Raw genomic sequence first — 54,122 nt, 5'->3', positions numbered from 1 at the left:
GCTTCGGTCTCGGGCTTGACGGTGCTGCCGTCGGGCGCGGTGATCTGCAGGCCGTCGAGCCGCAGCGGCGCGTGGTTCGCGACAAACAGGTCGTTCGACACCGCGGCATCGACGGTCACGGTGTCAGCCTTGGAGAACACGGTGGACGAGGGCAGCAGCCAGGCATTGTGCGCCTGGGCAAGCGAGGCGGCAGCCGACAGGGCAATGGCGAGGGAGGCGGCGCGCAGTGTGAAGCGGGTCATGGCAGTTCCTTGATATGAGCTGGCGGTAAGGAGGTAAAAGGGGGGGCGGTCAGGGCTTGAGTTCGAGCTTGATGTCGCCGAGCTCTTCCTTGCCCGTGGCGGTCGGCTGCGCCGCTGCCGTGGGGGGCCACTGGAAGGGAATGCTCACGACCTCGCGTCCGCCGACTTCGCGTGCGGCTTCCACCACGAGCTTGTAGGCGCCCGGCGCGAGCTTGGGCATGGGTGCCGTGCCCTCGGTGAAGCTCAGCTGATGCTTGCCGGCCGGCTTGGTCGCGCCCGTTACGCCATCGATTGGCACCGCGAGTTCGCGGCCGCCGCGGCGCCACCACTGGCGCATGTCCTTCAACCATTTCGTGCCTTCGCCCTCGGGGTTGTTGGTCTTGGTGCGCACGTCGTACCAGACGGCCAGCGTACCGGCAACGGTGTTGTCGGCGCGCTCGATCCAGGTCGCCACGTAGGGGCGGTGGTACTCGGACACGTTCAGCCGCGGGATCTCGATGTTGACGGCCAGCCCCGACGCGAAGGCCGGGGCGGCGAACAGCGCCGACATGGCCAGCGGCGCGAGTGAATAGCGAACGTGCACGGGAAACCTCTTTTCCTGGATCGATGAATGAATCAGTGAATGAACAGCAGCGCGAGCAGCACCGGCACGACGAGCCCCATGCCCACCATCGGCCAGGTGAAAGGCCGGTTGCCTGCATGCATCTTGAGAATGAACAGGCCGGTGATCGAGAAGACCAGCGCGGCACCCGCGAAGATGTCGATGAACCAGCTCCACGCGGCGCCGGTGTTGCGGCCCTTGTGGAGGTCGTTGAAGTAGGAGAGCCAGCCGCGGTCGGTGCGCTCGTATTCGATCTCGCCGTCGGCCAGGCTCAGGCGCAGCCAGGCGTCGCCGCCGGGGCGGGGAAGCGAGAGATAGATTTCGTCATCCGACCACTCGGCCTCGCGGCCCGCGGTGCCGACGTCCCAGTGCTTCTGTACCCAGGCCTGCAGTTCGGCGGGCAAGGGTGCCTTGCCCTTGAGGGCCTTGGCGGCAGGCAACTGCTTTTCGAGTTGCGTGCGCAGGGCTTCATCGACCGAACCGCTCAGCTTCGTGACGGCCGGCCGGGCCTCGATCTGCCCCGCGTGATTGAGCGTGAAGCCCGTGACGCTGAACAGGATCATGCCGACCAGGCAGATCGCCGAGCTCACCCAATGCCATTCGTGCAGGGTCTTGAGCCAGTAGGCTCGTCGGCGGTTGTCGGGGCGGGTGGCAGTCATCATCGAAGGCGCGGATTTTATCCGTGCAAATGAGAATGACTGTTATTCGTGGCGGGTTAAGTTGCGTAAAGCAATAAAAAACGGGACCGAAGTCCCGTTGATTGGCTTGTGCGAAAGCTTCGCTTATTCGAGCTCGCCCATTTGCGATTGCAGGTAGTTCTGCACCCCGACCTTGTCGATCAGGTCGATCTGGGTTTCGAGGAAGTCGATGTGTTCTTCCGTGTCGTCCAGGATTTCTTGCAGCAGGTCGCGCGAGACATAGTCGCGCACCGATTCGCAATGCGCGATGCCGTCCTTGATGGTGGCCTGTGCGCCAGTCTCGGCGCCGAGGTCGCAGCGCAGCAATTCAGGCACGTCTTCGCCGATGTTCAGCTTGCCCAGGTCCTGCAGGTTCGGCAGGCCGTCGAGCATGAAGATGCGGTCCATCAGCTTGTCGGCGTGCTTCATCTCGCCGATCGACTCCTCGTATTCCTTCTTCGCCAGCTTGTCCAGGCCCCAGTGCTTGAGCATGCGGTAGTGCAGGAAGTACTGGTTGATTGCGGTCAGCTCGTTCTTGAGCTGCGCCTGCAGATGTTCGATGACCTTGGGGTCGCCCTTCATGATCGTTTTCCTTGTTCTGAAAGAGGGGATTGTCCGGGTCCTCACAGGGCCTGCGCAAGCATTCCCCTGCGCAGCCGGTCTGCATGCGTACGAGGGTGATAGGCGTTCGTATTCGAGCAGCAAGCGATGGCGAGGCGCCCTTGTTTTTCATAGGCCGCACCGATGCCTCTGATAGTTCATTGCTATGGGATTATCTGAATTGGTAGTTATACTCATGGCTCGCACTTATTTTTGTCCACCCGCAGCATCCAAGGAATCACCATGTCCCTGATCAACACCCAAGTCCAACCCTTCAAGACCCAGGCCTACCTGAACGGCAAGTTCATCGATGTGTCCGACGAGACGCTCAAGGGCAAGTGGTCCGTGCTGATCTTCATGCCCGCGGCCTTCACCTTCAACTGCCCGACCGAAGTCGAAGACGCGGCCGACAACTACCCCGAGTTCCAGAAGCTGGGTGCCGAGGTCTACATCGTGACCACCGACACGCACTTCTCGCACAAGGTCTGGCACGACACGTCGCCGGCCGTCGGCAAGGCGAAGTTCCCTCTGGTGGGCGACCCGACCCACACGCTGACCAACGCTTTCGGCGTGCACATCCCGGAAGAAGGCTTGGCACTGCGCGGCACCTTCGTGATCAATCCCGACGGCATCATCAAGACCGCCGAAGTGCATTCCAACGAAATCGCCCGCGACGTGAAGGAAACCCTGCGCAAGCTCAAGGCAGCGGTCTACACCGCCGCCCACCCGAACGAAGTCTGCCCGGCCAAGTGGAATGATGGCGACAAGACCATCGCTCCGTCGTTCGACCTCGTCGGCAAGATCTAAGCGCCCCGCGCGAAAGCCCGGGCGCTCACGAAGCCCCGGGCTTTTTTGTTCCCAGTTGATAGTTTTCAGTTATCGAAAGAGAGTCCGCCATGCTCGACGCCAGCACCAAAGCTCAATTGAAGAGTTACCTCGAACGCGCCACGCAGCCGATCGAGATCGTCGCTTCGCTCGACGACAGTAAGGCCTCGGGCGAAGTGTTGTCGCTGCTGAAGGACGTCCAGGAAGTCTCGCCGCTGGTCAAGCTGACCGAAAGCCGCGACGACAACCACCGCAAGCCCTCGTTCTCGATCAATCGCCCGAGCGAGAACCACGGCCCGCGTTTTGCCGGCCTGCCGATGGGCCATGAATTCACGTCGCTGATCCTTGCGCTGCTGCAGATCGGCGGCTACCCCCCGAAGGTCGAGCAGGCCGTGCTCGACCAGATCAAGGCGCTCGACGGCGATTTCGAATTCGAGATCTACGTCTCGCTCACCTGCCACAACTGCCCCGACGTGGTCCAGGCGCTGAACCTGATGGCAGTGCAGAACCCGCGCATCCGCACCACCATGATCGAAGGCGGCACCTTCCAGGAAGAAGTCAAGGAACGCCAGGTGATGGCCGTGCCGACTGTGTTCCTGAACGGCACCGAGTTCGGCCAGGGCCGCATGAGCCTGGAAGAAATCCTCGCCAAGATCGACACCAGCGGTGTCGAACGCGAAGCAGAGAAGATTGCCGCCAAGGATCCGTTCGACGTGCTGATCGTCGGCGGCGGCCCTGCCGGCGCCGCTGCGGCCGTGTACGCGGCACGCAAGGGCATCCGCACCGGCGTCGCCTCGGAGCGCTTCGGCGGCCAGGTGCTCGACACGCTGGGCATCGAGAACTTCATCTCGATCAAGGAAACCGAAGGACCGAAGTTCGCGCATGCGCTCGAGGAACATGTGCGCGACTACGACGTCGACATCATGAATCTGCAGCGTGCCAAGGCGCTGGTGCCCGGCAACGGCCTGATCGAAGTGCAGCTCGAAAGCGGCGCCTCGCTCAAGAGCAAGTCGGTCATCATCTCGACCGGCGCGCGTTGGCGCAACATCAACGTGCCTGGCGAGCACGAGTTCAAGAACAAGGGTGTGGCCTATTGCCCGCACTGCGACGGCCCGCTGTTCAAGGGCAAGCGCGTCGCGGTGATCGGCGGCGGCAACTCGGGCGTCGAAGCGGCGATCGACCTGGCCGGCATCGTGGGCCACGTCACGCTGATCGAGTTCGACACGGCCCTGCGCGCCGACGCCGTGCTGCAGCGCAAGCTCCAGAGCCTGAAGAACGTCGACATCTTCACCAACGCACAGACCACCGAGATCACCGGCGATCAGAAGGTCAACGGCTTGGTCTACAAGGACCGTGCGACAGGCGAGCTGAAGAAGGTCGAGCTTGAAGGCGTGTTCATCCAGATCGGCCTCGTGCCCAACACCGACTGGCTCAAGGGCACGGTCGAGCTGTCGAAGCACGGCGAGATCCTCGTCGACGCGCGCGGCCAGACCTCGGTGCCCGGCGTGTTCGCGGCAGGCGATGTGACGACCGTGCCGTTCAAGCAGATCATCATCGCGGCCGGCGACGGCGCGAAGGCGGCGCTCGGCGCGTTCGACCACCTGATCCGCACTTCGGCGCCCGCCTGACCGGCTGCCCGATGCAAGAAGGGGCCATCGCAAGTCGATGGCCCCTTTTCTTTGAAGCCTCAGTAGTTCAGCCGCTCCGGCCGCAGTTCCTGCAGGATCGTCGTCGCGATCTCCTCGATCGACTTGGTGGTGGTCGAGAGCCAGCGGATGCCGGCGCGTCGCATCATCGCCTCGGCCTCGCTCACCTCGTGGCGGCAGTTCTCCAGGCTGGCATAGCGCGAATCGGGGCGCCGCTCGTTGCGGATCTCGCTCAAGCGCTCGGGCTGGATCGTCAGGCCGAAGATCTTCTTGCGGTGCGGCATCAGGGCCGGCGGCAGCTGGCGGCGGTCGAAATCCTCCGGAATCAGCGGGTAGTTGGCGGCCTTGAGGCCATGCTGCATTGCCAGGTAGAGCGAGGTGGGCGTCTTGCCGCTGCGGCTCACGCCGACCAGGATCACGTCGGCGCCCTGCAGGTCGCGGTTGCTCTGGCCGTCGTCGTGCGCCAGGCTGAAGTCGATGGCCGCGATGCGGGCGTTGTATTCCTTGCTCTTGCTGACGTCGCTGAAGCGGCCGATGCGGTGGTTCGACTTCACGGCCAGTTCGATTTCCAGGGGCCGCACGAAGGTGCCGAACATGTCGAGCAGCATGCCCTTGCAGCCGGTTTCGATCACTTCCAGCACGTCCATGTTGGCGAGCGTGGTGAAGACGATGGGGCGGACCCCTTCAACTTCCGCCGTGTGGTTGATCTGGCGCACCGCCTGGTGGGCCTTGTCGACGGTGTCGGTGAAGGGCAGCCGCACATGGCGCGGCTTCATCTCGAACTGGGCGAGGACAGCGTTGCCGAATGTTTCGGCCGTGATGCCGGTGCCGTCCGATATGAAGAAAACGGTGCGTGTGTGCATGGTCTTGGGTTCTTGCGGCCTTGTCCTGCGGCGCGTGCGGGCCTGCCACGCCTACAATCCGGCCCATTATCGGGAATCCGCTTTCCCAACCCCCAATTCTTTCCATGCACACCGCGCCCGCACCCAAAGCAACGACAACGATCGTGCCGCGCCGTCTGCATGCGGCACCGGTTTCAACTTCTGGAGCTTTCCCATGTCTGCACTTTTCGACGCGACCGCCCTGGTCGTACCGTTTGAAAACCTGAGAATGACCGACGTCGAGGCGGTTGGCGGCAAGAACGCCAGCCTCGGCGAAATGATCTCGCAGCTGCCGCAGGGTGTGCGGGTGCCGACCGGTTTCGCGACCACGGCCCACGCATTCCGCCAGTTCCTGGCCCACGACGGCCTGGCCGACAAGATCAGCAAGCGCCTCGCCGCGCTCGACACCGAAGACGTGCGCGCGCTGGCCACCGCCGGCGCCGAGATTCGCGCCATGGTCGAGGCCCAGCCCTTCCCGGCCGACCTGCAGAAAGCCATCGGCGAGGCCTTCGCCACGCTGAGCGCCGGCAATCCGGCCGCCTCGTTCGCCGTGCGCTCGTCGGCCACCGCCGAAGACCTACCCGACGCCTCGTTCGCGGGCCAGCAGGAAACCTTCCTGAACGTGGTCGGCATCGACGACGTGCTTCACAAGATGAAGGAGGTGTTCGCCTCCCTCTACAACGACCGCGCCATCAGCTACCGCGTGCACAAGGGCTTCGAGCACGACGTGGTCGCGCTGTCGGCCGGCGTGCAACGCATGGTGCGCTCCGATCTCGGTGCCGCCGGCGTGATGTTCACCATCGACACCGAATCGGGCTTCGACCAGGTGGTGTTCATCACCTCGAGCTACGGCCTAGGCGAAACGGTGGTGCAGGGCGCCGTGAATCCCGACGAGTTCTACGTCCACAAGCCGACCCTCAAGGCCGGCAAGAGGGCCGTCATCCGTCGCAACCTCGGCTCCAAGCTGATCCAGATGGAGTTCGCCACGCCTGAAGAGAAAAAGGCGAGCGGCAAGCTGGTGAAGACCACCGACGTCAAGGCCGAGCAGCGCAACCGCTATTCGCTGAGCGACGCCGACGTCGAACAGCTCGCCAGATACGCGCTGGTGATCGAGGAGCACTACGGCCGCCCGATGGACATCGAGTGGGGCAAGGACGGCACCGACGGCCAGCTCTACATCCTGCAGGCGCGCCCCGAGACGGTGAAGAGCCAGCAGCAGGGCAAGGCCGAGCAACGCTACAAGCTGTTGGGCAAGGGTGCTGTGCTCGCCGAAGGCCGTGCCATCGGCCAGAAGATCGGCACCGGCCCCGTGCGCCTGGTGCACAACATCAGCGAGATGGACAAGGTGCAGGCCGGCGACGTGCTTGTCACCGACATGACCGACCCCAACTGGGAACCGGTGATGAAGCGCGCTGCCGCCATCGTCACCAACCGCGGCGGGCGCACCTGCCACGCGGCGATCATCGCGCGCGAACTGGGCATTCCGGCCGTGGTCGGCTGCGGCGACGCCACCGATCTGCTGAAGGACGGCACGCTGGTCACCGTGAGCTGCGCCGAGGGCGACACCGGCTTCATCTACGACGGCCTGCTTGAGACCGAAGTGACCGAAGTGCAGCGCGGCGTGATGCCCGAGATCGACATCCAGCTGATGATGAACGTGGGCAACCCCCAGCTCGCCTTCGACTTCGCGCAACTGCCGAACCACGGCGTGGGGCTGGCCCGCCTCGAGTTCATCATCAACAACAACATCGGTGTGCATCCGAAGGCGATCCTCGACTACCCGAACGTCGACAACGACCTGAAGAAGGCCGTCGAGTCGGTGGCCCGTGGCCACGCCTCGCCGCGTGCCTTCTATGTCGACAAGGTCGCCGAAGGCATCGCGACCATCGCGGCGGCCTTCTGGCCCAAGAAGGTCATCGTGCGCCTGTCGGACTTCAAGTCGAACGAGTATCGCAAGCTGATCGGCGGCAGCCGCTACGAGCCGGAAGAAGAGAACCCGATGCTGGGCTTCCGCGGCGCTGCGCGCTACCTGAGCGCTGATTTCGGCGAGGCCTTTGCCATGGAGTGCGAAGCGCTCAAGCGCGTACGCAACGACATGGGCCTGACCAACGTGCAAATCATGGTGCCTTTCGTGCGCACGCTGGGCCAGGCCGAGCGCGTGACCGGTCTGCTCGCCGAGCACGGCTTGAAGCGCGGCGAGAACGAGCTCAAGCTGATCATGATGTGCGAGGTGCCGAGCAATGCGATCCTGCCCGAGGAGTTCCTGAAGTACTTCGACGGCTTCTCGATCGGCTCGAACGACCTGACCCAGCTCACCCTGGGCCTGGACCGCGATTCGGGCCTGGAACTGCTGGCCGCCGATTTCGACGAGCGTGACCCGGCCATCAAGGCGCTGCTGAGCCGCGTCATCAAGGCCTGCAAGGACCAGGGCAAGTACGTGGGCATCTGCGGCCAGGGCCCCAGCGATCATCCGGACTTCGCGCTGTGGCTGGCGGAGCAGGGGATCGAGTCGATCTCGCTGAATCCCGACAGCGTGATCGACACCTGGCAGCAGCTCGCCAAGCGCTGACCTGCAAAGGTAGCGAGGCCGTTGTGCCCGCCGCGCGACAGACTGCGGGAATCCCCACGGGGGGATTTCCCGCGTCAGCTTGGTGTCAATGAAACAAGATGCGTTTCCGGTGTCAGACTTGCGGCTTGACGGGGCGCATCCCGGCAGCTCGCGGGGGACACCATCATGATTCTTGTAAAGACAGACGCTGGCCAGCAGATCCTCAAAGATCGCTCGGTGCCGCTCACGCCGCGCCAGCGATCGGCATTCATCCTGTTCGACGGCAAGCGCTCGATCGATGACGTGATCGCCGCCGGCATGGGCATCACGGCGGAGGACATCAACCAGATGGTGGAACTGGGCGTGCTGGCGCCGGTGGGCGGCAAGCCTGCGGCGGCGCTGGCCGGGGAGGCCGCCGCCCCTGAAGTTCCGAAGCCGGCTGCGGATGCCGCCGGGTCCGGGCGCAGCAAGCAGCAGCGGTACAAGGACGCCTATCCGATCGCCACGCAACTCACCGGCAGCCTGGGCCTGATGGGGTTCCGGCTCAACCTGCAGGTCGAGGGCACCACCAGCTACGAGGACCTCGTGGCGCTGGCGCCGAAGATCCGCGCAGCCGTCGGGCCCGAGAAGGCCGCGGCGCTCGACAAGGCCCTCAACGACTGAGCTCTTGCCGGGGTAGCCGATACAGGGCTATAATCGCCGGCTTTGCCTTGCCACACTGCGCCCGACGCTGCAGGTGGCTTTTCCTCTTCTTCGGAAGAATCCACAAGGAGTGCCATGCGTCACTACGAAATCATTTTGCTGATCCACCCGGATCAGAGCGAACAAGTTCCGGCCATGCTGGAGCGCTACAAGGGCCTGATCACGGCCGGCGGCGGCAAGGTCCACCGCGTTGAAGACTGGGGCCGCCGTCAGCTGGCCTACCAGATCAACAAGCTCAACAAGGCTCACTACCTGTGCGTCAACATCGAAGCTGAACAAGCCGTGATGGGCGAACTGGAACACGCGTTCAAGTTCAACGATGCCGTGCTGCGTCACCTCACCGTCCAGAAGAAGAAGGCCGAAACCGGTCCTTCGTCGATGATGAAGACGGTCGAGCGCGAAGAAGCCCGCAAGGCCCAGCAGGCCGAATACGCCGCCAACAACAACTGATGGCGTGACTGCTGCCGCTGCGGCAACCGGCGTCAACCAGCTTCTGCTGACCGCCTCCGTTGCCGAACTCGGAGCCTTGCGATACACGCCAGCCGGCTTGCCCGCCATCGACCTGAAGCTCGAACACGAGTCGACGCTCCAGGAGGCTGGCAAACCCAGGCAGGTGAAGATGGCCCTCAAGGCCGTTGCCTTCGGCGCCATCGCCGAACGGCTCGCAAGACAGTCGATGGGAAGTCTCTGGCGTTTTCAGGGCTTCCTGGCGACACCGGGCAACGGCAAGCATCCGGTCCTGCACATCCAGGATTTTCAGCAAGATTAATTTTCGACAAGAGGTCCCCAAATGGCCACGTTCAAGAAATTCAACAAAGACAAGCGCCCGAAGCGCAACACCCAGTCGCTGCTGTTCAAGCGCAAGCGCTTCTGCCGCTTCACCGTCGCTGGCGTCGAAGAAATCGACTACAAGGACATCGACACGCTGCGTGACTTCATCAGCGAAAACGGCAAGATCATCCCCGCACGCCTGACCGGCACGCGCGCGATCTACCAACGCCAGTTGAACACCGCCATCAAGCGCGCGCGCTTCCTGGCCATGGTGCCGTACAGCGACCAGCACCGCGTCTAAGGAGCCGAGACCATGCAAATCATTCTTCTGGACAAGGTTCTCAACGTCGGCGGCCTGGGCGATATCGTCAAGGTCAAGGACGGCTACGCACGCAACTTCCTGATCCCGACGGGCCGTGCCCGCCGCGCCACCGCCGCCAACAAGGCCGAATTCGAAGCCAAGCGCGTCGAACTCGAAAAGGCTGCGGCTGCCAAGCTGGCTGAATCGCAAGCCCAAGGCGAAAAGCTCGGTGGTACGACCGTCAAGCTGACGCAAAAGGCTGGCGTCGACGGCCGTCTGTTCGGCTCGGTCACCAACGGCGACATCGCCGAAGAACTGGGCAAGCAAGGCTACAAGGTTGCCAAGTCGCAAGTGCGCCTGCCCAATGGCCCGATCAAGGTCGTTGGCGACAGCACCGTGAGCGTTGCGCTGCACACCGACGTGGTGGTCGACATCACTGTGACGGTTTACGGCGAAACCGCCTGATCGTCTACAGCGCCTCCGTGCGCTGCAGAAAAAGCCGCCTTCGGGCGGCTTTTGTTTTTCTGCGCTCGGGTTATCCAGTCGATTGCACTGGAAGATCACTGTTTATTCACAACCTTGTCCACACGCGCATGCGCGTGCGCGGCTTAGCATGCAGGGTTGCAAGGGAAGTCCATGTCCGCCGTTTTCTCCTATGCCGACAATGACCCGTCGGCCGATCGCCAAGTCGCTCAGCTGCGCATTCCGCCTCATTCCATCGAGGCCGAATCGAGCGTGCTCGGTGGCCTGCTGCTCGACAACGGCGCCTGGGACCGCATGGGCGACCTGCTGGTCGACGGCGACTTCTACCGCCACGAGCACAAGCTGATCTATGCCGCCATCGGTGGGCTGATCAATGCCACCAAGCCAGCCGACGTGATCACGGTCTACGAGCAGCTGCAGAACCTCGGCAAGGCCGACGAGATCGGCGGGCTGGTGTACCTGAACTCGCTCGCGCAGTACGTGCCCAGCGCGAGCAACATCCGCCGCTACGCCGAGATCGTGCGCGAGCGTTCGATCTTGCGAAAGCTGGTGTCCGCCGCCGACGAGATCGCCACCCAGGCCTTCAATCCGCAGGGCAAGCAGGTCGACAAGATCCTCGACGAGGCCGAGCAGAAGATCTTCAACATCGGCGAAGAAGGCACGCGGATGAAGCAGGGCTTCCAGAGCATGGATTCCCTGGTGGTCGAGCTGCTCGATCGCGTGACCGAAATGGCCGAGAACCCGAACGACATCACGGGCATCCGCACTGGCTTCCACGACTTCGACAAGATGACCTCGGGCCTGCAGGCGGGCGACATGATCGTGCTGGCCGCGCGCCCGTCGATGGGCAAGACCTCGCTCGCGATCAACATCGCCGAGCACGTGGCGCTCGAAGAGGGGCTGCCGGTGGCGGTGTTCTCGATGGAAATGGGTGCCTCGCAGCTCGCGGTGCGTATCGTCGGCTCCATCGGGCGCATCGACCAGGGCCACCTGCGCACCGGCAAGCTCAGCGACGAGGAATGGCCGCGCCTCACCGAAGCCATCGAGAAGCTGCGCACCGTGTCGCTGCACATCGACGAAACGCCGGGCCTGTCGACCAGCGAGCTGCGTGCCAATGCGCGCCGGCTTGCGCGCCAGTACGGGCGCCTTGGACTGATCGTGGTCGACTACCTGCAGCTGATGTCGACCAGCAGCTCGGGCGACGAGAACCGTGCCACGGCCGTGGGCGAAATCTCGCGCGGCCTGAAGATGCTGGCCAAGGAACTCAAGTGCCCGGTGATCGCGCTGTCGCAGCTCAGCCGCGGCGTGGAAAGCCGCACCGACAAGCGCCCCATGATGAGCGACCTGCGCGAATCCGGCGCCATCGAGCAGGACGCCGACATCATCATGTTCATCTACCGCGACGACTACTACAACAAGGAGTCGAAGGAGCCGGGCGTGGCCGAGGTGATCATCAGCAAGCACCGCAACGGCCCGACCGGCACTGTCAAGCTGGCCTTCCTGAAGCCGATCACCAAGTTCGAAAACCTGGTGGGCTACAGCAACAACGACCAGTACTGACGCAGCGCGTCAGCCAACGTTGCTGCCCGACCAGGACGGCGAGGCCGGTGGCTTTTGCTTTATCGCCTTGCCGTGCGCCGTCTCGGCCTTCACCTGCCGCAGCAGGTCGGCCAGCGTCTTGCCGGGTTCGTCGCGAAAGCGCTCGGGCAGCATTTCGATCGTGTCCATGCGATCGAGGCGAAAGCCGCGGAAGTCGTTGCGCAGCTCGCACCAGGTCGAGAGCGTCCAGACCTTGCCCCAGTAGAAGCAGCCGAGCGGGCGAACCGTGCGTTCGCTCGCATCGCCCGATACATCGTGGTAGCTCAGTCGCAGCTTGTTGTGCGACTGCACCGCCTCGCGCAGCGTCTGCAGCCGCGTGCGCAGCGTGTCGTCCAGGCCCATCGCAGGGGCATAGAGTGCCAGCGCCTCGGCCGAGACGCGCGCCGCCGGTGGCAGCACCGACAGGATCTTGCCCAGCCCGCTCTCGATGTCGCGCGCCAGTGCCGGATCGACCCAGCTCTGCGCGAGCCGCGCCGCGGCCATCAGTGCCGAGGCCTCGTCCTGCGTGAACATCAGCGGCGGCAGTTCGAAGCCCGCGCCCAGCCGATAACCCACGCCGGCCTCGCCCTCGATGGGCACGCCCTGGTGCTGCAGATCGGCCACGTCGCGGTACACCGTGCGCTCCGACACCTCGAGGCGCTGCGCCAGGAACGCAGCCGTGGTGAGCCGGCGTCCGCGAATGAGCTGCACGAGTTGGAAGAGGCGGTCGGCGCGGCGCATCAGTGGGTTTCGGTGAGCTTCTTCGCGAAGCCTTCGACGAAGCAGTGCTTGCCGTGCTGTACGGCCGCCTTGACGTTCGGCAGATGAAGGCAACCCGCCAGCCGGGTGCGCCGGTTTTTCCTGATGCTCATGAAACTCCGATGTGAACCGCCACCTTGTCAGGCCCTTCGTAGGCTTCGAAATCGCTGCGGTAGCTGCGTGCGATTTCCGGGTGAGCCTCGAAATATTGCCAGATGCGCTGCCAGGTGGCGATGATCATCTGCGGCATCTTGCCCTGGCCGGTGAACACGAGGTAGTCGCCGGCCTCGATGGCAAGGCTGCCTTCGCCGCCCGAGACGGCGACGCCCGTCGTCACGTCGAAGGCATCGCGGGCGTCCGACTCATAGGCCGAGTAGACACCGAAGAGACGGACGTCGGTGGTGCGGTGCGGCGTCGACTCGTATGTCTGTTCGCCGAAGAACCGATCCCACAGCGCGCCGATGCGGGCCGTTGCGGGGTCGTTCTCCTCGCGGTTGGTGGTGCGGGCGGTGAGGCCCGCGACGCGGAAGGCGTCCTGGTGCCGGCGGATGGGTTCCATGGGGCTTGTCCTCAAAGTGCCAGCGTCTTCGGATCGGCCTTCATGGCCTTTGCGATCAGCTTCATGTCGGCATCGCTGACGTCGAACATGCCGAAGCGAAACTTGTAGCCCCATTGCCTGGGGTTCTCGATGAAGACCAGGCGCTCGATCAATGGCGCGATCGGCGCCTCCTGCCCGGCCGCGTAGGCCACGTCGCGACGCCACGGCACGAAGCCGTCGCCCATGTCGAACTCGTAAGGCTCGCCGGGCTGCACGACGCCGATCGACACGAAGCTTTGCAGCTTGTCGGTGCCGCCGAACACCGTGGCCGGCGAATAGTAGGCGACGCGGTCGCCCGCCGCGACCCGCTTGAGCGGCGCATGCTTGCCGTGGCCGACCTGCATGAAGCCGAGCGGCCGGTGGTCGCGGCCGCGTCGTGCATGTTCGGCGCTGGCCACGGCGATCCAGTTGCGTTGCGTCATGGCGGGATCACTCCAGCGAGTGCAGGCCGACTTCGTTGCCTTCGGTGTCGCGCAGGTGGGCGATGAAGCCCATGCCGGGCGGCAGCGCGGACTTGGGCGCCACGATCTGCCCGCCGGCCGCTTCGACCCGCGCGAGCACGGCGTCGATGCTGGGCATGCAGTCGAGGTAGATGCGGATGCCCGTGCCGGCGCGCGCGCTTGCGTTGGCGCCGGCCTGCAGGGCGCCGCCCGTGGCGGGATCGTCGTAGGGGAACACGGCCAGCGTCTGGCCGCCGAAGTTCTCGCGGCGCAGCTTGCGGGCCAGCACGGTCTCGTAGAAGGCCTGGGCGCGGTCCATGTCGGCGACCGGGATCTCGAACCAGCTGATGGCGTTTTGCTTGTACATGGGGCTTTCTTTCGCGTCGATTGAAGGAGCCCTGATGGTGCGACCCGCCTACTGACAACGTCTTGTCAGTAGCCTGTCATCGTGGGCGAAAAAAAGCCCGCGATGCCCCTTGGGGCATGCGCGGGCTCTTGTCCGCCAAGGGCCGCGGCTTAGAGCACGTCGCTCGCGAAATCCGCCAGCCGCGAGCGCTCGCCGCGCGCCAGCGTGATGTGCCCACCGTGCGGCCAGCCCTTGAACTTGTCGACTGCGAAGGTGAGGCCCGAGGAGCCTTCCGTGAGGTACGGCGTGTCGATCTGCGCGAGATTGCCCATGCAGATGATCTTGGTGCCGGGGCCGGCACGGGTGATCAGCGTCTTCATCTGCTTGGGCGTGAGGTTCTGCGCCTCGTCGATGATCACGTACTTGTTGAGGAAGGTGCGCCCGCGCATGAAGTTCATGCTCTTGACCTTGATGCGGCTGCGGATCAACTCGTTGGTGGCCGCGCGGCCCCATTCGCCGGCGCCGCCGCCGTCGCCCTTGGCCAGGAACTCGAGGTTGTCGTCGAGTGCGCCCATCCAGGGGCCCATCTTTTCTTCTTCGGTGCCGGGCAGGAAGCCGATGTCTTCACCGACGCTCACGGTCGCGCGGGTCATGATGATCTCGGTGTAGCGGCGGTCGTCGAGCACCTGCGTGAGGCCGGAGGCCAGCGCCATCAGGGTCTTGCCAGTGCCGGCGGTGCCGGTCAGCGTGACGAAGTCGATCTCCGGGTCCATCAGCAGGTTCATCGCGAAGTTCTGCTCGCGGTTGCGCGTGTTCACGCCCCACACCGCGTTCTTGCCCGAGCTGTAGTCCTTCAGCGTTTTGAGCACCGCGGTCTTGTCGCGGATCTCGGTGACGCGGGCGTACATGCTCGGCTCGCCGGGCGCCTCGAAGAAGACGAACTGGTTGATGTACAGGTTGGGCACCAGCGGGCCGCTGATCCGGTAGAAGGTGTTGCTGCCGCTCTGCCAGCTCTCGACCGTCTTGCTCTGGCGGGTCCAGAAGTCGGGCGGCAGCGCCAGCGAGCCGGCGTACAGCAGGTCGCCGTCTTCCAGCGTCTTGTCGTTCTGGTAGTCGTCGGCGGCCAGGCCCAGCGCACGCGCCTTGACGCGCATGTTGATGTCCTTCGACACCAGCACCACTTCCTGCTTCGGCTTGCCCGGCCGGTCCTTGGCGTACTCGTCGCGCAGCGCGTGCACCACGCCGAGGATCTGGTTGTCGGCCTTGCCCTGGGGCAGGCTGATCGGCAGCGAGTAGTCGAGCGGGGCGGTCTGGAAGAACAGCCGGCCGCCGGCCTCGCGGTGGCCGGTGGTGTCGAGCTTCAGGCCCTTGTCGATGTCGGCGTCCTGGGCGCCAGCCAGCGCGTCGAGCGTACGGCTGGTCTGGCGGCCGTTGCGCGCGACTTCGGTGGTGCCTTTCTTGTGCCCGTCGAGTTCTTCCAGCACGATCATCGGCAGGAAGATGTCATGTTCCTCGAAGCGGAACAGGCACATCGGGTCGTGCAGCAGCACGTTGGTGTCGAGCACGAACAGCTTGGCGGGGCCGGTGGACTTGCTGCGTTTGGGCCGCGCCGGTGCCTGCGGCGCCGGCGCGGGGGCAGGGGAGACGGCGCCGACCGGTGCCTTCGTCTCGACCTGAACGAGGGCTTGCGGCTGGGGCGCGCTCACAGGCGCGGGCGCCGGTTTCAACTTGGCCCGGCGTGCCGGGCGCACGGTGTCGCCGCCGCCCGCACCGTCGGTACCGAGGCTGTCGAACAGTTCCAGCGGCTGCGGGCTGCGCGCCGTGGTCTCGTCAGCGCGCGAATCGCCGGAACGGCGCGAACCCCTGTGCGAGGACCGGGCGGGTGCGTCGATCGCGTCCGGCGAGAGCAATGCAGCGCGTTTCGTGGGGGCGGGAGGCAATGGCATGTGTCAGATCGCTCGCAGAAAGTGGGAACCAGAAAACGAAAAAGCCGCCTGAAGACCAAGGCGGCTTTGTTCGGGGGATGCGGTCGTGGAGCTCAACGGCATGAGCCCATTATGCACACCGCGGATGGCGCGCCGAAGGCACTTTACGCTCTGCGTTGGGCATTTCCCACGCAAGAGCGGAAAAGCGCATCGCCGGCTCGCCGGGAGGCGGTCAGGCGGCCTTCTTGAGCGTCTTGACGGCCTTGAGCACGTCGTCGACATGGCCCGGAACCTTGAGCCCGCGCCACTCGGCCTTCAGGATGCCGTCGGCGCCGATCAGGAAGGTGCTGCGCTCGATGCCCTTGACCTTCTTGCCGTACATGATCTTGTTCTTGACCACGCCGAACATGTGGCACATTTTCTCTTCGGTGTCGGCGATGAGTTCGAAGGGCAGCTCGAGCTTGGCCTTGAATTCGTCGTGCGACTTCATGTTGTCGCGGGACACGCCGAACACCGTGGCACCGGCCTTTTCGAAGTCCTTGTAGCGGTCGCGGAACTGCATGGCTTCGGTGGTGCAACCCGGAGTGTTATCTTTCGGGTAAAAATACATGACCAGCACATGGCCGAGATGCGAGGTATTCGAGACCTTGAGGCCGCCCGTGGCGTTGGCGTCGAATTCAGGAATGGGTTTGTTGACAACGATCGCCATGAAACTTGTTTTCTCCGTTAGATTCCGCTCCTGAGCCCTCTCGCCCCGTTTCGGACGGGACTTGCTCAAGGAATGGAGGATTGGTCGTTGCTAACTTTTGGGGTAGCTGGCCTGTTCGCAACCCGGTATTTTACCCCGAAAACACCTCTCTCAGCCACGCGACGGGCTCTCGACCAGCAGGGCGGCGATCACGTGCCTGCCTTCTCCGGCCAGGATGTTGTAGGTTCGGCAGGCTGCAGCGGTGTCCATGGTCTCCACGCCGGTGCGTTGCGCCATCAGCGGCTTCAGCCAGCCGGGCTGAGGAAAGCGGATGCGGTTTCCGCTGCCGAAAATGATCAGTTCCGCGCCCAGGGATGCCAGCTGCGCGAAATGTTCGGCGCCGAGCTGGTCGAAGCTTGAACAATTCCATTCGAAGCGCTCGCCGCGGGAGCCCACCACCACGCTGCCTTCGACTTTCTCGTTGTTGATTGCAACCCAGCCGGGGCCGTGCGCGGTAAGGGACTGGGCGTCGGATTTGTCGGGCTGGAGCTTCATCTGGGCACTGGGAACTGTGGTCAAATTATAGGTTTTCCCTAGTGCCACGGGGCTCGCAAGGGCCTTTGCCTTCGAGTAAGCAACCCGTTTCAACCGTTAATCCGCGCCCGGGAGGGCCCTTTGAAGCAGCTCAAGAAATCGGCCAAGCTGGCCAACGTTCTCTATGACATCCGCGGCCCCATCATGGACGCCGCCAAGCAGATGGAAGAGGACGGCCAGAAGATCATCAGGCTCAACATCGGCAACCTCGCCGTGTTCGGCTTCGATGCTCCGGAGGAAATCCAGCAGGACATGATCCGCAACCTGCCCGCATCGGCCGGTTACTCGGACAGCAAGGGCGTCTTTGCAGCGCGCAAGGCGGTGATGCACGAGACGCAGAAGCAGGGTATTGCGGGCGTTACCCTCGACGACATCTACCTCGGCAACGGCGCCAGCGAGCTGATCGCCATGTCCACCAACGCGCTGCTCAACGACGGCGACGAACTGCTGCTGCCGGCCCCCGACTACCCGCTGTGGACCGCCTCCACGAGCCTGTCGGGCGGCACGCCGGTGCACTACCTGTGCGACGAGGCCAACGGCTGGATGCCGAACCTCGACGACATCCGCGCCAAGATCACGCCGCGCACCAAGGGAATCGTGGTCATCAATCCGAACAACCCGACCGGTGCGCTGTATTCCGACGACCTGCTCAAGAGCATCGTGGCCATCGCGCGCGAACACGGCCTGGTGATCTTCGCCGACGAGGTCTACGACAAGGTCTTGTACGACGGCGTGAAGCACACCGCCATCGCGAGCTTGTCGAGCGACGTGCTCACGCTCACCTTCAACTCGCTCTCCAAGAGCTACCGTTCGTGCGGCTACCGCGCGGGCTGGCTCGTGGTGTCGGGCGACAAGCGCAGCGCGCAGGACTACATCGAGGGCCTGAACATGCTCTCGAACATGCGTCTGTGCGCCAACGTGCCGGGCCAATGGGCCATCCAGACGGCGCTCGGCGGCTACCAGAGCATCAACGACCTCGTGTGCGAGGGCGGCCGCCTGCGACGCCAGCGCGACATGGCTTATGAACTGATCACCGCCATTCCGGGCGTGAGCTGTGTCAAGCCCAGCGCGGCGCTCTACATGTTTCCCAAGCTCGACCCCGAGGTCTACCCGATCGAGGACGACCGCCAGTTCTTCCTCGAGCTGCTGAAGGAAACCCGCGTGATGCTGGTGCAGGGCACCGGCTTCAACTGGGCCACGCCGGATCACTTCCGCATCGTGTTCCTGCCCCATGAGGACGACTTGCGCGAGGCCATCAACCGCATCGCGAGGTTCCTGGAGCAGTACCGCCTGCGCCGCAAGACGCGGCCATGAAGCCTGCCTGCATCGCTGCTGCCGCCACCCCCATCGAAACCATGAACGCGACTCTCCCAATGAAACCCATCCAAGTAGGCCTGCTCGGCGCAGGCACGGTCGGCAGCGGCACTTTCAAGGTGCTCCAGCGCAACCAGGAAGAAATCAAGCGCCGCGCCGGCCGCGGCATCGAGATCACCATGGTGGCCGATCTCGACACCGCCCGCGCCCGCGAAGTTGCCGGCGAAGGCGTGCAGGTGGTCAGCGATGCGCGCGCCATCATCGCCAACCCCGACATCGACATCGTCATCGAACTCATCGGCGGCTATGGCATTGCCAAGCAGCTCGTGCTCGAAGCCATCGCGGCAGGCAAGCACGTGGTGACGGCCAACAAGGCACTGCTCGCCGTGCACGGCACCGAGATTTTCGCGGCTGCGCATGCCAAGGGCGTGATGGTGGCCTTCGAGGCCGCGGTGGCCGGCGGCATCCCGATCATCAAGGCGTTGCGCGAAGGCCTCACGGCCAACAGCATCCAGTGGCTGGCCGGCATCATCAACGGCACCACGAACTTCATCCTGTCCGAGATGCGCGACAAGGGCCTGGACTTCGCGACCGTGCTCAAGGAAGCGCAACGCCTGGGCTACGCCGAAGCCGACCCGACCTTCGACATCGAAGGCGTTGACGCCGGCCACAAGGTCACGCTGATGAGCGCCATCGCCTTCGGCATTCCGGTGCAGTTTGACAAGGCCCACATCGAGGGCATCACCAAGCTCGCCGCGCAGGACATCAAATACGCCGAACAGCTGGGCTACCGCATCAAACTGCTGGGCGTTACCAAGCGCACCGCCAAGGGCATCGAGCTGCGCGTGCATCCGTCGCTGGTGCCGTCCAAGCGCCTGCTGGCCAACGTCGAAGGCGCGATGAACGCGGTGGTGGTGCACGGCGATGCCGTGGGCACCACGCTCTACTACGGCAAGGGCGCAGGCAGCGAGCCGACCGCCAGCGCCGTGATTGCCGACCTCGTCGACATCACCCGCCTGCATACTGCCGACGCCGCGCATCGCGTGCCGCACCTGGCCTTCCATCCCGACGCGATGAGCGACCTGAAGGTGCTGCCGATGTCGGAAGTCGTCACCAGCTACTACCTGCGCCTGCGCGTGGCCGACCAGGCCGGCGTGCTCGCCAAGGTCACGGGCCTGCTGGCCACCGCCGGCATCAGCATCGACGCCGTGCTGCAGCGCGAAGCCGATGAGGTGGGCGGCGAAGGTTCCACGCAGACCGACCTGATCATCCTCACGCACGATGCGCGCGAAGGCACCGTCAACGACGTGATGGCTGAACTGCAAGCACTGCCGACCGTGCTCGAACCCATCGTGCGCATCCGCAAGGAAGAGTTGAAGTGAACTACCTGAGCACCCGCGGCCACCCCGACCGCAAGCGCTTCTGCGAAATCCTCCTCGAAGGCCTTGCGCCCGACGGCGGCCTGTACCTGCCCGAGCAATATCCGCAGGTCGACGCCGCCACGCTGGCGAAGTGGCGCGTGCTGCCCTACGCCGAACTGGCCTTCGAGATCCTCTCGCTCTACATCGACGATATTCCGCCGGCCGACCTGAAGGCGATCTGCGCGAAGACCTACACCGCCGAGGTGTTCGGCACCGACGAGATCGTGCCGCTGCGCGAGCTCGAAGACGGCGTGTACCTCGAAGCCCTGTCCAACGGCCCCACGCTGGCCTTCAAGGACATGGCGATGCAGCTGCTGGGCAACCTGTTCGAGTACGAACTCGCCCGCCGCGGCGCCGAGCTCAACATCCTCGGCGCGACCAGCGGCGACACCGGCAGCGCGGCCGAATACGCCATGCGCGGCAAGAAGGGCGTGCGCGTCTTCATGACCTCGCCCGACGGCCGCATGAGCCCGTTCCAGCAGGCGCAGATGTTCAGCCTGCAGGACGAGAACATCCACAACATCGCCATCACCGGCGTGTTCGACGATTGCCAGGACATCGTCAAGGCCGTGTCGAACGACCTGGGCTTCAAGCGCAAGTACCGCATCGGCACGGTCAACTCGATCAATTGGGCGCGGCTGCTGGCGCAGGTCGTCTACTACTTCGCAGGCTATTTCCAGGCCACGGCGAGCAACGACAAGCCGGTGAGCTTCACCGTGCCCTCGGGCAACTTCGGCAATGTCTGCGCAGGCCACGTGGCGCGCTCGATGGGCCTGCCCATCCAGACGTTGGTGGTCGCCACCAACGAGAACGACGTGCTCGACGAGTTCTTCCGCACCGGCGTCTACCGCGTTCGCGCAGCCGTCGACACGCACGAGACCTCGAGCCCGTCGATGGACATCAGCAAGGCCAGCAACTTCGAGCGCTTCGTGTTCGACCTGGTCGGGCGCGATGCGGCCAAGCTGCGCAAGCTGTTCGTGGACGACCTGGGCCTGCAGGGCAGCTTCGACCTGAGCGCCGATCCGGCGTTCAAGCAGGCCGCCGAGCGCTTCGGTTTCAAGAGCGGCCGCAGCACGCACGCCGACCGCCTGGCCACCATCCGCGACACCGAGAAGCGCTTTGCCACGCTGGTCGATCCGCACACGGCAGACGGGCTGAAGGCCGCGCGCGAACAGCTCGTGCCCGGCGTGCCGATGGTGGTGCTCGAAACGGCGCTGCCGATCAAGTTCGCCGCCACGCTGGTCGAGGCGCTCGGCGCGGAGCCCGCGCGGCCGAAGAAGTTCGAAGGCATCGAGGCGCTGCCCAAGCGCGTCGTCAAGCTGCCTGCGGATGCCGAGGCCGTCAAGGCCTACATCGCCGAAAACTGTGACTGATCGCGGTCGGGTCTTCGCATGAAAGTCGTCGGTTTCGCCGGCTATTCGGGCGCTGGAAAGACCACGCTGCTCGAGCGCCTGATTCCGGCGCTCAAGCGGCTCGGCCAGCGCGTGTCGGTGGTCAAGCACGCACACCACAAGTTCGACATCGACCATCCCGGCAAGGACACCTACCGCCACCGCGAGGCGGGTGCCTTCGAGGTGGTCGTCGCCTCCGACAAGCGGCTGGCCGTGATGCGCGAGTTCGAGGCTCCCGTCGAACTCAGCGTGCACCAATTGCTGGCCGAGGTGCACTCGGCTGCCGACTGGGTGCTGGTCGAGGGCTTCCGGCACAGCGACGTGCTCAAGATCGAGGTCTGGCGGCTGCCGGAAGCGGGTGAGCCGTCGCGGCCTGTGCTGTACACGGACGATCCTTTCGTCATCGCCGTGGCCACCGATGTGCCAGCCAGCCTGCCTTCGCCCACCGGGCGGCCGTTGTTCGACCTCAACGACGCCGAGGCCATTGCGAGGTGGTTGATCGACAGCGGCGACCGCTTCGAATACAACGCCGATCACCATGGCTGACTCACCTGTTCCTTTCGCCGCTTCTTCCTCGCGCCCGCAGCTGATGCCGCTCGATGAGGCGATCGCGGTCCTGCTCGCGAAGGCATTGCCGAAGCTGCCCGCCGAGAGCGTCGGTACCTTCGACGCCGATGGCCGCGTGCTGGCGCAGGACCTCGTCTCCGGCCTCACGGTGCCTCCGCGCGACAACAGCGCGATGGACGGCTACGCTGTGCGCGCGGCCGACTGTGCCGCGCCGGGCGCCGAACTGAAGGTGACGCAGCGCATCCCCGCAGGCACCGTCGGTACGTCGCTCGCAGCCGGCACAGCCGCGCGCATCTTCACGGGCGCGCAGGTCCCCGAAGGCGCCGATGCCGTCGTGATGCAGGAAGACACCACGGCCACGCCGCAGGAAGGCAGCCTGGGTTCGGTGCGCATCGCCATCGTTCCCGCTGCCGGCCAATGGATCCGCCGTGCAGGCGAAGACGTGGCCTCCGGCGACGTCGTGCTGAAGAAGGGCGATCGCCTCACGCCCGCCGCGCTCGGCCTTGCGGCCAGCGTGGGCTTCGACCGCCTGCAGGCGGCGCGCAAGCCGCGCGTGGCCATGCTTTCCACCGGCGACGAACTGGTGATGCCCGGCGAGGTGTCGCCCGACGCGATGAAGCCCGGCGCCATCTACAACTCCAACCGATTCTTCATGCGGGCCCTGCTGCATCGCCTGGGCTGCGAGGTGAACGACCTGGGCATCGTGCCCGACAACCGCGAAGCCACCATCGCCGCACTGCGCGATGCGGCGGAGACGAGCGACCTGATCATCACCACCGGTGGCGTCTCCGTCGGCGAGGAAGACCACATCCGCGCGGCGCTGCAATCGCTGGGCGAGTTGCAGCTCTGGTCGCTGTCGATGAAGCCCGGCAAGCCCTTTGCCTACGGCTCGATCGCGCGCAGCAACGGGCAGGGCGCCTGCCATGTGACGGGGCTGCCCGGCAACCCGGTGTCGAGCTTCCTGACTTTCCTGATGCTCGTGCGGCCCTTCCTGCTGGCGCTGCAGGGCGCCACGCGCGTCGCACCGGAAGCGGTGAAGATGCGCGCCGATTTCGACTGGCCCCGTGCGGACAAGCGCCGGGAGTTCCTGCGCGCGCGGCGCAACGCGGACGGCGGCCTCGACCTGTTCGGCAACCAGAGTTCGGGCGTGCTGACTTCGATGGTCTGGGGCGACGGCCTGGTCGACAACCCGGCCGGCCAGACGATCAAGGCGGGCGACACCGTCGACTTCATTCCCTTCGCGTCGCTACTGGGTTGAGTCACATGAAGGTCCAGATCCGTTATTTCGCCTCGGTGCGCGAAGCCCTTTCCAGCAGCGGCGAAACCGTCGACACGAAAGCCAGAACGCTTTCGGCCCTGCGCGACGAACTCATCGCCCGGGGCGGCGCCTACGCCACCGCGCTTGCACGCGGCAAGGCGGTGCGCATGGCGCTCGATCAGATGATGAGCGACGAAGCCGCCGCCTTGGGCGAAGGCTGCGAAGTCGCTTTCTTCCCGCCCGTCACGGGCGGCTGAGGCGGGCGTCCAGCGCCACGAGGCGTTCGCGCAGATCGTCGGAAGCGCGGGTCATCGGCGAGCGCAATTCGTCGCGCATTTCGCCCGCGTGCGCCAGCAGCGCCTTCACCGGACCGGGGTTCGGTTCGGCAAACAGGATTTCCACCAGCGGTTGCAGCGCTTGCCATTCGGCGCGCGCCTCGGCCAGCCGATTGTCTGCCAGCAGGCGCACCAGCCGGACGAAGCGCCGCGTCTGCACATGCCCGCTGGCTGCGATGGCGCCCACGCCGCCTTCGGCCATGGTGCCGAAGATCTGGTTGTCCTCGCCCGTCAGCACCTGCAGGCGGCCGTCGGCGATCACCGCACGCGTCTTGGCCATGTCGCCGCCGCAGTCCTTGATGCCGCGGATACGCGGATGTTCGGCCAGCGCCAGCAGCGTGTCGCGGGCGATGGTGACGCCGGTGCGATAGGGAATGTCATAGATCAGCACCGGCAGCGTGCTGGCATCGGCGATGGCGCGGAACCATTCGAGCAGGCCGGCCTGCGACGGCCGTACGTAGTGCGGTGCGGCCACCAGCAGGCCCGCCAGCGGGCGTTCCGAAAGCTGGCGCGCCCAGGCCGTGGCCTTGCCCAGGTGGTAGCCGGAAATGCCCATGACCACAGGCAGTCCGCCGGCCGCCGCCAGCACGGTGTCGAGCACGGCCAGTTGCTCGGCTTCGTCGAGCGCGGCGGCCTCGCCGGTCGAGCCGCAGGGCACGAAGCCTGTCACGCCATCGTCGGCGAGCCGTCGCGTCAGCGCGGCGAGGGCGGCATGGTCCACCGCGCCATCGCGGAACGGGGTAACGAGGGCCACCCAGAAGCCGGAGAAATCAGGGGTGGTGGAGCTTGGTTGTTGTCGAGGCACGCGGGCTTCCTTTCAGGAATCGACCGATGGAAAGAACCACCGTCCGATGCGCGCACAACCCGGGGGGGCCAAAGCCTTTTTGCAGGTTCCGTCGCTCATCCGACGACGGAACCTCGGCTCCGGTCAGACGAGCTTTGGTTTTTTGGCTTTGTTGCCCTGGCGCGCGCAGCGGCTCTCGGGGTGCGAAAGCACCGAGGAGGGCGTGGCGAGGCAGGGCATTGCCGCAGTCTATCGCGATGCCACAATCCGGAGATGAGCGTTGCGCGTGTTTCGATCCAGACAGCCGATTTCGACCTTGGACAGGAGGTCGCCGCGTTGCGTGCCGGCGACAAGCGCGTGGGCGCGGTCTGCAGCTTTGTCGGCACCGTGCGAGATCGAAACGACGGCAGCAGCGTGGCTTCGATGGAGCTGGAGCATTACCCGGGCATGACCGAGAAGGCCATCGAGGCCATGATCGACGAGGCGCACAAGCGCTTCGACATCCTGGGCGCGCGCGTTATCCACCGTGTGGGCCTGCTGCAGCCGCTGGACCAGATCATGATGGTGGCGGTGGTGTCGGCGCATCGCGGCCAGAGCTTCGAGGCCTGCGAATTCCTGATGGACTATCTCAAGACCCAGGCGCCGTTCTGGAAGAAAGAGCAGACGCCCGAAGGTGCCCGCTGGGTCGATGCGCGCGTGGCCGACGACGCGGCGTTGGCGCGCTGGGGCATCAGCGCCCCGAACGCCTGATTGCTGTGTTGTCCCCTCTCCCCGAGGGGGGAGGGGCAAAACATCAGAGGGGTTTGAACCCGCTGGCCTGGATGATCCGCTCCCAGGTCTGCGTGTACGTGCGCACGCGGCCCGCGAACTGCCCCTGCGGCTCATAGCCCACCGTCAGCCCCATCGCCGTCAGCTTCTGCTTCACGTCGGGCATCGCCAGCACCTTCTGCAGCGCGTCGCCGTACTTGTCGATGATCGGCTGCGGCGTGCCCACCGGCGCGAAGATGCCGTAGTAGGGCAGGTCTTCCAGGTTCGCGAAGCCCAGCTCGGTGAAGGTCGGCACGTTCGGAATCACCGCCTGGCGCTTGGCGCCGATGGAGGCCACGATGCGCATCTTGCCCGCCTTGTGGTTCTCGATGAAGTCCGGCACCGAGGCAATGCCCGCGGTGATCTGGTTGCCCAGCATGTCGGCCGTCATGGGCGCGCTGCCGCGGTAGGGCGCGGGCTGCACGTCGATCTTGTACTTCTCCGAAATCATCTTCACCAGGAACTCGGGGATCGAGGCCGGCGCGGGGATGCCGATGGTTTCCTTGCCGCCCTTCTGCGTGCGGACCCACTTCACGTATTCGTCGATGCTCCTCGCCGGCGTGCCGCCCGAAACCGCGAGCACGTTGGCGAAGGTCGCGAAGCCGGCCACGGGCACGAAGTCGGTGGCGGGGTTGAAGCCCGGGTTCTTCACCACCTGCGGCAGGATCGAGATGGTGTGGTCGTGCGACAGGAACAGCGTGTGGCCGTCGGCCGGCGAAGACTTCAGCACCGTCGCCGCGATCTGCCCGCCCGCGCCGGCGCGGTTCTCGACCACCACGGGCACGTCCAGCACGTCCTTGAGCTTTTCGCCGAGCGTGCGTGCAATGGCGTCGGTGCCGGCGCCGGCGGGGAAACCCACCAGCAGGCGGATCGGCGTGCCGCTCTGCGCCTGCGCCGGGGCCAGCACGGCGCCCGACAAACCGAGCGCCAGCATCAGCTGCACCCCGCGCGACACGACATTGCGCCTTGAAAAGAACATGATGGACTCCAAAAACAGCCGAAGGAAAAAGAACAGGAAAAAGCCCCGCAAGCGGATTTGCACTTGAAGGGACTGCGAACGGCCCTATTTTGAATGCAGGAATCAAGCCATGCGACAAGACAAACTCACCACCAAATTTCAGGAAGCACTGGGCGACGCGCAGTCGCTCGCGCTGGGCAACGACAATGCCTACATCGAACCGGCCCATCTGCTGGTCGCGATGCTGCGGCAGGACGACGGCCCGCGCGCCCTGCTGGAGCGTGCCGGCGTCAACGTACCGGGCCTCACGCAGGCAGCCGAAGCCGCCATCAAGAAGCTGCCGCAGGTGCAGGGCCACGACATCGTGCAGGTCGGGCCCGAGCTCGGCAAGCTGCTGCAGGCCACCGAGAAGGAAGCCATCAAGCGCAACGACCAGTTCATCGCCGGCGAGCTCTTCCTGCTGGCACTGGCCGACAGCAAGGCCGACGTCGGCAAGCTCGCCCGTGAAAACGGCTTGAGCCGCAAGTCGCTCGAAGCCGCCATCGACGCCGTGCGCGGCGGGCAGGGCGTGAACAGCGCCGATGCCGAAGGCCAGCGCGAAGCCCTCAAGAAATACTGCCTCGACCTCACCGAGCGCGCGCGCCTCGGCAAGCTCGACCCCGTCATCGGACGCGACGAGGAAATCCGCCGCGCCATCCAGGTGCTGCAGCGCCGCACCAAGAACAACCCCGTTCTCATTGGCGAACCCGGCGTGGGCAAGACCGCCATCGTCGAAGGCCTTGCGCAGCGCATCGTCTCGGGCGAAGTGCCCGAGTCGCTCAAGGGCAAGAGGGTGTTGTCGCTCGACATGGCCGCGCTGCTGGCCGGCGCCAAGTTCCGCGGCGAGTTCGAGGAGCGTTTGAAGACCGTACTGAACGAGCTCGCGAAGGACGAAGGCCAGACCATCGTCTTCATCGACGAGCTGCACACCATGGTCGGCGCCGGCAAGGCCGAGGGTGCGATGGACGCGGGCAACATGCTCAAGCCCGCGCTCGCGCGCGGCGAACTGCATTGCGTAGGTGCCACCACGCTCGACGAATACCGCAAGTACATCGAGAAAGACGCCGCGCTGGAGCGCCGCTTCCAGAAGATCATCGTGGGCGAGCCGAGCGTGGAGGCCACCATCGCCATCCTGCGCGGCTTGCAGGAGAAGTACGAAGTGCACCATGGCGTGCAGATCACCGACCCGGCCATCGTGGCCGCGGCCGAGCTGTCCGACCGCTACATCACCGACCGCTTCCTGCCCGACAAGGCCATCGACCTGATCGACGAGGCCGCGGCCAAGATCAAGATCGAGATGGACTCCAAGCCCGAGGTCATGGACCGCCTCGACCGCCGCCTGATCCAGCTGCAGATCGAGCGCGAAGCCGTGCGCCGCGAGAAGGACGAGGCCTCGCAGAAGCGACTCGGCCTGATCGAGGGCGAGATCGAGAAGTTGCAGAAGGAGATCGCCGACTACGACGAGATCTGGCAGGCCGAGAAGGCCCAGGCCCAGGGCAGCGCGCAGGTGCGGGAAGACGTCGACAAGATCAAGTTCCAGATCGAGGAATGGAAGCGCAAGGGCGACTTCAACAAGGTCGCCGAGCTCCAGTACGGCCAGCTGCCCGCGCTCGAGAAGCGCCTGAAGGAAGCCGAAGCCAGCGAGGCGAGCAAAGGCAAGTCCAGTGCGCCCACGCTGCTGCGCACGCAGGTCGGCTCGGAAGAAATCGCCGAAGTGGTGGCGCGTGCCACCGGCATTCCGGTCGTCAAGCTGATGCAGGGCGAACGCGACAAGCTGCTCGTGATGGAAGACAAGCTGCACGAGCGCGTGGTCGGCCAGGACGAGGCCATCGGTGCGGTCGCGAATGCGATCCGCCGCTCGCGCTCGGGCCTGTCCGACCCGAACCGCCCCACGGGCTCGTTCCTGTTCCTCGGCCCCACGGGCGTGGGCAAGACCGAGCTGTGCAAGGCGCTCGCGGGCTTCCTGTTCGACAGCGAAGACCACCTGATCCGCATCGACATGAGCGAGTTCATGGAGAAGCATTCGGTCGCCCGCCTCATCGGCGCGCCGCCGGGCTACGTGGGCTACGAGGAGGGCGGCTACCTCACCGAAGCCGTGCGCCGCAAGCCCTACAGCGTGGTGCTGCTCGACGAGGTCGAGAAGGCCCACCCCGACGTGTTCAACGTGCTGCTGCAGGTGCTCGACGATGGCCGCCTCACCGACGGCCAGGGCCGCACCGTGGACTTCAAGAACACCGTGATCGTGATGACGAGCAACATCGGCTCGCCCATCATCCAGGCCATGGTGGGCAAGCCCTCGGAAGAGATCAAGGAAGCGGTGTGGGACGAGCTGAAGAACTACTTCCGCCCCGAGTTCCTGAACCGCATCGACGAGACGGTCGTGTTCCATGCGCTCGACGCGAAGAACATCGAGTCGATCGCCGCGATCCAGCTCAAGGTGCTGCAGGCGCGGCTGGCGAAGATGGACCTGGGGCTCGACGTGTCGCCTGCGGCGCTTGCCGAGATCGCCAAGGTCGGCTTCGACCCGGTGTTCGGTGCGCGGCCCCTGAAGCGCGCGATCCAGCAGCGCATCGAGAACCCGCTGTCGAAGCTGCTGCTCGACGGCAGCTTCGGGCCGAAGGACACGATCGAGGTCACGACCGACCCGATCCAGTCGCCGGGCCAGTTCTCCTTCGGCAAGGCGGGGGAACCAACGGCGGCTGCTTCGGCCTAAAGTCGGATGATGAACTTCATTCTTCGTGTCATTCTTCTGCTCCTGGGGCTGGTTTTCGCGGCCAGCCTGGCCGTGGCGGTCATGCTGCTGGCGGCCGTGTGGGGTGTGCGCTACGCCTGGGGGCGTCTCACGGGCAAGCCGGTGACGCCTTGGATGTCTTCGATGGGTGGGCGCTTCAACCCGCGCTCGGGCTTCGACAAATTTCGCCATACGACACAGGCGGCCGAGCCGACCGCCGCCGACGTGGCCAATGCGCGGGCGCGCGGCGAGGCGGTGGAGCGGCCGGTGCGCATTCGCGGCAGCGCCGGCGACGTGACCGACGTGTCGCCGAAATCTGTCTCACGCGGCTGAGCCGCCGGTATTTCCCGCGCGACAACCCGTCGCGCCGTTCGCCGTCAGAATCGTCCTCCTGCAGCCGCTGTCCGCGGCTTTCGCTTTCATCCAGGAGAGACATTCCATGACCTCGCGCGACATCTTCGTGGTCGGCACCGCCCGCACCGCCATCGGCACCTTCGGCGGCGCGCTGAAGGACGTGCCCAACACCCAGCTGGCCACCACCGCCGTCAAGGCCGCCATCGAGCGCAGCGGCGTGGCCGCAGATGCCATCGGGCATGTGGTGATGGGCAACGTGATTCCCACCGACGTGAAGGACGCATACCTGAGCCGCGTGGCTGCCATCGATGCGGGCTGCCCCATCGAGACACCGGCCTTCAACGTCAATCGCCTCTGCGGCTCGGGCCTGCAGGCCATCGTGTCGGCGGCGCAGGCCATTGCGCTTGGAGACTGCGACGTCGCCATCGGCGGCGGCTCGGAATCGATGAGCCGCGGCCCGTACTTCGACACCTCGGCACGCTACGGCGCGCGCATGGGCGACGCGGTGCTCCTCGACTACATGCTGGGCATCCTGCACGACCCGTGGGAGAAGATCCACATGGGCATCACCGCCGAGAACGTGGCCGCGCGCTACGGCATCACGCGCGAGCAGCAGGACGAACTGGCCGCCACCAGCCAGCAGCGCGCCGCAGCGGCCATAGCAGCCGGCCGCTTCAAGGAACAGATCATTCCGGTCGAAGTGAAGACGCGCAAGGGCATCGTGCTGTTCGACACCGACGAGCATGTGCGCGCCGACACCACCGTCGAGACGCTCTCGAAGATGAAGCCCGCGTTCAAGAAAGACGGCCTCGTGACGGCCGGTAACGCGTCGGGCATCAACGACGGCGCCGCCGCCGTGGTGCTGGCCGAGGGTGGCCGCGTGAAGGCGCTGGGGCTCAAGCCGCTGGCGCGCCTAGTGGGCTATGCACACGCCGGTGTCGAGCCCGCGTACATGGGCATCGGTCCGGTGCCGGCCACGCGCAAGGTGCTGGAACGGACCGGACTGAAGGTGAGCGACTTCGACGTGATCGAGTCGAACGAGGCCTTCGCGGCGCAGGCCTGCGCGGTCATCAAGGAACTGGGCTTCGACCCTGCCAAGGTGAACCCGAACGGCTCGGGCATTTCGCTGGGCCACCCGGTGGGCGCGACCGGCGCGATCATCACGACGAAGGCGATTGCCGAGTTGCACCGCACGGGCGGGCGCTATGCACTCGTCACGATGTGCATCGGCGGCGGCCAAGGTATTGCCGCCGTGTTCGAACGCGTCTGAACGTCATGCTGCGCGCGCCTCTTTTGATCGACACCGACGAGGTCGAGATCAGCGCCATCCGGGCGCAGGGCGCGGGCGGGCAGAACGTCAACAAGGTGTCGAGCGCGGTGCACCTGCGCTACGACATCCATGCGAGTTCGTTGCCGACCGACGTGAAGGAACGTCTGCTCGCGCTGCGCGACAGCCGCATCACGCAGGAAGGCGTGTTCGTGCTCAAGGCGCAGCAGCACCGCACGCAGGAAATGAACCGCGCCGACGCGCTCGCGCGCCTGCAGGCGGTGATCGACAGCGTGGCCACGCCGCCGCGCGTGCGGCGTGCCACCAAGCCGACCTACGGGTCGAAGCAGCGCCGGCTCGAGGGCAAGAGCCAGCGTTCGCAGATCAAGAGCATGCGCGGGCCGGTGCGCGACTGAGCGCATTCGGCTTCGCTGCGCTGAATTCGTCTGATCTAGTGCGAATTGAGTGCAAAAGGCCCTGCTTTACGGGTCTGAAACATCTCCCAAGCAGAATCGCGGTCATGAGACGGTTCTTCTCGCGCGCTTTGTTGGCTGCGCTTCTGCTGGCGCCGGCCGCGACGCTCCTGACCGGCTGCGGTCCGGGGACAGCCGCGGTGCAGGGCACGAGCACGGCCGCGGCCCCTGAACTCAAGTGGGAAGAGCTGATTCCCAAGAGCTGGGACCCGACCAAGCGCTACCGCAACATCAGCCTCGAGGCGCTGCGCGACAACGATCCGCGCGCGATCCAGATGCTCGACGAGATGCGTGCCGTCTGGGACAACGCCCCGGTCAACGTGGCGCTCGACGGCAAGGCCGCCAAGCTGGCGGGCTTCGTGGTGCCGCTGGACGGCACGCAGGACGGCATTCGCGAATTCCTGCTGGTGCCGTATTTCGGCGCCTGCATTCACACGCCACCGCCGCCCGCCAACCAGATCGTGCACGTGGTCGCGCCTGCCGCGGTGAAGGGCCTGCACGCGATGGACACGGTGTACGTGAGCGGCACGCTGAAGGCGGCGCGCTACTCGTCGGCGGACATGGGCGTGAGCGGCTACGAGATCAAGTCGGCGTCCGTGGAGCGCTTCGTCGCGAAGCAGGCGCAGTAATAGCGCCGCCGTGCGCACTCAGGCCATGCGCTGCGACAGGAAATCCAGAAACGACGTGATGCGTGCCGACAGCTGCGTGTTGCGGTAGTACACCGCGTTGACCGGCTGGCGCGCGTCCGCCGTGTCCTTCGCCAGCACCTGCACCAGCGCGCCGCGGGCGCGGTCGGCACCCGTCATGAAGTCCGACAGGCAGACGATGCCCACGCCGGCCAGTGCCAGCTGGCGCAGCGTTTCGCCACTCGACGCCATCAGCGTCGGCGCGATGTTCCATTCGTCGCCATGCACGCCGCGCAGGGGCCAGCGGTTCAGCGACTCGGGTTGGGTGAAGCCCAGCAGCACGTGTTCGGCGAGGTCGCTCACCTTGCGCGGCTTGCCGTGTGCCTCGAGGTACGCAGGGCTCGCGAGCACGCGCAGGCGGTGCGTGCCGAGCGGGCGCGCATGCAGCGTCGAGTCGCGCAGCGGGCCGATGCGGATCGCGATGTCGGTGCGGCGCTCCAGCAGGTCGATGGGCAGGTCGTCGGTGTCGAGTTCGAGGCTGATCTGCGGGTAGAGCTTTCGAAATTCCGGCACCAACGGCACGATGGCGTGCAGCATGAAGGGCGAGGCGGCATTGACGCGCAGCCGCCCGGCCGGCTGCTGGCGGCGCGCGGCCATCTGCTCTTCGGCGTCGTCGATGGCATCGAGGATGGCGCGCGTGCGCTGCAGGAAGGCTGCGCCTTCCTCCGTGAGCTCGAGCCGCCGCGTGGTGCGGCGCAGCAGCGTGGTGTCGAGCTTCTGTTCGAGCCGGCTCAAGGCGCGGCTGATGCCCGAGACCGTTTGCGCCAACTGCTCGGACGCGGCCGTGATCGAGCCCGTGTCCACCACCGTACGGAACGCGACCAGCTCTTCGATGGTGGTTTTCATGGACGTCGGCGGGTCAGGCGGCGGCTTCCTGTTCCTCGGATTCGTCGATGCGCGGCATCAGCGCCGCAAGCGCCTCGCCGTCGGTGCGGTAGCTGAACAGCATCGGCCCCGGCGCCAGCAGGCCGGCGCGTTCCAGCACCTGCATCGCGGGCAGCTTCATGCCGCTCAGGTGCAGGCGGATGCCCTTGGCTTCCATCATCCGGCGGATCGAGCCGAACACTTCGGCGCCGGTGATGTCGATGCGGTTGATGGGCTGCGCAAACAGGCACACGTCGGTGAGCTCGGGCCGTTCGGCCAGCGCCACCGTGAGCGCGCGTTCGAGCGTGGAGGCCGAGGCGAAGTCGAGCTCGGCGTCCATGCGCAACGCATAGAGCTGCGGCGCCAGCGGCGGCAGCTTCCAGAGGTTGCGGTCGCGCAGGCTGCCATCGGGGTGCAGGCCCACCTCGATGATGCGCGGGTGCAGGTGGCGATACATGTAGTGCGCCATGCTCGCCAGCAGGCCGCCGAGCACGCCCCAGTAGATGCTGGGCGCGGTCGCGATGGTCAGCACGAAGGTGCCGAAGGCAATGCCGGCCTCGATGCGCGACACGCGCCACAGCGCCCTGAAGCTCGCAGGCTTCACCAGCCCGAGGATGGCCGTGACCACCACCGCCGCCAGCACCGCCTGCGGCACGTGGTACAGCAGCGGCATCAGCCACAACAGCGCACCGGCCACCACCGCCACGCTGAACAGCGTGGCCCAACCGGTCTGCGCGCCCGCATAGAGCGTGATGGCCGAGCGCGAGAACGACGAGCTGGTGGGGAATGCGCCCGTGAAGCCCGAGGCCAGCTTGGCGAGGCCCTGGCCGATCAGGTCCTGGTTTTCGTTCCACAGCGTGCCGGCGCGCGCGTTGTCGACCTTGGCGCTCGACGCGGTTTCGAGGAAGCTCACGAGCGTGATCATCAACGCCGGCAGCACCAGCGCGCTGAAGGTGCTCATGGGCAGCAGGCCCGGCCAGTAGAGCGAGGGCAGGCCCGAAGGCAGGCTGCCCACCACCGCACCGCCGCGCAGCGCGTAGTCGACGAGCCAGCTGATGGCGGCCGCGCCGGCCACCAGCGCCATCGTGGTCGGAAAGCGCGGCAGCAGGCGCTTGCCCAGCCACAGCACCGCGATGCTGCCGAGCCCGAAGGCAATGGCCACGAGGTCGGGCAGCGGGCCGCCGCGCAGCACCTGCGCAATGGTCCGCCCCGTGAAGCCCAGCAGCGCGGGCAGCTGCGAGATGGCGATCAGCACCGCCGCGCCTTGCGTGAAGCCGATGAGCACCGGCGAATTGACCAGCCGCAGCAGCCAGCCGAAGCGCCCCGCGCCCAGCACGATCTGGATGGCGCCCGACATCAGCGTGAGCCACACCGCCATCGCCACCCATTCGGCGCTGCCTGCCACCGCCAGCGGCGCGAGCGAGGCGCCGACCAGCAGGCTGGTGAGCGCCGTGGGCCCGACCGACAGGCGCTGCGACGAACTGAACATCACCGCGATCAGCGCCGGGAACAACGCCGCGTACACGCCCGTGACCAGCGGCATGCCGGCCAGCGCCGCATACGCCACGCCCTGCGGAATGACCATCAGCGCCACGGTGATGCCGGCCATCGCCTCGTTGCGCAGCAATGTGGCGGAAGGGCGGGGCCAGGCCAGGCACGGGACCCAGCGGGAGAGGCGCTGGCGCAGGGAAGGAGAGGGGGCAGCCGGAGTCATGGAGGTGGGCGAGCGCACGAGTAGAAACTGCAGGCACATGCGCGGTGCGCCGCGCGGGAGCGATGCGGAATGTGGGGCGGGGTCAGATCAGCGAGGTGGCGTTCTTGAGCACGTAGTCGCAGGCCTTTTCCTTGACCTTGGACGACAGGAGCTTGAAGTTCAGCGACTTGCCGTCGCCACCTTTCAGCAGGCCCTTGGCGCCGCTCGCGAAGCCGGTCTCCTGCTGCTTCTGGCCGGTGATCTTGGCGAGCAGCTTGTCTTTCACCGAGGCCGCGTCGCCGCCCAGGTAGTTGTTCTTCACGCAGTACTGCAGCACACCGGCCGCGTTGCCGACGGTGCTGGAGCCGATGGCGGGCATCTTGAAGCCGAGGTTGCCGAGCGAGGAGCCACCGCTGTTGCCACCTTGTGGATTGGCACTGACGGCCTCGCCGGCTTTCTCCTTCAACTGGTCGAGCAGGTCGTTGGCCTGCGCCGAGGCGCCTGCAGCGAGCAGCGCGAGGGCGATGAGGGTGGAGCGGGCGTGCATGATGTCCTCCTGTCGGTAGCGTGGTGGAAAGCGGCCACCAGCATAACGGAGACGCCGGGGCGAAGCCCCGGTTGCACGCGCGCTCTTACTTCGAGCGCTGCGGGCGCTTCTCGAGCAAGGGCGCGCTGGTCCCCTGCACGCCCACCAGGCCCAGCACGGTCACCAGCGAGTTCTGCGCGCCCTTCCAGCCGTCGGTCACGTCGATCCACTCGGACAGCGCATGAAAGCCGCCGGTCTTGCCGCCGCCGCCGATGATGATGGCCGGGATGCCCAGCGACATCGGCACGTTGGCGTCGGTGCTCGCGCCTGTCAGCAGCGTCTTGTGGCCGAAGGCCGCGTTCGAGCGCGTGGCCGCCTCGACGATCACCGTGTCCGACTGCGTGCGGCCGCCCGGACGATCGCCGATGAGCTTGGTGCTCACGCTCAGCGTGTTGATGTTCCAGCGCTTGTTTTCATCGACCACGGCCTCGTCGATGGCGGCCAGGATTTTCTTCTCGGTCTCGAGCAGCGGCGCCATCTCGTCGGAGCGGATATCCACCGCCATGCGCGCGTCCGGCGCAATGGTGTTGACCGAAGTGCCGCCGCCCACGATGCCGACGGTGAAGGTCGTCTTCGGGAAGCTCGGCGTGCGGATCTCGGCGATCTTCGCGATGGCGCGGCCCATGCCGTGGATGGCGCTGGGCACCTGGCCGAAGGCGCCGTAGCTGTGGCCGCCGGGGCCCTTGAAAGTCACTTCGTAGCGATGGCTGCCGGTGCCCAGCATCAGCACCGAGCCATCGGGCGCGGGCTCCAGACCGACCATGCCATCGATGTCGAGGTTGTCGCGAAAGATCCCCTTGATGCCGCGCAGATTGCCGAGCTCTTCCTCGCCCACGTTGCCCACGAACAGCAGGTCGCCCACGGTCTGGACCTTGTTGTCGTTCAGCACCTTGAGCCATGAGAGCAGCACCGACAGCCCGCGCGTGTCGTCGGAGATGCCGGGCAAACACGGTGTCGAGGTGGGCCGAGATCAGCAGCTTCGGCCCGTTGCCCGTGCCCTTGCGCAGGCCGACCACGTTGCCTTCGGCGTCGATCTTCGCGTCCGCCAGGCCGAGGGCCTTCATGCGTGCGAGAAAGGCTTCGGCGCGCTTCTGTTCCTTGAACGGCGGCGCCTCGATCTCGGTAAGCATCTTCAGGTCTTCGACCGAGCGCTCGTGGTCGGCCTTGATTGCGTCGAGCAGTTTCTGGATGGCGGGCGATGCCATCAACTGCGTGTAGGCCTTGTCGACTTCGGGCCGCACCTGCGTCGGCGTGGCCGCGACGGCGCCGGTTTGGGCATGCGCGAGGCCGGCGGCCGCGGAGGCCAGGGCGAGGACGAGCGGGGCGAGGCGAAGTGACATGGGGCGGGGCATGGTCGGGGATGTCCTTGGGGGTGAAGCCGGGTTGGCGACGCCGGCGCGGCGTCGCCGACGATTCTTATGGCTGTGTTAGGCACGCGCTCTGGTTTAATCTTTGGCGTTGTCAGTTTTTCTAACGAGGCCCGCCATGCGCCGCCACATTCCCAGCACCCGCGCGCTGCTGATCTTCGACGCGGTGGCGCGCCACCATGGCGTGGGCAAGGCTGCGGAGGAGCTGTGTCTCACGCACAGCGCGGTGAGCCAGCAGCTGCGCCTGCTGGAGTCGCAGATCGGCGTGCGGCTGGTGCAGCGCACGGCGCGCGGCACCGAGCTGACCGAAGCCGGGCGGCGCTATCACGGGCAGGTTTCGGGCGACCTGCTGCGGCTGCAGAACCACACGCTCGAAGCCATGGCGCAGCGCGCCGACGGCCTGCGCCTGCTGGTAGGCGCGGTGCCGGTGCTGGCCGAGGGCTGGCTGACGCCGCGGCTGCCGGAATTCATCGCCCGGCACCCGGGCTGCAGCTTGCACCTGCAGGTGTTCCCGACGCATCTCTACATGGAGGACATGCCCTTCGACGTGGGCGTGCAGTACGACGACGCGGTGTGGCCCGGCGCGAATGCGCTGCCGTTGATGGGCGAGTCCTGTGTTGCGGTGTGCTCGCCGAAAGCGAAGGGGCGCTCGGCGATGGCGCGCGGTGACTTCCGCTCGGTGCCGTTGCTGCAACTGCGCACGCGCATGGGCGCGTGGGAGGAATGGTTCGGGCAGACGGCACATGCGCGGCCGCCGGAAAACCTGGTGGCAGGGCATCGCTTCGATCTGTTCTCTTCGCTCGTTGCCGCAGTGCGTGCCGACCTTGGCGTGGGGCTGGTGCCCGAGTATTTCGTCGAGCGTGAATTGCGCTCGGGCGAACTGCTGCTGGCCTGCCCGCACAGGGCGCCGTCGAGCCGGGGCTACAGCGTGTTCGTGGCGCCGAGCCGCACGGACGATCCGCTGGTCGGCGCTTTCGTGGAATGGCTCTGCGCGGCGGCTGCCTAGGTGCGACGGAAAAGCAGCACGGAGTTCGTGCCGCCGAAGGCGAACGAATTGCTGATGGCGGCTTCGAGCGAGGGGGCCACCGATTCGTCCTGCATCACGAGGTTCAGGCGGCAGTCCGGATCGATCTCGCGGCAGTTCGCATTCGGCGGCAACTGCTGCTGGTGCAGCGCCAGCACCGTGACGAGCGCTTCGATGGCGCCCGCCGCGCCGAGCATGTGGCCATGCAATGCCTTGGTCGAGCTCACGCGCAGCGTGTCGAGATCGTCGCCCCACACATCGGCCAGCGCATTGCGCTCGACCACGTCGCCGATGCGCGTGGCCGTGCCGTGTGCATTGCAGTAGCCCACGTCGCGCGGCTGCAGGCCGGCCTGTCGCAGGGCGGCGCGCAGTGCGCGGGCCTGGCCTGGAGCGTCGGGCTTGGTGAGATGGGTGGCGTCGCTGCTCAGGCCCCAGCCGGCCAGCGTGGCGTAGAGGCGGGCGCCGCGGGCGCGTGCGCGCTCGGCGGATTCGAGAATCAGGAAGGCCGCGCCCTCGCCGAGTGCGAAGCCGCTGCGGTCGGCGGCAAAGGGCCGCACCGCTCCGGCCGCTTCGCCGGGCTGGAAGGTGGCCAGCGTCTGCATGGCCTGCCAGGCCACGACCACGCCCGGCACGATCAGCGCTTCGCTGCCGCCGGCAATGGCAACGTCGACTTCGCCACGCTGCACGGCCTTGGCCGCTTCGGCAATCGCGGCCGAAGAAGAGGCACAGGCGACGGAGTAGGTGAGCACCGGGCCCTGCACGCCCTGGCGCATTGCCACGTGGGCGGCCGGCGCGTTGGGCATGAAGGCGGGAATGGTGAGCGGCGACACGCGGCCGTTGCCGCGGTAGGCCGCCTCGAGCGCCGCGGCGCCGCCCATGCCGCAGCCGGCAAAGACGCCCATGCGCTCGGGATCTGTGTCGGCGATGCCGAGGCCCGCGTCGCGCATCGCCATGTCGGCGGCGGCCACGGCCAGCTGGCTCACGCGGTCGACGCCCGCGAGCTGCAGCTTGGTGAACCAGCGGGTTTCATCGAAGGCCGCGGTGGCCGCGGCGGCCGGCTTGGGCAGATCCGCAAAGACCGGCTGGATGGCCGAGCGGCCTTGCAGCAGGGCCTGGAACAGCGTGTCGGGTTCGCCGCCATGCGGCGCCACCACGCCCAGTCCGGTGACGGCGACCTCGTGGCTCACGCGGTGTTGGCGGTTTTGGCGGCCCGGACCTTGTCGACCAGCAGCGCGAGTTCGGCCAGGGTGTCGATGCTCGCGTCCTCGTCGGGCATGGTGATGCCGAAGTGGTCTTCGATGGCGAACAGAAATTCCGCGAGGGCGAGTGAATCGAGTCCGCCGGTTTCCCGCATCGAGGCGTGGGGGTCGAGCTTCGACGGTTCGATGTCGTACTTCTCGTGGATCAGGTCCTGCAATTCCTTCAGCGAACTCATCGTGCAATGCCTGTCGTCATGTGCCGCTGATCGATTGTCACCCTGTGCGGGTGCCATTGAATCGATCCCTTCCTCGTCGGCCAGTGGTGAGTGTGGTCAGTGAGCGTCGATGATATCCGCTCCCACGCGAGGGGCATCCCCTCGCAAACGCGGTCTTGGACGCCAGCGCAGAGAGGGCAGCGCGAAGGCCATGCCCAGCAGCGCGCCGGCCGCCACGTCCAGCGCCACGTGCTGCTTGACCGCCAGCGTCGAGTAGGCAATGGCGGCGAACCAGGTCCAGTTCAGTGCGCGCCACAGGGCCGGCGTGCGCGCTTCGCGCAACACATGCTCGAGGCGGATGGCGGTGAAGATGGCCACGGCCACGTGCATCGAGGGGCAGGCGTTGCCCGCCGCGTCCACGCCCTGCAGCATCGCGAAGCCGGGATAACCTGCGGCGTCGATGGCCATGGGGGGTATCTGGGTCGGCCAGAAGTAGAAGAGGCCCAGGCCCGTGATGCAGAGTGCGCCGATCCACAGTCCGTAGACCACCAGTTCCCGGAACGTGAGCTGCAGGCCCGGCGCGACGCCCACATAGACCCAGAGCGAAAGGTACGCGCCCAGCGTGTAGGGCTGGAACGGAACCAGGCGGTCCAGCGGTGTCAGCGGCATCACTGCGACCGGAAAGGCCGGGTTGCGCAGCAGATGGAAATAGCCGATGAAGAACAGCCACGTGAAGACCGTGGTGCCGACCGCCTTCAGCAGGAAATGGCGGCGGATGCGCAGCCAGATCTCGGCGGTCCAGGTTTGTGGCCCGGCGTCGGGCGCCATGTGCAGGGGGATCGGTGAGTGCATGGTGTTGTCGGCCGCCGATCTTGCCAGAGCGCCATGACGCTCCTCCCGCAATGCCCCGCCGCATCAGGTGGAGGCAGGACGCTTGCGGTGCTGGAACGAAGTCGGGGAGCGGCCCGTGGCCGCCTTGAACATCGCGCAAAAGGCGCTGTCGGTGGCATAGCCGCTGGCGGCAGCGACCTGGCTCACGGCCATGCCGCGCGCCAGCAGCGGCAGCGCATGCGCCATCACGGCCTGCTGGCGCCATTGCTGCCAGCTCATGCCGAGCTGGTCGCGGAACAGGCGCGCCACCGTGCGCTCGCTGGCCCCGATGGTGGCGGCGCGCTCGGCCAGCGTGGCGCGGTCGGCCGGGTTGCGCAGCAGCGCCTCGCAAAGCTGGCGCAGGCGCTTGTCGGTGGGCAGCGGCACGTCGATGCGGATCTGCGTGGCGCGCTCCACTTCGTCGATCAGCAGCGGCGCGATCATGCGTTCGCGCTGCGGTGCATGCGGGTCGGAGGGCGGCAAGCCGTCGGGCGTGGTGTCGAGCGCGAGCATCAGCGCGCGCAGCAGCGGGCTGATTTCGAGCACCTCGCATTTTTCCCAGGTGGGAGCGATCCAGGCGTGCAGGTAGACGGTGCGCAGCTCGGCGTCCTCGATCAGCGTGATGCTGTGCGGCATGTTGGCCGGCACCCAGAGCGCGCGCGAGGGCGGCACGATGTAGCTGCCGTCCTGCGTGCTCAGGCGGATCACGCCGCGGGTGGAGAAAGTGAGCTGCGGCCACGGGTGCTCGTGCAGCTCGACCAGCGTGTCCGCGCTCAGGAAGTGCTCCTTGGCGCGCAGCGGTCGCACAGCGTCCGGCGCGTAGAGGTGCGGCGTGAGAGAGGCGACGCTGGTGATCGGGGCAGGGGCTGCGCCGCGCGGCCTGGCGGGCACGGCGCTCCTGGAGGTGGGTGAGGCGGCGCTTGGCATGGTTTCGACAAATGTTGTCGCTGTATCGCCATTCTGCCGCGTCCCCGGCGCATAGCATCGATGCCTGCCCCGTTTTTTTGTAGCAATCCATGTCTTCCACTTCGTCTCCGACTGCCGTTTCTCCCCCCAGCACCACCTTGCGCACCGACGCCAAACTGATCGGGCTGGTCGGCCTGGCCCACGCGGTCAGCCATTTCAGCCAGCTCATCCTGGCGCCGCTGTTCCCGTGGCTCAAGGACGCGTTCAACGTGAGCTATGTCGAGCTGGGCGCGGTGCTCACGGTGTTCTTCGTGGTTTCGTGCATGGTGCAGGCGGCCTCGGGCTTCATCGTCGACAAGTTGGGCCCGCGGCCGGTGCTGTTCGTCGGACTGGGCGCGCTGGGCCTGGCGGCTTTCGGCTACGCCGCGGCACAGAGCTACTGGATGCTGCTGGTGTGCGCGGTGGTCGGCGGCATCGGCAACGGCGTGTTCCACCCGGTGGACTACACGCTGTTCAACCGCAAGGTCGCGCCGACGCGGCTGGGCCACGCCTACAGCGTGCATGGCATCACCGGCAGCCTGGGCTGGGCGCTGGCACCGGCCTTCGTGGTGCCGATCGCGATCGCGTACTCGTGGCGCGTGGCGCTGGCCTCGGCTGGTGTCGTGGCGCTCGTGGTGCTGCTGGTGCTGTGGGCGTACCGCAGCGTGCTGTCGCTCGACGCGGCGGCCGTGCACAAGGCCACGGGGCAGGGCGAGCCCGCGCCGGTCGGCGGCGAGTTCGACTTCCTGCGCATTCCGGCCGTGTGGATGTGCTTCGGTTTCTTCTTCTTCTATGCCGCCGTGATCAGCGTGGTGCAGACCTTCGCGCCGGTGGCCGCCGGGCATCTGCATGCGGTGCCGCTGGCGCTGGTGGCGGTGTGCCTCACGGTCTACATGGTCGCGAGCGCGGCGGGCATGGTGGTGGGGGGCTTCCTGGCTTCCGATCCGTCGCGCTGCGAGCGCATCGTGGGCGCGGGATTCGGCATTGCGGCTGCATTGGCGCTGGTGCTGGCGTTTGCGAGCTTTCCGCCGATCGTGGTGCCGGTGCTGTTCGGCGCCATGGGTTTTGTCTCGGGTGTTGCCGGGCCCTCGCGCGACCTGCTGGTGAAGAGGTCGACGCCGCCCAATGCGACGGGGCGCGTCTACGGCGTGGTGTACGCGGGGCTCGACATCGGGCAGGCCCTGGCGCCGCTGGTGTTCGGGCGGCTGATGGACCATGGGCAGTACACGAGCGTGATCGTGGGGCTGGCGCTGGTGCAAGGCGTACTGATTGCCAGCGCGTTCAACGTGCGCCGCGTGCGGCGTACCGCGCTGGTGCCGGTCTCGGCCTGAGCCACCCTCTCTTGATCGAAGTGCGGTCGATATCATCGGCCGCATGCAAGCCTTGTACGTCTACGTGATCGCCGGAGCCGTGCTGGCGGGCTTCGTGCAGGGCCTCTCGGGCTTTGCGTTCGGGCTGGTGGCGATGTCGGTCTGGGCGTGGACGCTGGAGCCGCAGCTCGCGGCGGTGCTTGCACTTTTCGGGGCGCTCACGGGGCAAGTGATCGCGGCAGTGACCGTGCGGCGTTCTTTCGACAGGAACATCCTCTGGCCCTTCGTGTTGGGCGGGCTGGTGGGAGTGCCGTTCGGCGTTTGGCTGCTGCCGCATCTCGATCTCGTCGTCTTCAAGCTGTGCCTGGGCGTGCTGCTGGTGCTGTGGTGTCCGGCGATGCTGATGTCGCAGCATCTGCCGAAGGTTTCGTTCGGTGGGCGTGTGGCCGATGGAGTAGCCGGTGCCATCGGGGGCGCGATGGCGGGCATCGGTGGGTTCTCGGGGACCATTCCCACGCTCTGGTGCACGCTGCGCGGCTTTCAGCGCGACACGCAGCGCGCAGTGATCCAGAACTTCAATCTGTCGATGCTGATGGTGGCGTTTGCCGTGCACGTGTTCAGCGGGAACATCGAGCGCGCCGTGGTGCCGCTGCTGGGCCTGGTCGCGTTGGCCGTCGCGGTGCCGGTGCTGCTCGGTGCGCGGCTGTATATCGGGATCAGCGAGGTGGCGTTCCGCAAGCTGGTGCTCGGGTTGCTGACGGCTTCGGGAGTGGCCATGCTGGCTTCGTCCGTGCCCGCCCTGCTGCAGCGGGGATGAGCCTGTGTTCAGGAAAAGAACTTACCGGGGCAGCGCCAGGGCAAACGGCAGGCTCACGACACCCAGCAAGGTGGACAGCGTCACCAGCCCCGCCACATAGGGACCGTTGTAGCCCATGCGCGCAGCCAGCACATAGGCACTCGAAGCCGTGGGCACTGCCGAAAATGCCATCAGCACCGAAGCCTGCGTCGCATCCAGCCGCAATGCCAGCGCCAGCCCCCACGCGACCAGCGGCAGCAGCAGATGCCGTATCGCCAGCACCGAAGTGGCCAGCACCTTGCCCGCCCCCAGCGTGGAGAACTTCATTCCCGCCCCGGCGGCCAGCAACCCCAGTGCCAGCGATGCGGCCCCGATGCGCGTCAGCGTCGGCGTTGCCCAGGTCGGCACGGCCAGGCCCAGCACGTTCGCGAGCAATCCGGCGACCGTTGCGACGATCAGCGGATTGCGCACGAGCTGCCGCACGAAGCCGGTTTGCGCATGCCGTGTCATCGGCCACACGGCCGCGATGTTGAAGATGGGCACGCACACGCCGATGAGCACTGCGATCAGCAGCAGGCCTTCCGACCCCGCGAGCCGCTCCGCCAGCGCAAGGCAGATGAACGAGTTGAAGCGGAAGGCGATCTGCGCGCTGGCCGCGTGGTCGCGCCGGTCGATGTGCGTGCGCAGGCCCGGAACGAAGGGCAGGGCGTAGGCCATCGCGATGCCGCAGACACCGACGCCGACGCCCGCCGTGAGCAGGCTCGACGTGGCGCCGAAATCCAGCGGGCTGCGTACGATCGAGTGGAACAGCAGCACGGGAAAAAGAAAGTAGTAAACCAGGCTCTCGACCTGGTCCCACACGCGGCGGTCGAGGGCGGTGTAGCGGCACAGGAGCCAACCGATGGCGATGAGGGAGAAGTCGGGGAAAAGCAGCTGGGCGTAATTCACCGCTTCGAGGATAAACCCGCTTGACCATGGGTAATCCACAGCACGAAGACTGACCTTGAGCCGCTAGCATCCGGGCTTCGTTTTTTCGACATCAATCAGATCAAGGAGTTTTCGATGCAACGTCGTCAATGGAGCACGCTGGTGGGAGCTGCGGCACTGGTCGCGGTGGCGGGCCAGAGCTTTGCACAGGGCTATCCGAACAAGCCCGTCGAGCTGAGCGTGCCGTTCGCACCGGGCGGCACGACGGACATCGTGGCGCGCGTGATTTCCGATCCGCTGGGCAAGGTGCTCGGCCAGCCGGTGGTGGTGATCAACCGCGCCGGTGGCGGCGGCATCGTCGGCGCGGCCGAAACAGCGCGCGCGACGCCCGACGGCTACAAGCTCGGCGTGGCCACGGTGTCGAGCACGGCGGCCAATCCGGCCATCAACCCCAAGGTGCCGTACGACCCGATCAACGACTTCACGCCGATCATCAACATCGCGGCCACGCCGAACATCATCGCGGTCAACCCGAGCTTCCCCGCCAAGAACTACGCCGAGTTCGTGGCCGAGATCAAGAAGAACCCCGGCAAGTACTCGTACGCCTCGTCGGGCACGGGCGGCATCGGCCACCTGCTGATGGAGCTGTACAAGAGCCTGACCAACACCTTCGTCACGCACATCCCGTACCGCGGCGCGGGTCCGGCGCTGAACGACGTGGTGGCCGGCCAGGTGCCGATCATGTTCGACAACATCCCCTCGGCCATGCCCTTCATCACCAGCGGCCGGCTGATTCCCATCGTGGTGTCGGCGCCGCAGCGCCTGGCCGCGCTGCCGAACGTGCCGACCTTCAAGGAAGTGGGCCTGGAGCCGGTGAACCGCATGGCCTACTACGGCATCCTCGGCCCGAAGGGCCTGCCGAAGGAAGTGGTCGACAAGATCAGCGCCGGCGTGAAAAAGGCGGTGGAAGAGCCGGCGGTGCGCAAGCGCATCGAGGACACGGGCTCGCTGATCGTCGCCAACACGCCCGAGCAGTTCGCCGCGCAGATCAAGGCCGAGTACGAGGTCTACAAGCAGGTCGTCAAAAAGCAGAACCTGAAGCTCGACTGAGGTTTTTTCCTGCACACCAAAGCCGCCCGCATGCCGGGCGGCTTTTTCTTTTGTTATCTTGCAAGGCATGACCGAGGCCTTTCCGCAGATACAGACGCAGACATCCGATGTCGACGACTTCATCGACGCGCTCTGGCTGGAAGATGGCCTGTCGAAGAACACGCTGGCCGCCTACCGCCGCGACCTCGCGCTGTTCGCGCAGTGGCTCGATGCGCAGCGCAACGGTGCCGGGCTCGATACCGCGAAGGAGACCGATCTGCAGGCCTACATGGGCGCGCGCCTGTCGACCAAAGGCAAGGCCACTTCGGCCAATCGCCGGCTCACGGTGTTCAAGCGCTACTACCGCTGGGCGCTGCGCGAGCACCGTGTCGTGGCGGACCCGAGCATCCGGCTCGCGCCGGCGCGGCAGATGCCGCGTGCAATCAAAACGCTGTCGGAAAAGCAGGTCGACGACCTGCTGGCCGCGCCCGACGTCGAATCGCCGCTCGGCCTGCGCGACCGCGCGATGCTCGAGCTGATGTACGCGAGCGGCCTGCGCGTGAGCGAGCTGGTGGCGCTCAAGGCCATCGACATGAGCCTGAACGATGGCGTGCTGCGCGTGCTCGGCAAGGGCAACAAGGAGCGCCTCGTGCCCTTCGGCGGCGAGGCGCGCCGCTGGATCGAGCGCTATCTCGACGAGTCGCGCCCCGTCATCCTCGACGGGCAACAGACGCCCGACCTGTTCGTGACCGCGCGCGGCGCCGGCATGACGCGCGTGATGTTCTGGATCATCGTGAAGAAGCACGCCAGCGCGGCGGGCATCCACGTGCCGCTGTCGCCGCACACGCTGCGCCATGCCTTCGCCACGCACCTGCTGAACCACGGGGTCGACCTGCGCGCGGTGCAGTTGCTGCTGGGGCATGCCGACATCTCGACCACCACCATCTACACCCACGTGGCGCGCGAGCGGCTGAAGCAATTGCACGCGCAGCATCATCCGCGCGGCTGAACGCGCCGCACAAGCCCGGGGCTCGGCAATGAATCAGGTCTTCCCCGCGTCGCTGCACATCGGCTGTGCCGGCTGGAGCCTGCCGCGTGCCGCGTGGCCCGACTTCCCGGCCGAAGGCTCGCACCTGGAGCGGTACGCACAGCGCTTCGGCGCGGTGGAGATCGACACCTCCTTCTACCGGCCGCACCGGCGTGAAACCTATGAGCGCTGGGCCGCCAGCACGCCCGCCGGATTCCGCTTCGCGGTCAAGCTGCCGCAGGCCATCACGCACGAACGACGGCTGGTCGATGCGATGCCGGCCTTCGACGAATTCCTCTCGCAGGTCGCCGGACTCGGCGGCAAGCTCGGCTGCCTCGTCGTGCAACTGCCGCCAAGCCTTGCGTTCGATGCGCGCGTGGTGCGGCCATTCCTCGCCGGAGTGCGCCGCAGGCATGCGGGCGCGGTGGCGCTCGAGCCGCGCCACCGCAGCTGGTTCGCGCCGGCGGCCGAGGCGCTGCTGTCGCACTTCGAGGTCGGGCGGGTGCTGGCCGATCCGGTCCTCTTCGATGCCGCGGGCGCGCCGGGAGGATGGCCCGGGCTGGTCTACCTGCGCCTGCACGGATCGCCGCGCCGCTACTGGTCGGCATACGACGAGCCGCTGCTGCGGCGCCTCTCGCAGCGCCTGCTGCTCGCCTGCAAGGACGGCACGCAGGGCTGGTGCATCTTCGACAACACGGCGGGCGGCGAAGCGGTCGGCAATGCGATGACTCTTGCGCGCCTGCTTCAACATCGCTGATTCGCCAAGGCCGACAATGCGGCGAAAGAGTCCAGGCTCATTCGCGAGCGCAAGCCGCCGCTGGACCGATGCAACCCACAGACGATCGACAGGACCCTCATGAATTTCCTTGCTTCCTCGAAGCCTTCGCACCGCACGGCGACCCGGCTCCTGGCTGCCGCGGCACTGTGCGCTGCCTCGGGTGCGCACGCGCAGGCCATTCCCAAGACGGTGCGCCTCATCGTGGCGTACCCCGCTGGCGGCGTCAGCGACGTCGTCGCGCGTGCGCTCGGCGACAGGCTCGCCGCACAACTGGGCGTCACGGTGATCGTCGACAACCGGGCCGGCGCGAGCGGCGCCATCGGCATGGACGCGGTCGCCAAGGCCGCGCCCGACGGCGCGACGCTGGGCTTCTCGGCGATCAGCCCGCTGGTGCTGAGCCCGCACCTCGGCAAGCTGCCCTTCGATCCGTTGAAGGACATCGCACCGGTGGCGAGCGTGATGTATTCGCCGGTGCTGCTGATCGCCACGCCGGCCACCAAGGTGAAGGATTTCCGTGCGCTCATCGCCGATGCCAAGGCGCAGCCGGGCGTGCTGCGCTGGGCCACGTCGGGGCCGGCTTCGCTTGGTCATATCGTGTTGGAGCAGTTGCGCTCGGCGGCGGGCGTCGACATCACGCACGTGCCGTACAAGGGCGGCGGCCAGCAGCTGAACGACGCCATCGGCGGGCAGTTCGAGATTCTCTCGACCAATGCGAGTCCAACGCTCACGTCCCACATTCAGTCGGGCAAGCTGCGTCCGCTGGCCGTCGGGGCGCCGGCGCGGCTCGAGAGCCTGCCCCAGGTGCCCACGCTGGGCGAGCTGGGCTACAGCGCGGCGAACATCAATTCGCTGTTCGGCGTCTTCGCACCCGCGGCCACTCCGCCCGCGCTGGTTGCCAGGTTCAACGCCGAGATCAACAAGGCCCTGGCCAGCCCCGAGCTGCGCGCCAGGCTCACGGCCACCGACAACGTGCCGACCGGCGGCACTTCGGCTGCATTTGCGAAAGAGATCGCCAGCGAGTTCGAAAGCAACGGGCGCATCATCAAGGCCGCGGCCATCAAGGCGGATTGAAACCCTGTGGGTTGCGGTTCTAGTTTCCCTACCTTATAGTAGGTAGATGACCCCCGCCACAGCCCTTGCCACCGGCAGCACCCGCGAGCAGATCCTCGCGGTGGCGCGCGGGTTCATCGAAACGCGTTCCTACCTGGGCTTCAGCTTCCAGGACGTAGCCGACGCGGTCGGCGTTCGCAAGGCCAGCCTGTACCACCACTTCCCGACCAAGGAGGCGCTGGGCATCGCGGTGATCCGCGGGGCCACGCAGACCTTCAAGGACTGGGACGCGGCCCGGGCGCGCGAGCCCAAGGACGCGCTCGAATCGTATTTCCGCATGTATCGCAACACGCTGAATGCCGGCTCGGGCGTGTGTCCCGCGGGAGCATTGGCGCCCGGATGGGGCGTGATCAACGACGAACTGCGCCAGGCCGTGCAGGAGTTGCGCAACACGCAGGTGACGTGGCTCACCGGTGTGCTGGGCGCGCTGATGCCGGCGCGAAAGAAGGGCGCCTCGGTCGCTTCGCTGGCCGCCTATGTGTTTTCCGTCTGTCAGGGCGCGCTGCTGTCGGCGCGCATGACGGGGCGCGTGGACGACTTCGACGAAGCCATCGCGCAACTCAGGAGTTCACTGCCGGGCTGACCGCCCGGCCCAACGCAGGCACGCTCAGGTGTGCCAATTTTTTGACCTCACTGCCTACCGATTGGATGGTAGTTTAAATCTGCTGGAGAACCTTCATGAAAGCCGTCATTTCCGCCTACGCCCGTTCCCCTTTCCATTTCTCGAAGAAAGGCTCCCTCGCCGAGGTGCGGCCCGACACGTTGGCTGCCGGCGTGGTGCGCGGGCTGCTGCAGCGCACCGACCTCGACCCTGCGCTGCTCGAAGACGTGATCCTCGGCTGCGCGTACCCCGAAGCCTCGCAGGGCAACAACCTGGCGCGGATCGTCGGGTTGCTGGCCGGCTTGCCGCACGAAGTGGGCGGCATGACGGTGAACCGCTTCTGCGGCTCGTCGATGCAGGCCGTGCACATTGCCGCTGCGCAGATCGAAGCGGGCATGGGCGAGGCCTTCTTGTGCGTCGGCGTGGAGTCGATGACGATGGTGCCGCAGGGCGGCTTCAACTTCTCGCCCAACTCCGAGCTGATGGAGAGCACCGATGCCTATATCTCGATGGGTGAGACGGCCGAGAACGTGGCGCAGCGCTGGAACGTGAGCCGTGCCGACCAGGAAGCCTTCGCGGTGGAATCGCACCGCAAGGCGGCCGAAGCGCGCTCGCAAGGCCGGCTGGCGGGCGAGATCGTGCCGGTGCGCCTCGCCTCCGGCGACATCGTCGATGCCGACGGCTGCATCCGGCCGACCACTTCGGCCGAGGCGCTGGCGAACCTCAAGCCCGCGTTCCGCCCCGACGGCGTGGTGACGGCCGGCACCTCGTCGCCGCTGACCGATGGCGCTGCGGCGGTGCTCGTCACCAGCGACGCCTTCGCCGCGAAGCACGGGCTGCAGGCGCTGGCGCGCATCAGGTCGTTCGCGACCGTGGGCGTCGATCCGGCCCTCATGGGCATCGGCCCGATCCCCGCGACCCGCAAGGCACTGGCGCGCGCCGGCCTGAGCGCAGCCGACCTCGACGTGATCGAGATCAACGAGGCGTTCTCGTCGCAGGCACTGGCCTGCATCCGCGACCTGGGCCTCGACCCCGCGAAGATCAACCTCGACGGCGGCGGCTTGTCCATCGGCCATCCGCTCGGCGCGACCGGCGCACGCATCACGGGCAAGGCGGCGGCGCTGCTGATGCGCGAGAAGGGCCGCTATGCACTGGCCACGCAATGCATCGGCGGTGGGCAGGGCATCGCGACCATCCTCGAGCGCGTCTGATCGTCCGAGAATGAGGGGTCCGTCACAACGAGGAGACCTCCATGGCCAAGCTGTACCTTGAAGACCTGAAGGTCGGCGACCGTTTCCAGAGCGGCGAACACCTGCTCGACGTGGCACAGATCAAGGCCTTCGCGCAGCAGTTCGACCCGCAGCCCTTCCACACCGACGAAGAGGCTGCAAAGAGCACCTTCTTCGGCGGCCTTGCGGCAAGCGGCTGGCACACGGCCGCGCTCACGATGAAGCTGCTGGTCGAGAGTGGCATTCCCTTGGCGGACGGCATCATCGGTTCGGGCGGCGAACTGCAATGGCCCAAGCCGACGCGGCCCGGCGACATGCTGCATGTGGTGAGCGAGGTGATCGACATCACGCCTTCGCGCTCCAAGCCCGGCCGGGCGATGGTGACGATGCGCTGCCAGACGCGCAACCAGCGCGGCGAGGTGCTCCAGTACTTCACGCCGAAGCTGGTGGTGCACGCACGGCCGGCATAGGCCGCGGGCGTTCAGCGCTTGTCCGGGTGCGCCGTCGCCGAGAGCTGGCGCAATTCCTCGGCGCTGAACCCCGCCCGCCTGCGCGCTTCGAGGTTGAAAGGCGGCTTGTGCCGTGGCGCGTCATAGCGCGCCACCAGTGCGGGGTAGGTCGCTTCGGCATCGAGGCCCGCGCCGTCGCACAGCCAGCGATACCAGTGGTTGCCGATGGCCACGTGGCCCACTTCGTCGCGCAGGATGACGTCCAGGATTTCGACCGCGCGCAGCGCATCGGGCGTGTTCACACGCTTCAACTTGGCCTGGATCAGCGGCGTGGCATCGAGCCCGCGCGCTTCAAGCGTGCGCGGCACGAGCGCCATGCGCGCGAGCACGTCGTCCTTCGTTTTCTCGCACATGTTCCAGAGACCGTCGTGGCCGGGGAAGTCGCCGTAGCGATACCCCATGCCCTGCAGGTGCGCATGCAGCAGCGTGAAGTGCAATGCTTCTTCATCGGCCACGCGCAGCCAGTCGCGGTAGTAGGCATTGGGCATCCCGTCGTAGCGCCATACCGCGTCGAGCGCGAGGTTGATCGCGTTGAACTCGATGTGGCAGATCGAATGGATCAGCGCGGCCCGGCCCTCGGGCGTGAAGGGCGAGCGTTTCCGCACGGCGGTGGCGGCCACGCGCAGCGGCCGTTCGGGGCGGCCAGGCACGCCGAGATCGTCGCCCTCGGTGCGGATCGGCGCGGCTGCTATGGAATCGGAAGCGGCCAGCGCAGCGGCGGCACGTGTTGCAGCCACCTTTTGTTCAGGATCGGTCAGTCGCAGCGCGGCCAGCGCGCTCAATCGGGGGTGCATCCCTACAATTCTAGTTTTTGCCCCGGAGACTCCACGATGGCCCTCTATGAACTCGACGGCGTTGCGCCGCAACTCGGTACCGGCGCGTGGGTTGCCGACAGCGCGGAGGTCATCGGCGACGTGCGGCTGGGCGACAACGCCAGCATCTGGTTCGGCGCCGTGCTGCGCGGCGACAACGAGACCATGACCATCGGACGCAACAGCAACGTGCAGGACATGTCGACGCTGCATTCCGATCCCGGCAGCCCGCTGACCGTCGGCGAGAACGTCACCATCGGCCACCAGGTCATGCTGCACGGCTGCACCATCGGCGACAACTCGCTGATCGGCATCCAGGCGGTGGTCTTGAATAACGCGAAGATCGGCCGCAACTCGATCGTTGGCGCCGGCAGCGTCGTGACCGAGGGCAAGGAGTTTCCCGACAACTCGCTGATCTTCGGGTCGCCCGCCAAGGTCATGCGCACGATCAGCGACGAAGACGCCGCCCGCTTGCGCCACGGTGCCGAGCACTATGTGAAAAACGCCGTTCGCTATGCGAAGGGCCTGAAGAAAATCGCCTGATCCCAGGCCCAGCAGAAAGAAGAATCCGTTTTGAGCGAGCTGCACAAATTCCTGTTCGATGGCCTGCCGGTGCGCGGCATGATCGTGCGCCTGACAGATGCGTGGCAGGAGATCCTGGCGCGGCGCGCCTCCAACACCGCCACCGGGGCCTATCCGCCGCCCGTGGCCGAATTGCTCGGCGAGATGACGGCCGCGGCCACGCTGATGCAGTCCAACATCAAGTTCAACGGCGCGCTGATCCTGCAGATCTTCGGCGACGGTCCCGTGAAGGTCGCGGTGGCCGAGGCCAAGCCCGACCTGAGCCTGCGCGCCACCGCCAAGGTGATCGGCGACCTCCCGGCCGATGCGCACCTGCCCGACATGGTCAACGTGAACAACAAGGGCCGCTGCGCCATCACGCTCGACCCCAAGGACAAGCTGCCGGGCGCCACGCCGTACCAGGGCGTGGTGCCGCTCTTCGGCGACGACGGCGAGAAGCTGGGCAAGCTCAGCGACGTGTTGCAGCACTACATGCTGCAGAGCGAGCAGCTCGACACCACGCTGGTGCTCGCGGCCGACGACAAGGTCGCGGCCGGCCTGCTGATCCAGCGCCTGCCGGTGAAGGGCGAGGGCAATCTCGAAGGCACTTCCGGTACCTCGGACAAGGACCACGACCAGGCCAATGAAGACCAGATCGGCCGCAACGAGGACTACAACCGCATCTCGATCCTCGCTTCGAGCCTGACGCGCGACGAGCTGCTCACGCTCGACGTCGAGACCATCCTGCGCCGCCTGTTCTGGGAAGAAAAACTGCTGCGCTTCGAGCCGCAGGCCGGCCTGCAAGGCCCGCACTTCGCGTGCACCTGCGGGCGCGAGCGCGTGGCGCAGATGATTCGCGGGCTGGGCGTGGAGGAGGCCGAGAGCATCCTCGCCGAGCGCGGCGACATCGAGGTGGGCTGCGACTTCTGTGGCAAGCAATACCGCTTCGATGCGGTCGATGCGGCGCAGCTTTTCACGCCGCTGGGCGACCAGATTCCGGGCAGCCCGGTTGTGCAGTAAGGCGCGGGGGCTTGCGCCCTTCGCCTTTTCCTTTTTCTATTGCACCCCGTCGTCGAACCCGCTGAACGCGATGTCCGGCGCGCTGGTGTTGTGCTTCGACGGCAGGCTGCGGCCGAAGCGCACCTGCGTGGCCTGAAGGCTCTTCACATCGGGCAACGGCAGCACCTGCGCCGCGGCCTGCGGCGATGCCTGCCAGCGAACCTCGCTCACGTCGGCGTTGTCGGGCGCGACATACATCGAGCGCAGCACCGCGAAGGGCTGCGCGCTCGCGGTGGGCTTGGAGAGCGTCACGTCGAGCGCGGTGCGTTCGCGGCTGATCTCGTCCACGCGCACCGCGGCGCTGCCGCCGTCGGCAAAGCGCACATGAATGGCCAGCGGCCGGGGCACGATGCGGATCGACGCGATGTTCACCACCGGCCGCGCAGCCGCCTCGACCGGGCCCAGCAGGAACGACGAGCCGTACACGCCATCGCCGAAGCGCGCCTTGGGCAGCGGCTTGATGCGCCAGTAGCCGTCGGACGGGTAGAGCACGATCGCTTCGAGTGCCTTGCCGTTTTCCTTCCTGAACACCTGCAGCAGATGAAAGCCGCTGTCCTTGCGCTTGCCCACCTGCACGGGCACGCGCTGCGGCCGCCAGAAGGTCGGCAGCGTCATGCCGACGATGCGCCACTGGGCGTTGTCCATCAGCACGACGGTGCGCTTGCGGAAGCGGTGCGCCGGGTCGGTCGGGTGCGCGCCGCCGTCGAAGTTGCAACCGGAGAAGTCGGGCTTGGTGACGTCGTTGCCGATCTTGTCGAGGTAGCCGGGCTGCAGCGCCTCGATGCGCATGTGGCGGATGCCATCGCCGCGCAAGGTCAGAGAGACGTTGTCTTCCTCGGCGCAGGCGGTGGTCGTGGTGCCGTTTTCGACGGTGGCGGCGACGGGGGCTGCGGTGGCCGGCAGCAGCGCGGCGAAGGCGCTGCAGATCAGGGCGACACGCGCGACGGAACGAAGAGGCATCGGGTCTCCGGTGAAGGGATGGAGCGCGCTACTCGCGGCGCGCGATCAGGTCGCTGAAGAGCTTATGTTCGCATTCCGGGTCGGAGCATTTTTCGCAAGGCCACGACCACGAGGCGGGCTTCGCGTCGGACTGGGCGCGTGTGCGAGGCCGGCCCTCGCTGCCGGCAATGGAGTTGATGGCATTCCAGGCATTGGCCAGCCGCTCGCCGCCCGTGCCGTGTACCACGGCGTACGAGAGCTTCGCCCCCGCGAGCGCGGCACGCACCAGCGTATCGGTGGGTTGGCGTGCATGGGGCCCGTCGCGCATGTCGTCGGCCGTCCAGGGCAGATCGAGCGCGGTGAGCAGCGTGATGGCGTAGCGCCGTTGCGCGGCCAGCGCGCTGTTGTAAAGCGTGGTGTCGGCGAACAGCTGCTCGCTGTACACCGCCGTCATGAGCGCCGTGGTGTCGGCCACGACCACGCCGGAGGCTGCCGCGGCGTCGATGCGGCGTGTCTGCTCGTCGGCGATGGCCTGCTGCTCGTCGGGGCGCGGCGTGCGGCCTTCGCGTTCGCACCATTCGCGCAGGTACTCGCTCACCAGCACCGTGGACGTGCCGCGTTCCTTCAGGCGTTGCGCGATGGCGCGGGCCAGCTCGGTCTTGCCGGTGCTCTCGGCGCCAACGAGCGCGATGACGCAACCGGTCGGCAGCGTGGGTGTCATGCGCGCGCCGCCTCGACCGGCATGCGCTGCCGCCACGCGACGTAGCCGACCACGCTGAGCACGGCGAACACCGCATAGAGGCCCACGGTGAGCCACAGCCCCTTGTGGATGAACAGGCCCACGCTCACGACATTCACGACCAGCCAGACGAGCCAGTTCTCAATGAACTTGCGCCCGAGCAGGAACTGCCCGACCAGGCTCAGGCCGGTGGCGAAGCCGTCCCACCAGGGCACGTCGGTGTCGGTGAAGCGGTGCAGGAAGAGGGCGACGGTCGGCCAAGCCAGTGCGCAGGCGGCCAGCG

At 66.5% G+C, this 54,122-nt stretch carries 60 protein-coding genes and 1 pseudogene (2 of these 61 only partly in view); 33 read left to right on the top strand and 28 right to left on the bottom strand.

The window, feature by feature from the left end:
- The 4 genes from ASC92_RS23765 to bfr all read right to left on the bottom strand — a co-directional run.
- Positions 1–242, bottom strand: the start of a protein-coding gene (locus tag ASC92_RS23765; protein WP_082519699.1) for a DUF4198 domain-containing protein. 568 nt of this gene lie to the left of the window's left edge; only the first 242 of its 810 coding nucleotides appear in the window; it begins with the start codon at positions 240–242; the stop codon falls past the left edge of the window.
- Positions 243–291: 49 nt separating this feature from the next.
- The gene (locus ASC92_RS23760) at positions 292–792 is read right to left on the bottom strand and encodes a DUF2271 domain-containing protein (protein ID WP_414820423.1); all 501 of its coding nucleotides are present in this window, start codon (positions 790–792) and stop codon (positions 292–294) included.
- 65 nt (positions 793–857) lie between these two features.
- Positions 858–1,502, bottom strand: coding sequence for a PepSY-associated TM helix domain-containing protein (locus tag ASC92_RS23755; RefSeq protein ID WP_414820422.1), 645 nt, complete (start codon positions 1,500–1,502; stop codon positions 858–860).
- A 123-nt stretch (positions 1,503–1,625) separates the two neighbouring features.
- Positions 1,626–2,102, bottom strand: a complete 477-nt coding sequence (bfr, locus tag ASC92_RS23750; RefSeq protein WP_007830763.1) for a bacterioferritin — start codon at positions 2,100–2,102, stop codon at positions 1,626–1,628.
- 261 nt (positions 2,103–2,363) lie between these two features.
- Between bfr and ahpC the strand changes: the two genes are divergently transcribed.
- Entirely contained in the window at positions 2,364–2,927 is a 564-nt protein-coding gene (gene ahpC, locus ASC92_RS23745) for an alkyl hydroperoxide reductase subunit C (protein WP_056520682.1), read from the top strand.
- A gap of 89 nt (positions 2,928–3,016) precedes the next feature.
- Positions 3,017–4,573, top strand: coding sequence for an alkyl hydroperoxide reductase subunit F (gene ahpF, locus ASC92_RS23740; RefSeq protein WP_056520680.1), 1,557 nt, complete (start codon positions 3,017–3,019; stop codon positions 4,571–4,573).
- Positions 4,574–4,632: 59 nt separating this feature from the next.
- Here the strand turns inward: ahpF and ASC92_RS23735 are convergent, their stop codons facing one another.
- The gene (locus tag ASC92_RS23735; RefSeq protein WP_056520678.1) at positions 4,633–5,454 is read right to left on the bottom strand and encodes a pyruvate, water dikinase regulatory protein; all 822 of its coding nucleotides are present in this window, start codon (positions 5,452–5,454) and stop codon (positions 4,633–4,635) included.
- 193 nt (positions 5,455–5,647) lie between these two features.
- Here ASC92_RS23735 and ppsA point away from each other — a divergent pair, with 193 nt between their 5' ends.
- From ppsA to dnaB, 7 genes are all read left to right on the top strand, one after another.
- Positions 5,648–8,041, top strand: coding sequence for a phosphoenolpyruvate synthase (gene ppsA, locus ASC92_RS23730; RefSeq protein WP_056520674.1), 2,394 nt, complete (start codon positions 5,648–5,650; stop codon positions 8,039–8,041).
- Between the two features lie 165 nt (positions 8,042–8,206).
- Entirely contained in the window at positions 8,207–8,683 is a 477-nt protein-coding gene (locus ASC92_RS23725) for a hypothetical protein (protein ID WP_056520672.1), read from the top strand.
- 114 nt (positions 8,684–8,797) lie between these two features.
- On the top strand, positions 8,798–9,172 hold the full coding sequence (gene rpsF / locus ASC92_RS23720) for a 30S ribosomal protein S6 (protein ID WP_007830775.1): 375 nt from the start codon (positions 8,798–8,800) through the stop codon (positions 9,170–9,172).
- Positions 9,173–9,176: 4 nt separating this feature from the next.
- Positions 9,177–9,491: a primosomal replication protein N gene (priB, locus tag ASC92_RS23715; RefSeq protein WP_056520670.1), complete on the top strand. Its 315-nt coding sequence runs from the start codon at positions 9,177–9,179 to the stop codon at positions 9,489–9,491.
- A gap of 21 nt (positions 9,492–9,512) precedes the next feature.
- A complete protein-coding gene (gene rpsR / locus ASC92_RS23710) occupies positions 9,513–9,794 on the top strand; it encodes a 30S ribosomal protein S18 (RefSeq protein ID WP_007830781.1) in 282 nt (93 codons plus the stop codon).
- Positions 9,795–9,806: 12 nt separating this feature from the next.
- On the top strand, positions 9,807–10,259 hold the full coding sequence (rplI, locus tag ASC92_RS23705; RefSeq protein ID WP_007830783.1) for a 50S ribosomal protein L9: 453 nt from the start codon (positions 9,807–9,809) through the stop codon (positions 10,257–10,259).
- A 171-nt stretch (positions 10,260–10,430) separates the two neighbouring features.
- The gene (gene dnaB / locus ASC92_RS23700) at positions 10,431–11,837 is read left to right on the top strand and encodes a replicative DNA helicase (RefSeq protein ID WP_056520668.1); all 1,407 of its coding nucleotides are present in this window, start codon (positions 10,431–10,433) and stop codon (positions 11,835–11,837) included.
- 9 nt (positions 11,838–11,846) lie between these two features.
- Here dnaB and ASC92_RS23695 read toward each other — a convergent pair whose 3' ends face one another.
- The 8 genes from ASC92_RS23695 to ASC92_RS23665 all read right to left on the bottom strand — a co-directional run bounded on the left by ASC92_RS23695 (position 11,847) and on the right by ASC92_RS23665 (position 17,166).
- Entirely contained in the window at positions 11,847–12,596 is a 750-nt protein-coding gene (locus ASC92_RS23695; RefSeq protein ID WP_056520666.1) for a helix-turn-helix transcriptional regulator, read from the bottom strand.
- Positions 12,596–12,727, bottom strand: a complete 132-nt coding sequence (locus ASC92_RS29560; RefSeq protein WP_268810479.1) for a hypothetical protein — start codon at positions 12,725–12,727, stop codon at positions 12,596–12,598. The genes ASC92_RS23695 and ASC92_RS29560 overlap by 1 nt, the downstream gene beginning before the upstream one ends.
- Positions 12,724–13,173, bottom strand: a complete 450-nt coding sequence (locus ASC92_RS23690) for a GyrI-like domain-containing protein (RefSeq protein WP_056520665.1) — start codon at positions 13,171–13,173, stop codon at positions 12,724–12,726. The genes ASC92_RS29560 and ASC92_RS23690 overlap by 4 nt, the downstream gene beginning before the upstream one ends.
- Positions 13,174–13,184: 11 nt before the next feature.
- Positions 13,185–13,634 (bottom strand): EVE domain-containing protein, encoded by a 450-nt coding sequence (locus tag ASC92_RS23685; RefSeq protein WP_056520662.1) that lies wholly within the window; start codon positions 13,632–13,634, stop codon positions 13,185–13,187.
- Between the two features lie 7 nt (positions 13,635–13,641).
- The gene (locus ASC92_RS23680; RefSeq protein WP_056520660.1) at positions 13,642–14,019 is read right to left on the bottom strand and encodes a VOC family protein; all 378 of its coding nucleotides are present in this window, start codon (positions 14,017–14,019) and stop codon (positions 13,642–13,644) included.
- A 149-nt stretch (positions 14,020–14,168) separates the two neighbouring features.
- A complete protein-coding gene (locus ASC92_RS23675) occupies positions 14,169–15,944 on the bottom strand; it encodes a PhoH family protein (RefSeq protein WP_056520656.1) in 1,776 nt (591 codons plus the stop codon).
- 211 nt (positions 15,945–16,155) lie between these two features.
- A complete protein-coding gene (locus tag ASC92_RS23670) occupies positions 16,156–16,632 on the bottom strand; it encodes a peroxiredoxin (RefSeq protein ID WP_056520654.1) in 477 nt (158 codons plus the stop codon).
- 150 nt (positions 16,633–16,782) lie between these two features.
- On the bottom strand, positions 16,783–17,166 hold the full coding sequence (locus ASC92_RS23665) for an Mth938-like domain-containing protein (protein WP_056520652.1): 384 nt from the start codon (positions 17,164–17,166) through the stop codon (positions 16,783–16,785).
- Between the two features lie 120 nt (positions 17,167–17,286).
- On the opposite strand from ASC92_RS23665, the gene ASC92_RS23660 reads away from it, so the two are divergent.
- The 6 genes from ASC92_RS23660 to ASC92_RS23635 are packed head-to-tail and all read left to right on the top strand — an operon-like array spanning position 17,287 to position 23,413.
- Positions 17,287–18,519, top strand: coding sequence for a pyridoxal phosphate-dependent aminotransferase (locus tag ASC92_RS23660; RefSeq protein WP_056520650.1), 1,233 nt, complete (start codon positions 17,287–17,289; stop codon positions 18,517–18,519).
- 59 nt (positions 18,520–18,578) lie between these two features.
- Complete coding sequence (locus ASC92_RS23655) at positions 18,579–19,901, top strand: homoserine dehydrogenase (RefSeq protein WP_056520648.1); 1,323 nt, start codon at positions 18,579–18,581, stop codon at positions 19,899–19,901.
- A complete protein-coding gene (thrC, locus tag ASC92_RS23650; RefSeq protein WP_056520645.1) occupies positions 19,898–21,313 on the top strand; it encodes a threonine synthase in 1,416 nt (471 codons plus the stop codon). The genes ASC92_RS23655 and thrC overlap by 4 nt, the downstream gene beginning before the upstream one ends.
- An 18-nt stretch (positions 21,314–21,331) precedes the next feature.
- Complete coding sequence (gene mobB / locus ASC92_RS23645) at positions 21,332–21,877, top strand: molybdopterin-guanine dinucleotide biosynthesis protein B (protein WP_056520643.1); 546 nt, start codon at positions 21,332–21,334, stop codon at positions 21,875–21,877.
- Positions 21,870–23,156 (top strand): gephyrin-like molybdotransferase Glp, encoded by a 1,287-nt coding sequence (gene glp, locus ASC92_RS23640; protein WP_056520641.1) that lies wholly within the window; start codon positions 21,870–21,872, stop codon positions 23,154–23,156. Before mobB ends, glp begins: the two co-directional genes overlap by 8 nt.
- A gap of 5 nt (positions 23,157–23,161) precedes the next feature.
- Positions 23,162–23,413 carry a MoaD/ThiS family protein gene (locus tag ASC92_RS23635; RefSeq protein ID WP_056520639.1) on the top strand — a complete coding sequence of 84 codons (252 nt, stop codon included), beginning with the start codon at positions 23,162–23,164 and terminating at the stop codon, positions 23,411–23,413.
- Here the strand turns inward: ASC92_RS23635 and dapA are convergent.
- On the bottom strand, positions 23,400–24,296 hold the full coding sequence (gene dapA / locus ASC92_RS23630; RefSeq protein ID WP_056520637.1) for a 4-hydroxy-tetrahydrodipicolinate synthase: 897 nt from the start codon (positions 24,294–24,296) through the stop codon (positions 23,400–23,402). The two genes, ASC92_RS23635 and dapA, sit on opposite strands and share 14 nt — an antisense overlap.
- A 252-nt stretch (positions 24,297–24,548) precedes the next feature.
- On the opposite strand from dapA, the gene ASC92_RS23620 reads away from it, so the two are divergent.
- Positions 24,549–25,025 (top strand): molybdenum cofactor biosynthesis protein MoaE, encoded by a 477-nt coding sequence (locus ASC92_RS23620; protein ID WP_056520632.1) that lies wholly within the window; start codon positions 24,549–24,551, stop codon positions 25,023–25,025.
- 43 nt (positions 25,026–25,068) lie between these two features.
- Here ASC92_RS23620 and ASC92_RS23615 read toward each other — a convergent pair whose 3' ends face one another.
- The gene (locus ASC92_RS23615) at positions 25,069–26,061 is read right to left on the bottom strand and encodes a Bug family tripartite tricarboxylate transporter substrate binding protein (RefSeq protein ID WP_056520966.1); all 993 of its coding nucleotides are present in this window, start codon (positions 26,059–26,061) and stop codon (positions 25,069–25,071) included.
- A gap of 109 nt (positions 26,062–26,170) precedes the next feature.
- Between ASC92_RS23615 and clpB the strand changes: the two genes are divergently transcribed.
- From clpB to ASC92_RS23590, 5 genes are all read left to right on the top strand, one after another.
- Positions 26,171–28,792 (top strand): ATP-dependent chaperone ClpB, encoded by a 2,622-nt coding sequence (gene clpB / locus ASC92_RS23610; RefSeq protein WP_056520630.1) that lies wholly within the window; start codon positions 26,171–26,173, stop codon positions 28,790–28,792.
- Between the two features lie 6 nt (positions 28,793–28,798).
- Positions 28,799–29,143 carry a hypothetical protein gene (locus ASC92_RS23605; RefSeq protein WP_056520628.1) on the top strand — a complete coding sequence of 115 codons (345 nt, stop codon included), beginning with the start codon at positions 28,799–28,801 and terminating at the stop codon, positions 29,141–29,143.
- Positions 29,144–29,249: 106 nt separating this feature from the next.
- Entirely contained in the window at positions 29,250–30,434 is a 1,185-nt protein-coding gene (locus tag ASC92_RS23600) for an acetyl-CoA C-acyltransferase family protein (RefSeq protein WP_056520626.1), read from the top strand.
- 5 nt (positions 30,435–30,439) lie between these two features.
- The gene (gene arfB, locus ASC92_RS23595) at positions 30,440–30,847 is read left to right on the top strand and encodes an alternative ribosome rescue aminoacyl-tRNA hydrolase ArfB (protein WP_056520624.1); all 408 of its coding nucleotides are present in this window, start codon (positions 30,440–30,442) and stop codon (positions 30,845–30,847) included.
- 104 nt (positions 30,848–30,951) lie between these two features.
- Positions 30,952–31,533, top strand: a complete 582-nt coding sequence (locus ASC92_RS23590; RefSeq protein ID WP_056520622.1) for a DUF3299 domain-containing protein — start codon at positions 30,952–30,954, stop codon at positions 31,531–31,533.
- A gap of 18 nt (positions 31,534–31,551) precedes the next feature.
- Here ASC92_RS23590 and ASC92_RS23585 read toward each other — a convergent pair whose 3' ends face one another.
- The 4 genes and pseudogenes from ASC92_RS23585 to ASC92_RS23570 all read right to left on the bottom strand — a co-directional run bounded on the left by ASC92_RS23585 (position 31,552) and on the right by ASC92_RS23570 (position 36,085).
- Positions 31,552–32,436, bottom strand: a complete 885-nt coding sequence (locus ASC92_RS23585; protein WP_056520620.1) for a LysR substrate-binding domain-containing protein — start codon at positions 32,434–32,436, stop codon at positions 31,552–31,554.
- Between the two features lie 13 nt (positions 32,437–32,449).
- Positions 32,450–34,168 (bottom strand): SulP family inorganic anion transporter, encoded by a 1,719-nt coding sequence (locus ASC92_RS23580; RefSeq protein ID WP_056520964.1) that lies wholly within the window; start codon positions 34,166–34,168, stop codon positions 32,450–32,452.
- Between the two features lie 82 nt (positions 34,169–34,250).
- Positions 34,251–34,694 carry a DUF2501 domain-containing protein gene (locus ASC92_RS23575; RefSeq protein WP_056520618.1) on the bottom strand — a complete coding sequence of 148 codons (444 nt, stop codon included), beginning with the start codon at positions 34,692–34,694 and terminating at the stop codon, positions 34,251–34,253.
- Positions 34,695–34,779: 85 nt separating this feature from the next.
- Positions 34,780–36,085 (bottom strand): annotated as a pseudogene (locus ASC92_RS23570) (M20/M25/M40 family metallo-hydrolase).
- Between the two features lie 133 nt (positions 36,086–36,218).
- Here ASC92_RS23570 and ASC92_RS23565 point away from each other — a divergent pair.
- Positions 36,219–37,106, top strand: a complete 888-nt coding sequence (locus ASC92_RS23565; RefSeq protein WP_056520616.1) for a LysR substrate-binding domain-containing protein — start codon at positions 36,219–36,221, stop codon at positions 37,104–37,106.
- Here ASC92_RS23565 and ASC92_RS23560 read toward each other — a convergent pair.
- The 4 genes from ASC92_RS23560 to ASC92_RS23545 all read right to left on the bottom strand — a co-directional run bounded on the left by ASC92_RS23560 (position 37,103) and on the right by ASC92_RS23545 (position 40,335).
- A complete protein-coding gene (locus ASC92_RS23560; RefSeq protein WP_056520614.1) occupies positions 37,103–38,311 on the bottom strand; it encodes a beta-ketoacyl-[acyl-carrier-protein] synthase family protein in 1,209 nt (402 codons plus the stop codon). The genes ASC92_RS23565 and ASC92_RS23560 overlap by 4 nt on opposite strands.
- On the bottom strand, positions 38,308–38,559 hold the full coding sequence (locus ASC92_RS23555; protein WP_056520612.1) for an acyl carrier protein: 252 nt from the start codon (positions 38,557–38,559) through the stop codon (positions 38,308–38,310). The genes ASC92_RS23560 and ASC92_RS23555 overlap by 4 nt, the downstream gene beginning before the upstream one ends.
- Positions 38,560–38,655: 96 nt before the next feature.
- Positions 38,656–39,390 carry a phosphatase PAP2 family protein gene (locus ASC92_RS23550; protein ID WP_235505975.1) on the bottom strand — a complete coding sequence of 245 codons (735 nt, stop codon included), beginning with the start codon at positions 39,388–39,390 and terminating at the stop codon, positions 38,656–38,658.
- A gap of 63 nt (positions 39,391–39,453) precedes the next feature.
- On the bottom strand, positions 39,454–40,335 hold the full coding sequence (locus ASC92_RS23545; RefSeq protein ID WP_235505972.1) for an AraC family transcriptional regulator: 882 nt from the start codon (positions 40,333–40,335) through the stop codon (positions 39,454–39,456).
- A gap of 89 nt (positions 40,336–40,424) precedes the next feature.
- Here ASC92_RS23545 and ASC92_RS23540 point away from each other — a divergent pair, with 89 nt between their 5' ends.
- Positions 40,425–41,684 (top strand): MFS transporter, encoded by a 1,260-nt coding sequence (locus ASC92_RS23540; protein ID WP_056520607.1) that lies wholly within the window; start codon positions 40,425–40,427, stop codon positions 41,682–41,684.
- Between the two features lie 43 nt (positions 41,685–41,727).
- Positions 41,728–42,480: a sulfite exporter TauE/SafE family protein gene (locus ASC92_RS23535; RefSeq protein ID WP_056520605.1), complete on the top strand. Its 753-nt coding sequence runs from the start codon at positions 41,728–41,730 to the stop codon at positions 42,478–42,480.
- 21 nt (positions 42,481–42,501) lie between these two features.
- On the opposite strand, the gene ASC92_RS23530 is transcribed toward ASC92_RS23535, so the two are convergent.
- Positions 42,502–43,419: an AEC family transporter gene (locus ASC92_RS23530; RefSeq protein ID WP_200936029.1), complete on the bottom strand. Its 918-nt coding sequence runs from the start codon at positions 43,417–43,419 to the stop codon at positions 42,502–42,504.
- A gap of 102 nt (positions 43,420–43,521) precedes the next feature.
- Between ASC92_RS23530 and ASC92_RS23525 the strand changes: the two genes are divergently transcribed.
- The 7 genes from ASC92_RS23525 (at position 43,522) to ASC92_RS23495 (ending at position 49,690) form a co-directional block, all read left to right on the top strand.
- Complete coding sequence (locus ASC92_RS23525; protein WP_056520594.1) at positions 43,522–44,496, top strand: tripartite tricarboxylate transporter substrate binding protein BugE; 975 nt, start codon at positions 43,522–43,524, stop codon at positions 44,494–44,496.
- A gap of 67 nt (positions 44,497–44,563) precedes the next feature.
- The gene (gene xerD, locus ASC92_RS23520) at positions 44,564–45,484 is read left to right on the top strand and encodes a site-specific tyrosine recombinase XerD (protein ID WP_056520591.1); all 921 of its coding nucleotides are present in this window, start codon (positions 44,564–44,566) and stop codon (positions 45,482–45,484) included.
- Positions 45,485–45,512: 28 nt separating this feature from the next.
- Positions 45,513–46,259, top strand: a complete 747-nt coding sequence (locus ASC92_RS23515) for a DUF72 domain-containing protein (protein ID WP_056520589.1) — start codon at positions 45,513–45,515, stop codon at positions 46,257–46,259.
- Between the two features lie 99 nt (positions 46,260–46,358).
- A complete protein-coding gene (locus ASC92_RS23510; RefSeq protein ID WP_056520587.1) occupies positions 46,359–47,351 on the top strand; it encodes a Bug family tripartite tricarboxylate transporter substrate binding protein in 993 nt (330 codons plus the stop codon).
- A 46-nt stretch (positions 47,352–47,397) separates the two neighbouring features.
- Positions 47,398–47,973: a TetR/AcrR family transcriptional regulator gene (locus tag ASC92_RS23505; protein WP_056520585.1), complete on the top strand. Its 576-nt coding sequence runs from the start codon at positions 47,398–47,400 to the stop codon at positions 47,971–47,973.
- 95 nt (positions 47,974–48,068) lie between these two features.
- The gene (locus ASC92_RS23500; RefSeq protein ID WP_056520583.1) at positions 48,069–49,202 is read left to right on the top strand and encodes a thiolase family protein; all 1,134 of its coding nucleotides are present in this window, start codon (positions 48,069–48,071) and stop codon (positions 49,200–49,202) included.
- A 41-nt stretch (positions 49,203–49,243) separates the two neighbouring features.
- Positions 49,244–49,690, top strand: a complete 447-nt coding sequence (locus ASC92_RS23495) for a MaoC family dehydratase (RefSeq protein WP_056520582.1) — start codon at positions 49,244–49,246, stop codon at positions 49,688–49,690.
- A gap of 11 nt (positions 49,691–49,701) precedes the next feature.
- Here the strand turns inward: ASC92_RS23495 and ASC92_RS23490 are convergent, their stop codons facing one another.
- Positions 49,702–50,523: a ferritin-like domain-containing protein gene (locus ASC92_RS23490; protein WP_056520580.1), complete on the bottom strand. Its 822-nt coding sequence runs from the start codon at positions 50,521–50,523 to the stop codon at positions 49,702–49,704.
- Positions 50,524–50,559: 36 nt separating this feature from the next.
- On the opposite strand from ASC92_RS23490, the gene ASC92_RS23485 reads away from it, so the two are divergent.
- Together ASC92_RS23485 and ASC92_RS23480 are read left to right on the top strand one after the other, a co-directional pair.
- Positions 50,560–51,084, top strand: coding sequence for a gamma carbonic anhydrase family protein (locus tag ASC92_RS23485; protein WP_056520578.1), 525 nt, complete (start codon positions 50,560–50,562; stop codon positions 51,082–51,084).
- Between the two features lie 30 nt (positions 51,085–51,114).
- Entirely contained in the window at positions 51,115–52,122 is a 1,008-nt protein-coding gene (locus tag ASC92_RS23480) for an Hsp33 family molecular chaperone HslO (protein WP_056520576.1), read from the top strand.
- Positions 52,123–52,158: 36 nt separating this feature from the next.
- Here the strand turns inward: ASC92_RS23480 and ASC92_RS23475 are convergent, their stop codons facing one another.
- The 3 genes in view from ASC92_RS23475 to pnuC are tightly spaced (at most 28 nt apart) and all read right to left on the bottom strand, a layout consistent with a single transcriptional unit that may run on beyond the window.
- Positions 52,159–53,121 (bottom strand): hypothetical protein, encoded by a 963-nt coding sequence (locus tag ASC92_RS23475; RefSeq protein ID WP_056520574.1) that lies wholly within the window; start codon positions 53,119–53,121, stop codon positions 52,159–52,161.
- A gap of 28 nt (positions 53,122–53,149) precedes the next feature.
- Positions 53,150–53,821, bottom strand: coding sequence for an AAA family ATPase (locus ASC92_RS23470; protein WP_056520572.1), 672 nt, complete (start codon positions 53,819–53,821; stop codon positions 53,150–53,152).
- Positions 53,818–54,122: the end of a nicotinamide riboside transporter PnuC gene (pnuC, locus tag ASC92_RS23465; protein ID WP_056520570.1), read on the bottom strand. The gene runs 319 nt beyond the window's last position; the window shows 305 of its 624 coding nt (coding positions 320–624); its start codon lies off the right edge, out of view — the gene reads right to left on this strand; it ends in the stop codon at positions 53,818–53,820. The genes ASC92_RS23470 and pnuC overlap by 4 nt, the downstream gene beginning before the upstream one ends.

The organism is Variovorax sp. Root411 (assembly GCF_001425205.1).
Taxonomy (GTDB): Bacteria; Pseudomonadota; Gammaproteobacteria; order Burkholderiales; family Burkholderiaceae_C; genus Variovorax.
This window is presented reverse-complemented; position numbering and strand designations above follow the sequence as displayed.

Bases quoted from the DNA above. Each gene is read 5' to 3' on its own strand.
- ASC92_RS23760 (WP_414820423.1), bottom strand. From the start codon at position 792: ATGTCGGCGCTGTTCGCCGCCCCGGCCTTCGCGTCGGGGCTGGCCGTC.
- ASC92_RS23755 (WP_414820422.1), bottom strand. From the start codon at position 1,502: ATGACTGCCACCCGCCCCGACAACCGCCGACGAGCCTACTGGCTCAAG.
- bfr (WP_007830763.1), bottom strand. From the start codon at position 2,102: ATGAAGGGCGACCCCAAGGTCATCGAACATCTGCAGGCGCAGCTCAAG.
- ahpC (WP_056520682.1), top strand. From the start codon at position 2,364: ATGTCCCTGATCAACACCCAAGTCCAACCCTTCAAGACCCAGGCCTAC.
- ahpF (WP_056520680.1), top strand. From the start codon at position 3,017: ATGCTCGACGCCAGCACCAAAGCTCAATTGAAGAGTTACCTCGAACGC.
- ASC92_RS23735 (WP_056520678.1), bottom strand. From the start codon at position 5,454: ATGCACACACGCACCGTTTTCTTCATATCGGACGGCACCGGCATCACG.
- ppsA (WP_056520674.1), top strand. From the start codon at position 5,648: ATGTCTGCACTTTTCGACGCGACCGCCCTGGTCGTACCGTTTGAAAAC.
- ASC92_RS23725 (WP_056520672.1), top strand. From the start codon at position 8,207: ATGATTCTTGTAAAGACAGACGCTGGCCAGCAGATCCTCAAAGATCGC.
- rpsF (WP_007830775.1), top strand. From the start codon at position 8,798: ATGCGTCACTACGAAATCATTTTGCTGATCCACCCGGATCAGAGCGAA.
- rpsR (WP_007830781.1), top strand. From the start codon at position 9,513: ATGGCCACGTTCAAGAAATTCAACAAAGACAAGCGCCCGAAGCGCAAC.
- rplI (WP_007830783.1), top strand. From the start codon at position 9,807: ATGCAAATCATTCTTCTGGACAAGGTTCTCAACGTCGGCGGCCTGGGC.
- dnaB (WP_056520668.1), top strand. From the start codon at position 10,431: ATGTCCGCCGTTTTCTCCTATGCCGACAATGACCCGTCGGCCGATCGC.
- ASC92_RS23695 (WP_056520666.1), bottom strand. From the start codon at position 12,596: ATGCGCCGCGCCGACCGCCTCTTCCAACTCGTGCAGCTCATTCGCGGA.
- ASC92_RS29560 (WP_268810479.1), bottom strand. From the start codon at position 12,727: ATGAGCATCAGGAAAAACCGGCGCACCCGGCTGGCGGGTTGCCTTCAT.
- ASC92_RS23690 (WP_056520665.1), bottom strand. From the start codon at position 13,173: ATGGAACCCATCCGCCGGCACCAGGACGCCTTCCGCGTCGCGGGCCTC.
- ASC92_RS23685 (WP_056520662.1), bottom strand. From the start codon at position 13,634: ATGACGCAACGCAACTGGATCGCCGTGGCCAGCGCCGAACATGCACGA.
- ASC92_RS23680 (WP_056520660.1), bottom strand. From the start codon at position 14,019: ATGTACAAGCAAAACGCCATCAGCTGGTTCGAGATCCCGGTCGCCGAC.
- ASC92_RS23675 (WP_056520656.1), bottom strand. From the start codon at position 15,944: ATGCCATTGCCTCCCGCCCCCACGAAACGCGCTGCATTGCTCTCGCCG.
- ASC92_RS23670 (WP_056520654.1), bottom strand. From the start codon at position 16,632: ATGGCGATCGTTGTCAACAAACCCATTCCTGAATTCGACGCCAACGCC.
- ASC92_RS23665 (WP_056520652.1), bottom strand. From the start codon at position 17,166: ATGAAGCTCCAGCCCGACAAATCCGACGCCCAGTCCCTTACCGCGCAC.
- ASC92_RS23655 (WP_056520648.1), top strand. From the start codon at position 18,579: ATGAAACCCATCCAAGTAGGCCTGCTCGGCGCAGGCACGGTCGGCAGC.
- mobB (WP_056520643.1), top strand. From the start codon at position 21,332: ATGAAAGTCGTCGGTTTCGCCGGCTATTCGGGCGCTGGAAAGACCACG.
- glp (WP_056520641.1), top strand. From the start codon at position 21,870: ATGGCTGACTCACCTGTTCCTTTCGCCGCTTCTTCCTCGCGCCCGCAG.
- ASC92_RS23635 (WP_056520639.1), top strand. From the start codon at position 23,162: ATGAAGGTCCAGATCCGTTATTTCGCCTCGGTGCGCGAAGCCCTTTCC.
- ASC92_RS23620 (WP_056520632.1), top strand. From the start codon at position 24,549: ATGAGCGTTGCGCGTGTTTCGATCCAGACAGCCGATTTCGACCTTGGA.
- ASC92_RS23615 (WP_056520966.1), bottom strand. From the start codon at position 26,061: ATGTTCTTTTCAAGGCGCAATGTCGTGTCGCGCGGGGTGCAGCTGATG.
- clpB (WP_056520630.1), top strand. From the start codon at position 26,171: ATGCGACAAGACAAACTCACCACCAAATTTCAGGAAGCACTGGGCGAC.
- ASC92_RS23605 (WP_056520628.1), top strand. From the start codon at position 28,799: ATGATGAACTTCATTCTTCGTGTCATTCTTCTGCTCCTGGGGCTGGTT.
- ASC92_RS23600 (WP_056520626.1), top strand. From the start codon at position 29,250: ATGACCTCGCGCGACATCTTCGTGGTCGGCACCGCCCGCACCGCCATC.
- arfB (WP_056520624.1), top strand. From the start codon at position 30,440: ATGCTGCGCGCGCCTCTTTTGATCGACACCGACGAGGTCGAGATCAGC.
- ASC92_RS23590 (WP_056520622.1), top strand. From the start codon at position 30,952: ATGAGACGGTTCTTCTCGCGCGCTTTGTTGGCTGCGCTTCTGCTGGCG.
- ASC92_RS23585 (WP_056520620.1), bottom strand. From the start codon at position 32,436: ATGAAAACCACCATCGAAGAGCTGGTCGCGTTCCGTACGGTGGTGGAC.
- ASC92_RS23580 (WP_056520964.1), bottom strand. From the start codon at position 34,168: ATGACTCCGGCTGCCCCCTCTCCTTCCCTGCGCCAGCGCCTCTCCCGC.
- ASC92_RS23575 (WP_056520618.1), bottom strand. From the start codon at position 34,694: ATGCACGCCCGCTCCACCCTCATCGCCCTCGCGCTGCTCGCTGCAGGC.
- ASC92_RS23565 (WP_056520616.1), top strand. From the start codon at position 36,219: ATGCGCCGCCACATTCCCAGCACCCGCGCGCTGCTGATCTTCGACGCG.
- ASC92_RS23555 (WP_056520612.1), bottom strand. From the start codon at position 38,559: ATGAGTTCGCTGAAGGAATTGCAGGACCTGATCCACGAGAAGTACGAC.
- ASC92_RS23550 (WP_235505975.1), bottom strand. From the start codon at position 39,390: ATGCACTCACCGATCCCCCTGCACATGGCGCCCGACGCCGGGCCACAA.
- ASC92_RS23545 (WP_235505972.1), bottom strand. From the start codon at position 40,335: ATGCCAAGCGCCGCCTCACCCACCTCCAGGAGCGCCGTGCCCGCCAGG.
- ASC92_RS23540 (WP_056520607.1), top strand. From the start codon at position 40,425: ATGTCTTCCACTTCGTCTCCGACTGCCGTTTCTCCCCCCAGCACCACC.
- ASC92_RS23535 (WP_056520605.1), top strand. From the start codon at position 41,728: ATGCAAGCCTTGTACGTCTACGTGATCGCCGGAGCCGTGCTGGCGGGC.
- ASC92_RS23525 (WP_056520594.1), top strand. From the start codon at position 43,522: ATGCAACGTCGTCAATGGAGCACGCTGGTGGGAGCTGCGGCACTGGTC.
- xerD (WP_056520591.1), top strand. From the start codon at position 44,564: ATGACCGAGGCCTTTCCGCAGATACAGACGCAGACATCCGATGTCGAC.
- ASC92_RS23515 (WP_056520589.1), top strand. From the start codon at position 45,513: ATGAATCAGGTCTTCCCCGCGTCGCTGCACATCGGCTGTGCCGGCTGG.
- ASC92_RS23510 (WP_056520587.1), top strand. From the start codon at position 46,359: ATGAATTTCCTTGCTTCCTCGAAGCCTTCGCACCGCACGGCGACCCGG.
- ASC92_RS23505 (WP_056520585.1), top strand. From the start codon at position 47,398: ATGACCCCCGCCACAGCCCTTGCCACCGGCAGCACCCGCGAGCAGATC.
- ASC92_RS23500 (WP_056520583.1), top strand. From the start codon at position 48,069: ATGAAAGCCGTCATTTCCGCCTACGCCCGTTCCCCTTTCCATTTCTCG.
- ASC92_RS23495 (WP_056520582.1), top strand. From the start codon at position 49,244: ATGGCCAAGCTGTACCTTGAAGACCTGAAGGTCGGCGACCGTTTCCAG.
- ASC92_RS23490 (WP_056520580.1), bottom strand. From the start codon at position 50,523: ATGCACCCCCGATTGAGCGCGCTGGCCGCGCTGCGACTGACCGATCCT.
- ASC92_RS23485 (WP_056520578.1), top strand. From the start codon at position 50,560: ATGGCCCTCTATGAACTCGACGGCGTTGCGCCGCAACTCGGTACCGGC.
- ASC92_RS23475 (WP_056520574.1), bottom strand. From the start codon at position 53,121: ATGCCTCTTCGTTCCGTCGCGCGTGTCGCCCTGATCTGCAGCGCCTTC.
- ASC92_RS23470 (WP_056520572.1), bottom strand. From the start codon at position 53,821: ATGACACCCACGCTGCCGACCGGTTGCGTCATCGCGCTCGTTGGCGCC.